A 57,671-nucleotide genomic window follows, 5' to 3' on the forward strand; every position below is an offset into this window, starting at 1 on the left:
GGCCGTCGTCGTGGCGAGCAGCCCCGGGCCGTCGGCTGCCCAACTTTCACATCCGGGGCCGATGGGGGGTCGGGGTGGCGTCGCCCGGTGGTCCGTGCGGCGTGTCCGTCGGGCGCGACCGCGGAAGCCCGGGACCGCTGCCTAGCGTGGCCCCATGAGCACCCGTACGACACCTCCCACCGCCGGGTACGGCATCCGGTTCGCCCGGTCCTCCGAGTCCGGGGCGGTCGCCGCCCTGCTGGCCCGCGCCTTCTCCGACGACCCGGTCATGGCATGGATGATCCCCGCCCCGGCCGGCCGGGAACGCCGGATCGCCCGCTACTTCGAGCTCGCCCAGCGGCAGCAGCGACCCCGCGCGGGCGGTGTCCGGGTCGCCGCGACCAGCGACGGGCGGTTGCTGGCGGCCGCGCTGTGGTCGGGGCCCGGGCACTGGAGGACCTCTGCGGTGGGAGAGCTGGCGGCGCTCCCCTCCTACGTGCGCGTCTTCGGCCCCCGTGGGCTGTCACGGGCCGGTGAGGTCCAGAACGTCATGCACGGCTCCCATCCCGATACTCCGCACTGGTACCTGCCGTCCGTGGGGACGGAGCCGGGGCTCCAGGGGACGGGAGTCGGTTCGGCGCTGCTGCGCCAGCAGTTGGCGGCCTGCGACAGCCTCGGGCAACCGGCCTACCTGGAGTCGAGCAAGGCCGCCAACGTCCCCTTCTACGAACGGCTGGGTTTCCGCGTCACCTCCGAACTCTGTCTCCCGCAGGGCGGACCCACCCTCTGGCCCATGTGGCGCGAGCCGGTGCGGTGGGGCGCGCGGTCCGCGCATGGGGCGGGCGAGCCCGGGTAGCCGCGCCTCCAGACGTCCTGACGGACGCCCCGCGCCTTCGGGTGCGGGCTGCTGACGACACGGAAGGGGTGCGCATGTCGCACGTCGAGGAGTACGTCGAGGTCAACGTCCCCGTACGGACCGCCTACAACCAGTGGACACAGTTCGAGGACTTCCCCGCCTTCATGGAGGGGGTCGAACGCATCGTGCAGCGCACGGACACGCTCACCCACTGGGTGACGAACGTGAATGGTGTGCAGCGCGAGTTCGACGCGCAGATCACCGAGCAGCTCCCGGACCAGCGTGTCGCGTGGATGACGGTCGACGGGGAGGCCCGCCAGGCCGGGCTCGTCACCTTCCAGCCGCTCGATGCGAGCACCACGAGGGTCGTCCTGCACATGAACTGGGTTCCCGACGGTCTGGCCGAGGCGGCCGCCGACAAGCTCGGCTTCGTCAAGCGTCAGGTCGCGGGTGATCTCAAGCGGTTCAAGCTCTTCATCGAATCGCGCGGGGTCGCGACGGGCTCCTGGCGCGGCGAGATCTGACCGCGATGGGAATCCGGTGGCGCGAGGTCCGCCCCCGGGGTCGGGAGAAGCGCACCGCGTTCCCTGGTCCGGACGCGCGTCAGAGCGGTTCCAGGTCGAGGAAGGCCGCGAGGTTCGGTTCGCCGGTGCCCGGGGCGCCGGGGAGGGCCTGTTCCGCCCAGATGACCTTGCCGTCGGGCGTGTAGCGGGTGCCCCACTGCTCGCTGAGCTGCGCCACCAGGAACAGGCCGCGCCCTCCCTCGTCCGTGGTGGCGGCGTAGCGCGCGTGCGGGGCGCTGTTGCTGCCGTCCCACACCTCGCAGGTCAGGGTGCGGGCGTGCAGCAGCCGTACCCGGACCGGCGCGCTGCCGTGCCGCAGGGCGTTGGTGACCAGTTCGCTGAGGATCAGTTCGGTGGCGAAGCCGAGCTCCGACAGGCCCCATTCGTCGAGCTGCTTCACCGCGACGCTCCGCATGGCGGCAACCGCGCTCGGCTCGAACGGCATGTCCCACTCCGCGACCCGGTCCGGGCCCAGGGTCCGGGTGCGCGCGATGAGCAGCGCCACGTCGTCGGTCGGGCGCGCCGGCAGGAGGAGATCGAGTACGGCCCGGCAGCTCTCCGCGGGGTCCCGGTCCGGATGGCTGAGCGCCGTGCGGAGCAGTTCCAGCCCCTCGCCGATGTCCCGGGTCCGCTCCTCGATCAGTCCGTCCGTGTACAGGACGAGCTGGCTGCCCTCCGCCAGGTGCAGCTCGGCGGTTTCGAACGGAATGCCGCCCAGCCCCAGCGGGGGCCCGGCCGGCAGGTCCACGATGTCCGTCGTGCCGTCGGGGGCGACCACGAGGGGTGGCAGGTGCCCTGCGCGGGCCATGGTGCAGCGCTGGGACACCGGGTCGTAGACGGCGTACAGGCAGGTCGCGCCCAGTACGCCGCCATCCAGGTCGTCGGCGGCCCCGTCGCGGTCGATGCGCTGTACGAGGTCGTCCAGGCGGGCGAGGATCTCGTCGGGCGGCAGGTCGAGGGTGGAGAAGTTGTGCACCGCCGTGCGCAGCCGCCCCATGGTGGCCGCGGCGTGCAGTCCGTGCCCTACGACGTCTCCGACGACCAGCGCGACCCGGCTGCCCGGCAGGGGGATCACGTCGAACCAGTCGCCGCCCACCCCGGACTGGGCGGGCAGGTAGAAGTGCGCCACGTCCACGGCGCTCTGCTCGGGCAGGGCGCGCGGCAGCAGGCTGCGCTGGAGGGTCTCGGCGAGGGCATGTTCACGGGTGTAGCGGCGGGCGTTGTCCATGCTGACCGCCGCCCGGGCGACGAGTTCCTCGGCCAGTGACAGCTCGTCCTCGTCGAAGGGCTCCGGCTTCTGCGACCGCCAGAAGTTGACCACGCCGAGTACGACGCCGCGTGCTCTGAGCGGGGCCACGATGAGCGAGTGGATCCCGTAGTCGACGATGGCCCGGGCTCGCTGCGGGTCCTGGGCGTGCCAGCCCGGCGCGTCGGCCAGGTCGGTCACCAGCTCCGCTTGGCCGGTTCCGTACCCGCGCGCCTGCGGGGTGGACGGAAGGAAGGCGATCAGCCACCCGCGCGGGTAGAGGGGATGGTCGGAGCGGATGCCGCTGACCGCGGTGCGCCGCATGTCGGCGTTGGCGCCGGGTTCGTCTCCGTCGAGCACCGAGTCGGCCAGGTCGACGGTGACGAAGTCCGCGAACCGGGGCACGGCGACGGCGGCGAGTTCCTCGGCCGTCCGCACCACGTCGAGGCTCGTTCCGACGTCGCCTCCCGCGTCGTACAGCAGCTTGAGCCGTCTGCGGGCCGTCTCCGCCCGGCTCGTGAGGATCTGCATCTCGGTGGAGTCCCGGATGGTGACCACGGCGCCCTCCGGCCGGCCTCCGGGGTGGGTGGGCCGCTGGTTGAGCACGAGCAGCCGGTCGCCCACTTCGAGCACCTCGTCGGTGGCCACGCGGCCCGACAGCAGCAGGTCCGCCATCCGGCGGTCCAGGCCGGGCACGTCCCCGACGCTGCGTCCCTCGGCGTCGTCCGGCAGGCCGAGCAGCCGCTTGGCCTCGTCGTTGGCCAGCATGAGCAGCCCGTCGCCGTCAGTGATCAGAACGCCTTCGCGGACGGCGTGGAGCACCGCGTCGTGGTGCTCGTACATGCGGGTCATCTCCTGCGTGCCGAGCCCGTGGGTCTGCCGGCGCAGTCGCCTGCTGATCAGGGCCGTGCCCCCGGTGGCCAGGGCCAGGCCGGTGGCGATGGCCAGCAGGATGACCGGGAGCTGCCGGTCGACGACACCGGTCACGTTCTTCACCGTCAGGCCCGCCGAGACCAGTCCGACGACCCGGCCGTCGGCCGCGGTGACCGGCACCACCGCCTGGATCTCCTTGCCGAGCGGACCCTGCACGCTCTCGGTGTGGACGCGTCCGGCGAGGGAGGGCTCGATCGTGCCGACGAACCGCTTTCCGATGCGGTCCGGCTGGGGATGGCTGTACCGGATGCCGTTGGTGTCCATCACCACGAGGAAGTCCACGCCGGCGACCTTGCGCGTCGTCTCCGCAAGGGGTTGCAGGATGGCGGACGGATCGGACGACTTGAGCGCGTCCTGCAGGCCCAGGGAGTGGGCGAAGGTCTGCGCGACGGAAACCGACCGGTTGCGTGCCTCCCGGTCAATGTCGTGCCGCGACTGGAGCAGCAGCGACAGGAGGGCTCCGGCGGCGAGCAACACCACGATCGCCACCTGGAGGACGAACACCTGGCCGGCGACGCTTCGGAGTCTGTTGCCTAGGGGTGACCGCACCGACACGCCCGGCACGGGTGGCATGGAAGGGTCACGCACCCAGTTGTAGCACCTCCGGGCGTCCGTGGCCCCCCGGCGTGCACGATCGCGCTCGGGCATTCACGCGTGGGCCCGGCCACGGAGGCCCGTACCCGGGCGGGCGCCGGGAAGGCGGCCGGCGGCCTGGACTGGCATCGGCTCGAATCTACGAGGTCAGGGCACCTGCCGGATGGCCGCCTTCGCGGTCACGGCGGCCCGGCGGCCCGGGCCTTGCCCGCTGACGGGGCGCGGTCTCGGTTGCGGCACTCCGGAGCGAGCCGACGACGCAGGGCTACGGGATTCGACTTCAGCTTCGACATGGGGGAACGGCATGCGCGGTTGCATACGCGGAGGAATGACGATGGCTCTGCTGGCCCTGTCCGCCGCGGCAGGGGGCTGCAGTGGCGGGGGAACGGCCGAAGCAGCAGGTCCGCCGTTGACTTCCGCCGATCTGTCGGAAGCCCTGCTGGTGAAGAAGCACTCAGGTTTTCATATGACTCCGCAGGCAGAGCCACTGATGGAAGACGTGGACGTGGTGACGGCGGCCGATCCTTCCTGCCAGCCGCTGGCCGACCTCAGGAGCGGCAAACCCCGCCATGTGGCGGTGGGGACCGCCTGGACGACGGTCGAGCCCCCGGGCGGGGATGCTGCCGGGAGCGTCGTGCTCACGAGCTACGCGGCCGGCGAGGCGAAGGAGAAGCTCCGCGAGGTGAAGAGGGCGCTCGGCACCTGCAACGAGCTGGAGGCCTCCTCCCAGCGGGGCTGGTCAGAACGGGTCGACGTCAAAGCACTGCCGACCGAGGCGGTCGGCAACGAATCGGCCTCCTTCTCCCTCACGAGCCCCCTGCAGAGCCCCGGCAAGGAACAGGTCATGACGCTCGTGAGGACCGGCAACACGCTGGCCGTCTACATGATCCCGCCGGACGGGAACGTCCTCCCCGTCTCCCTCATGAAGGAACAGCACGAGAAGCTGCAAGGAGCCGGCTAGGGGGTGTGGGAGGCGAGCAGTTCCCGCAGGAGTTCCACGATGAGACCGGGCCGTCCCACGAATGGGGAGTGGCCCGTCTGCCATTCGCGCCCCTCAGTGCAGCGCGCGGCCATCCTCCGCTGGAGGCCGGGGTCGATGGCCCGGTCCTGGGCGCAGACGACGTAGGTGGAAGGAGTTTCCTTCCAGCTGTGGAGTCGCGGGACTCCTCGTCCGCAGCCCGGGGCCTGCGCACGCAGCAGGGCGAGCGCCCGCGCGGCGAGAGGTTCGGGACAGTCGCCGTAGAGGGTGGCGGCGGCCAGTCCGGGGTGCAGGGTCGTGGAGCCGTCCGGCTCGGCGACGATCGCGTCCCGGAGCTGCTGGGAGGCGCCGCCCAGGCTGGCCGCGCTCTCGCCGGTGTCCGGCACGAAGGCCGCCAGGTAGACCAGGTGTGCCGCTCCACGGACGCCTGTGATCACCGACCCTCCGTAGGAGTGGCCGAGGACGAGCGGGGGCTCCGGCAGGGCGTCGACGACGGCCTGGACAGCGGCGGTGTCGGCAGCCAATGAGCCGCGGTGGAGCTCGGGCACGACAACCCTCGTTCCATCGGCCCGCAACCGTTGCGCCAACACCCCGAAGTGCTCGGGACGGTGGTACAGACCGTGTACAAGCACCACAGCGGCCAACTCGTCCGTCTCCTCAGATCGCCCCGGACCGGTCAGCTTATGGCCCGTCGTCACACTCCCGTTTGCCTTGATCCACTTTCGATCCACGGCCTGATCCCGGGGGCCCGCCGGCTGCAGGCTGGAAGGCGACGCGGGCTCCGATGCGGAACGAGCAGTCGGCCGTACGCGCGTTCCATCCTGCTGCCGTGACGGGCCCGGCGGGGCGGGGTGTGGGATCAGGCCATGGTTCCGTCACCCGACCGGTCCAACAGGTCCTAGAGTGTGCGCGTGACCGAGCAGAAATCCGAACTCATCGCCGGCCGGTACCAGCTGGTCGAAGCCATCGGCCAGGGGGGCATGGGCCGGGTCTGGCGCGGCCTCGACCAGCAGCTCTTCGGGCGCGAGGTCGCCATCAAGGAGATCCTCTTCCCGGTGGGGCTGGGCGACGGCGAGCGTGCGACGCTGCTCAGGCGTTTCACCGGCGAGGCCCGCGCGGCGGTCACTCTCAGCCACCCCGGGATCATCACCATCCACGACGTCGTCGAGCACCACGGCGCCCCCGTCATCGTCATGGAGTTCATCCGGGGGCGGTCCCTCGCCGCGGCCATCCGCGAGCAGGGCCGGCTGCCCGTGCGGCGGGTGGCGGAGATAGGGGCCGCCATGCTCGGCGCGCTCACCGAAGCGCACGGCGCGCGGATCATCCACCGCGACATCAAGCCGGACAATGTGCTCCTGACCAAGGACCGCGTCGTCCTCACCGACTTCGGCATCGCCCACCTGGCGGACGCCACAACCAAGCTCAGCCAGAGCGGGACCGTCATCGGCACCCCGCACTACATGCCTCCGGAGCAGCTGGAGGGCAAGCGCCCGACCCCCGCCAACGACCTGTGGGCACTCGGCGCCACCCTCTACCACGCCGTCGAGGGCCGCCCGCCGTTCGAGGCCGACGGGCTCCACGCCCTTGCCGTGGCCGTCTTCACCCGCCCCCACCGGCCGCCGGCCCACGCCGGCCCGCTGGCGCCCCTGCTGGACGCGCTCCTCACGAAGGACCCGGCGCAGCGCATCGGCGCCGCCGAGGCCGCCGAGCTGCTGGCGTCGGCACTGCAGTCCTCCCCGTCCCGGGAGGGCACGACCGACGAGGCCGACTCGGGCCGGCCCGAAAGCGCGCCCGTCCCGGACGCGGCGACGGAGCACGCTCCGACCCCGACCAAGCGGGAAACGGAGCTGCCGTCCTCGGCTCCCCTGCCGACGCCCACGGCCGTGGAACCGGCGCACGTGCCCGATACCTCCCGCCCGCCCGTACCGGAGCGGCCGACCACCCCGCCCGTCGCCGTCCCCTCGGCCGAGGACGTGATCTCGCTCGGCTGGACGGACCGGCAGGGGCGGGAGGAGGGGGCTTCCACCCGCCGGCGCGCCCTCACCCGGCGCTCCGCCGTTCTGGGAATGGCCATGGTCACCCTGGCGGCCGGCTCCGTCCTGACCTGGAAGCTGACCCGTGGCAACCCGCCCGGCGGCGGAACGACCGGAGGCGGTTCCACGGCCTCCCCCATCACGGTGGTCATCGGAGTGGACGCACCGCTCAGCGGCGGGGGCGACCTGTCAGCCATGGGGGTCGGCATGAAGAACTCCGCCGATCTGGCGGTCAGGACCTCCAACCGCACCGGGCACGTGCCCGGCGTGAACTTCGAGATCAAAGCTCTGGACGACGAGGCCACTCCCGCCAAGGGCGGGCCGAACGCCACCCAGTTCGTCGATGACGAGAAGGTGCTCGGCGTCGTCGGTCCCCTCACCTCCGGGGTCGCCAAGACCATGGCGCAACCGCTTGGACAGGCGAACCTCGTCAACGTGTCTCCGTCCAACACCGACCCCGTGCTGACACTGGGTCCCGACTGGGCCAAGGGCTCCAAGTCACGCCCGTACAAGACCTACTTCCGAACCGTCGCCACGGACGTCGACCAGGGGCCGTTCGCCGCCCGGTACCTCCACGGCGAGGCCGGGAAGCGGAAGCTCTACGTCATCGGCGACGGCAGCGCCTACGGCACCGGCCTCGCTTCCGGGTTCGGCAGCGCTTTCGCAAAGCTCGGCGGGACCGTCGTGGGTACGGACCAAATCGATCCCGCGCAGGACGACTTCTCCTACCTGGCCCCCCAGATCCGGGCCTCCGGCGCCGATGCCGTGTACTTCGGCGGCTACTACGACGCCGCCGGGCCGCTCTCCCAGCAGCTCAAGCAGGCGGGCGTGAGCGTCCCCCTGATGGGTGGCGACGGCATGTTCGACCAGCAGTTCCTCACGACGAACACGAAGGCCGAGGGCGACCTCGCCACCGGCCTCGGCGTTCCCACCGAGGGCCTCGCCAAGGGACAGGACTTCCTCGACCGGTACCAGGAGGCGGGTTACTCGGAGGCGGCCGGTTCGTACGGCCCCTCCGCGTACGACGCGACCTGGGCCGTCATCGAGGCGGTGAAGGCCCTGGTCGAGGACAACGGCGGCGCCCTCCCCGCGGGCGCCCGGGCGAAGATGTCCCAGGCCGTGTCGGGGCTGGCGTTCGACGGTGTCACCGGTCGCGTGGCCTTCGACGAGTACGGCGACACGGTCAACCGCCAGCTGACGGTGTACTCGGTGAAGGGCGGCAGCTGGACGACCGTGAAGAGCGGCCCCGCCGCCGACTGATCCCTCCCGGACGCACCGGAGGCGCCGTGGCTCCCCCCTTGGCAGCCACGGCGCCTCCTGTCCTGCGGAGCGACCTACAGCCGCTGCCAGAGGGCCGGGACCACGGGCGGCTCCCAGCCCGTCTGGGCCTGGTGGCCCTGGATGCAGCGGTAGCTCGCGCCGCCGTAGGTGACGGTGGCGCCGGCCGCGTAGACGGAGCCGGCCTTCCAGGTGCCGCCGGGTTCGGGGTCGCCCGGGCCGGGGCCCGGGTCGGTTCCGGAGACCTTGAGGGTCAGGCCGTAGGAGGACAGGATCGGGTTCAGCGGCTGGAAGAAGGTGGTCCCGCCGCTGGAGCAGTTGCCCGAACCGCCCGAGGTCACGCCCTGGGCCTGGCTGCCGGAGATGTACGAGCCGCCGGAATCACCGGGCTCGGCGCAGACCGTCGTACGGGTGACGCCGGAGATGGTGCCTTCGGGGTACGTGACGCTGGTGTTGTGCTGCTGGATGGTGCCGCAGTGCCAGCCGGTGGTCGATCCGGATCGGCATACCGATGCCCCGACGGGTTGCAGCACTGAGCCGGTGACCTGCACGTTAGCCCCGCCGCTGCCCTTGACGTAGGGGGTGGAGGACCAGTTGGCGTTCGCCGCCACCCAGGCCATGTCGTTGCCGGGGAAGACGGAGGCCTGGAAGGAGCCCTGGGCGACCTGGTTGAAGCCGCTGGTGGTGGTCCCGGGCCGCCCGCAGTGCCCGGCGGTGGCGAAGCCGTTCACCGTTCCCTTGGTGATCGGGAAGCCCACGGAGCAGCGGCCACTGCCGTTCATGTAGTACGCGTCCCCGCCGCGCAGGTCGTACAGCGGGCGCGGGGCCTCGGCGGTACGGACCACCGTGACCAGGGCCGCGTCGGTCCCGGTGGCCGCCAGCAGGGCGGCCGCGGCCCCGGGCCGGGTCTCCTCGACGACCAGGGTGTTGCCGCGCGGGTCGACGTAGCGGACCGGGGTCCCGGCGGTGGCGGCCCGGTCCAGTGCGGCCTTCGCGGTGTCCAGGTCGGCCAGGGAGCGCCCGACCAGCTGCGCCCGGGCCCCGGTGGCCCGTATCGCGGCGGTGTCGGCGGCACGGGTGGTGGCCACGGTCAGGGTCCCCGCGTCTGCGCCGTCCAGCCAGGCTCCGGCGAAGGCCGGCCCGAGCCGGGACCGGAGCCTGGCGGCGGTGGCTCCCGCTTCCGCCTCGTGGGCCAGGCGGGCCTTGGCCTGTGTGGGGGTCAGGCCGAGGTCGCGCTGCATGGCGGAGAGGAGCTCGGAAGGAGCGTCGGCGGTGCGCAGGGTGGCGGAGGCCGACTTCTGCGGGCGGGTGGTGTCGGCGGAGTCCGCGGGGGCGGCGGTGGCAACGGCGCCGGTGGCGGCCAGCAGCAGCCCGGCGGCGGCCAGGGCGGTACACGCCGCGCGGGCGTGTCGCTTGAGCATGGGGGATCTCCTCGGTTCGGTGGGGGGTCAGCGACACCGTAGGAATCCGAACGCCTTAGCGGGAGATGCCGGTTGGCCCCTCCCCCGGTGTTATGGCCGCCCGGCGGGCACCTCCGCCGGTGGCCGGGTGGAGCTGATCGAACGCCGTCGCTTCCGCGCCTTGCCCCGCCTGGCCTACGCCCGTTCCGCCAGTGCCGCGGTGACCGCGGCTGCGGACGATCGGGCCAGCGCCTCCGTGTGCGCGTCCCGGGCGTGCTCCAGCACAGCTGCCGCGCGGGCGGCCGCCCGCGCCTCCGGATGCCAGCCGAGCAGGTGCCGCCACACCAGCGGGCTCCCGGCGAGCGGCCGGGTCACCAGCCCGGGGGTCACCGGGAAGGTCGCCCGGCACAGCCCGACGGCCCGCCCGACCTGGACGAGGTGCACGCACGAAGCCGTGTCCGTCTCGTACACGCAGGCCGGGGTGAACCCGGCGCGCACGCACGCCGCCGCGAAGCAGTCCCCGAAGCACCCGTCGCCCGGTACGTCGGTCCAGGCCTCGGCGGCCAGTTCCGCCAGCTCGATCCACGGCCGCCGCGCCAGCGGGTGGTCCTCGGCCAGCATCACGTGCACCGGGTCCCGTGCCACCTCCCTCCACGCGAGCCGCCCCGGCTCCGGCGGGGCGCTCTCCCCGCACACCCCCACCAGGGCGAAGTCCAGCCTGCCGGCGGCCACGCCCCCGGCGACCTCCCGTTCCGACCACGAGGTGGAGGTGGTCACCGGCACACCGGGCTCCTGCCGCACGATGCGGTCCACGAGTCCGCCCAGCAGTGGCCCGTGCGTCCCGCCGAGCCGGTAGCCGACCGTGCCCTGCCGGGCGAAGCGCACCGCCTCCTCCTGGAGCTCGCACACGGCCGGCAGCACCACGCGGGCCCGCTCCAGCACCAGCTCCCCGAGCGCGGTGGCTCGTACGCCGGCCCGCCCCCGGACGAAGAGCGGTCCGTCCAGCGCCCGCTCGATCCGCTTGAGCTGGGTGCTCAGAGCGGGCTGAGTGAGCCCCAGCACGGTGGCCGCGCGGGTCAGGCTGCCGGCGTCGGCGACGGCTCTGACGATCTTGAGGTGCCTCAACTCCAGATCCATGACCTGAGCTTGGTCCAGACCTGTGGGCATGCGCTACGGGTCTGCCGCATCCGGAATCGACGAAAGCGCGTAAGCCATGACGCCGGGTTCGGCGCCGCGCCTCTTGTGTTCCCGCGGGCTCTCGTGCGGGCCTGCCGACGGGATCGGGTCTTTGCCCTGCTCAGGAGGGTGCGATGCTTCATACGCGTCGGCAGTGAGCCGGCGCGATGAAAGGTGGCGTCACATGGCAGCAGGATTTTCGGACTGGAAAGTCAACCGGCAGTACGCGGAGAACGACCGTGTCGTTCATTTCGGCAAGCAGTACCGGTGCCTGGTGACGCACAAGTCCAATTCCGCGAGCAACCCGGCAACGACCGTCAAGATGTGGCAGCCCTACGCCGGCTGAGCGGCGACGGGAAGCGCCCGGAACCGATTGGAAGCGCTCTCAGACGCCCGCCCGTCCCGGCGCTAGGCTGTAGCCGATCCGGCGACGGCGCAGGTCCGCACCACCCTGCGCGTCACCGCCCCGTCGACGAGGAGCGACCGCCTTGCCCGAGCAGTCCCCCGGGTCCCGCCCCACCCTGGAAGCCGTCGCGGCGCGTGCGGGGGTCTCCCGGGCCACCGCCTCGCGGGTCGTCAACGGGGGCGACGGGGTCCGCAAGCCGCTGGTCGACAAGGTGCTCCGGGCGGTCGACGAGCTCGGCTACGTCCCCAATCACGCGGCCCGGACCCTGGTGACGCGGCGGACGGGCGCGGTGGCCGTCGTCATCTCGGAGCCGGAGGTACGGATCTTCTCGGACCCCTTCTTCTCCCAGCAGATCCGGGGCATCAGCAAGGAACTGACCGCCCACGACACCCAGCTCGTGCTGCTGCTGGCCGAGGGACCGGGGGACTTCGACCGGATCACCCGGTACCTGTCCGGCGGGCACGTGGACGGCGCGCTCGCCTTCTCCCTGCACACGGACGACCCGCTGCCCGCGATCACCCGGCGAGCGGGGATTCCCACCGTGTTCGGGGGCCGGCCCGGCTGGACCTCCGCACCCGGCGAACGGGCCGTCCCGTACGTCGACGCCGACAACCGGGGCGGGGCCCGGGTCGCCGTGCAGTACCTGCGGGACCTCGGGCGGGAGCGGATCGCGCACATCGGCGGGCCGCCCGACCAGACCTCGGCGATGGACCGCCTCGACGGCTACCGCGACGTACTGCTGGACACGGATCCGACGCTCGTCGCCGAGGGCGCCTTCACCGTGGAGAGCGGGGCGCGGGCGATGGCGGAGCTGCTGGAACGGCGGCCCGACCTGGACGCGGTGTTCGTCGCGAACGACCTGATGGCGTCGGGGGCGCTACGGGTCCTGCGGGAGCGCGGGATCGCGGTGCCGGCGCAGGTGGCGGTCGTCGGGTTCGACGACATGGACCCGGTGGCCAAGGAGACCGACCCGCCGCTGACCACCATCAACCAGGACATCGAGGGCCAGGGCCGGCTGATGGCGCGGCTGCTGCTGCGCAGCCTCGACCGTACGGCGAACGGCACGGCGCCGGACTCGGTGATCACCCCGACCATGCTGGTCCGGCGGGCCTCGGCCTGAGCCCCGGCGTACGCGTACGGCGGGTCGCCGCCCCGAGGAGCCTGCGACCCGCCGCACCGATCGTGCCCGTAGGCCTGGTTCGGCCCCGCAGGGGACTACGCGTACGGGATCCTCAGCACCGCCGCGTCCGTGCCCGTCTGCACCTGCGAGGTGCCATTGCCCAGCGCGTTCCAGATCTCCAGGCGGACGGTGCCGTTCTTGAGTTCGCCCAGGCTGCCGGTGACGGCCTGCGCGCCGACCGCCTGCGTGTACTCCTCCCAGCCCGCGACCGGGTCGGTCGCGAAGTAGCGGAAGGTCTCGGTGCGGTCGAAGGTGCCGTCACCGGTCAGGTCGTAGCTGACGCGGACCTGCGGGGCGAGCCCCACCTTGGTGCCCGCGTCCACCCGGAGGCGGAACGCGGTGGCGGCCCCGGCGGCGACCTTGCCGTTGACCTGCTTCACCTCGTAGACGTTCGGCCGGTACGGGGTGCCGTCCCGGTTCACGCCGTCGGCCGAGGCCAGGGTGTCCACGCCGGCCGGGTCTGTGGTGGCGGTGGTCAGGACGCCGCCGGTCTTGAGCCGGAAGGTGTTGCCGGTGGACGGGCCCGGCTCCTCCGGGTCGGGGTCTCCACCACCGGCACCGGTGCCCGTGGCCGTCGAACGGGCCGGTACGGACAGGGTCTTGCCGTCCGAGAAGGTCACCGTACGGGCGGTGGAGCCGTGGTTGTGTGCGGCGTAGGTGCGGGTTCCGTTCTTGGTGAAGACGGCCGAGGTGGGCAGGTCGGCGCTGACCGTCATGTCCGGCGCGCCGAGCGCGTCGAGGGTGTTGATCCAGTGGTAGGTGTGCGCCTTGGACTCACCCTGCTCGGGGGTGTAATTGCCGTTCACTGCGTCCCACTTGGCCTTCGCCGAGGAAGGATCGGTCAGTGCCTCGAACTCCCAGAGCAGGTCGCGCCACTCCTGGGCCGGGCCGCCGTTCTCGCGCTCCATCTCGGCGATGTTCCGCTTGATGGCGGCCTTCTCGCGAGCCAGGTGGAGTGAACCTCCGGTCACGGGAAGCACGTTGATGCCGTGGATCTCCTCCGGGTTGGCGGTCCACCAGGTGGAGTACGCGGCGCCGCTGCCCCAGACCATGCCGACCGTGCCGTACTTGTACGTGGCGGGGAAGACCTGCTCGCTCGCGTCGAACCAGTACTGGGTGATCGCCTCGGACTCCGTCGTCAGCAGGTAGCTGCCGAGGTCGCGGAGCGAGGTGTCGCCCGTCGCCGCTCCCCAGAGCACGAGACCGGCGCTGAGGTTGACGGACTCCGACGAGGACTCCTGGTTGTTGCCCGCCGCGAAGCCCTGGTGGCCGGAGGCCCAGCTGTGGCCCGCGTAGACGTCGAAGCCGCGCAGGAAGGGGTACGCCGAGTCGGTGCGGCTCGGGTTGGCGGTGTCGCGGATCAGGTGCTTGATCATCGCGCCCCAGGCCGAGTCGGCCGCCCAGGCCGGGTCGTACTGGGCGATGATCGCCGCCGCGTAGACGTAGTAGCTGTAGTGGAAGTGGTGGTCGTTGAGTTCGGTGTCACTGCCGTACGAGGCCGGGTAGCCGGTGAGGGTCTTCCAGTCCTTGTCGTAGCTGAACCCGCTCGCCCCGCCCGCCGTGAACCACTCCTGGAGCCGGCCCTTCATCAGGCCGAGGAGCTTGTCGCGGGTCGCGGTCTGGCCGATCTGGTCGGCCACGGGCACCAGTTGGGCGAGTCGGCCGAGCGCCTTGCCGGTCCAGTAGGTGTCGGAGGCCCCGGAGAACGGGTCGGAGGCGTTGGCAACCTCGTTCAGGTAGCCGGTCAGCCGGGCCCGGTCGACGCCGCTGGAGGCGGGCAGAGCGGGCAGCACGCCGCTGTTCTTCTGGCTGGTGGTGAAGGACGCGGACTCGCGCACCTTCATGGTGCCGCGCGGAGAGACGTACGTGTACGGGGTGAGCGCGTCGGTGGTGTGCAGCCACTGGTGGCGGTAGAGGGCCTGGAGCGTGCCGCGCTCGGTGCCCTCCTTGGCCTCCGTGGTCAGGGTGTAGGTCGCCCGGACGTCGCCGGCGGCGCTCTGCCAGGCCACCTGGGAGCCGGTGACGAAGCTGAACGCGTACTTGCGGTAGGTCGCGAGCGCGTCCGTGGAGGGCAGGACGGCGAGCGAGAAGTAGTCCTTGCCCGCGAGTCCGGCGGTGATCGTGGTGCCGGAGACGTTCCAGTCGGCGCCGGTCGGGGCGAAGAGCGCGTAGTGGTGACCGGCGACGGTGATGCCGAGGACGTTGCCGTTGTCCGCGAAGACGGTGGGCGTGGAGGCGGTCGTGATGCGGGCGTCGCCGCCGGAGCCCCTGGCGTACACGAACGGCATGCCGTGGCCGATGGTGGCCCGGAAGGTGCGGGAGCCGTCCGCCCAGTACGGGGTGACCGTCCAGTCCGACCAGGCGTCGGCCTTGGTGTCGGGAGAGTTCAGGCCGGTGAGCCCGACGGTGAGGTCGGCCTTGTGGGCGTACTCGTACTGCCGGCCGTCACCGACGATCGCGGGCGCGGTCGGGTAGCCGACCTCCAGGCCGGAGGCCTTGGCCTGGTACGTGAGGGGGTGACCGTACATGGGGGTGGAGTACGGGTTGTCGCCGTAGCGCTGATAGGCGAGCGAGGTCCACCAGTCGTTGGTCGGGACGGGCTTGTCCCGGGCGGCGGCGGTGAGCTTGGGGGTGACGGGGGCGCCGGTGTTCGTCGTGGGTCCGGACGTGCCGGCCGGTCGGGTGTCGGTGTAACTGCCGGAACCCGCGGGGATGGTGGCGGCGACCGCGGGGGAGGCGGCGGGGCCCAGGCCGACGGCGGCCAGCGCGACGGCCATGAACGTCGCCGCTGCAGGTCTGGAGAGGGAGGCTCGCACGGAACAGCACCTCGATCACGTGGGGGGAAGAGCGCGTTCGAGAGCGCTCTCAAGTGCCAAGGAACGTAAATCTCCTGAAACCTCAGTGTCAAGAGAGCCAGCAATGAGGGCAGTTGGACGTAACTCGAAGCTGTTATGCGTTCGAGTCTTGACGGAGGGCAGGTGGTGGGGGACGCTCCAGACGCACGCACTGAGAGCGCTCTCAAGGCGCTCGGTACATCCCGAAGTCAAGGGAGGCTTCCCATGCCCATCGCCCGAGCCGCCAAGAGAGCCACAGCCCGCCTCGGCGCTGTGGTCCTCACAGGGGCCCTCCTCGCCGCCTGTGGATCCAGCGCCTCGCCGGACTCCTCCGACGGCGCGGGCGCACAGGTCACCCTCACGGTCGACCTCTTCGGGTCCTTCGGCTTCAAGGAGGCCGGGCTCTACGAGGAGTACCAGAAGCTCCACCCCAACGTGACGATCAAGCAGAGCGACACCCAGGACGAGGCCGACTACTGGAAGTCGCTCCAGACCCGCCTCGCGGGCGGCGGCGGTCTCGCGGACGTGCAGGGCGTCGAGGTGGGCCGGATCGCGTCGGTCACCCAGCAGCAGTCCGACAAGTTCCAGGACCTCAAGGAGTTCGGGGCCGACAAGCTCAAGGGCCAGTTCGCCGAGGCCAAGTGGTCCGCGGCGACCACGAAGGACGGCAAGGTCCTCGGTCTCGGCACGGACGTGGGCCCCGAGGCCATGTGCTACCGCACCGACCTCTTCCAGCAGGCCGGTCTGCCCACCGACCGCGAGGAGCTCGCGAAGAAGTGGTCCACGTGGGACGGCTACCTGGAGCTGGGCAAGGAGTACAAGAAGAAGGCGCCCGCCCAGAGCGCCTGGCTGGACAGCATCGGCTCCCTCTACGGGATCATGATCGGCCAGGAGAAGGAGCGGTACTACGACGCCTCCGGCAAGTTGATCTACGAGACGAACCCGGCGGTCAAGGCGGCCTGGGACACCTCCGTGAAGGCGGCCGAGGCCGGCCTGAGCGCCAAGCTCGACCAGTGGTCGCCGCAGTGGAACCAGGCCTTCGCCGCCGGTTCGTTCGCCACGATCCCGTGCCCGGCCTGGATGCTCGGCTACGTGAAGGGCCAGGCCGGTGACGGGGGCAAGGGCAAGTGGGACGTCGCCAAGCTGCCCGGCGGTGCGGGCAACTGGGGCGGCTCGTACCTCTCGATCCCGCGTGCGGCCAAGCACAAGGAGCAGGCGTACCAGCTGATCGAGTGGCTCACCGCGCCCGAGCAGCAGGCGAAGGTCTTCCAGAAGCAGGGCAACTTCCCCTCCTCGACGGGAGCGATCGCGCAGATCGCTGATGCCAAGGACCCGTACTTCTCGGGCGCCCCGATCGGCCGGATCTTCGGTGACGCGGCCAAGGCCTCCCCGGTCCAGGTGCTGGGCGTGCACGACCAGAACGTGATGCAGCAGCTGACGAACGCGCTGAGCGAGGTCGAGCGCAAGGGAGTCTCCTCTGACACGGCGTGGGAGACGGCGAAGAAGGGCGTGGCGAACGTGATCGGCTGACACCGGTCGCGGGCCGGCCACCTCGCCTCCCCGCGAGCCCGGTCCACCCCGGCCATCCCCGCGCGGGTGCCCGGCCGCCGTCCTCCCCGGCGGCCGGGCACCCGGGCACCCGGGCACGCGCACCCAATTGCCCCTCCTGCACCCGTAAGCCCTCCCGCCCCGCTCCCGAAGGGCCGCATCGTGTTCCCCACTTCCACCGCGAAGGCCGGACCCCGCCCGGCCGGCACCGGTTCCGGCCCCGGATCTGGCCCCGCATCCGGCTCCGGCCCCGGTACCGGCCCGGACGGCGGCCCGGCTGCCGTTCCCCGCCTCCGGCGCGCCTGGCGCAAGGCCTCCCCGTACGCCTACATCGCCCCCTTCTTCACCCTGTTCCTGGCCTTCGGCCTCTTCCCGCTCCTCTACACGGCCTTCGTCTCCCTCTACCGCGTCGAGCTCCAGACGAGCGGCGAGATGGAGTGGCGGGGCATCGGCAACTACACCGCGCTCTTCACCGACGAGTACTTCTGGATCTCGCTGCGCAACACGTTCACCATCGGCGTGCTGTCCACCGTGCCGCAGCTCGCGATGGCGCTGGGCCTGGCCCACTTGCTCAACTACAAGCTGCGCGGCCGGACGTTCATCAGGACCGCCGTCCTGCTCCCCTACGCAACGTCCGTCGCCGCCGCCACGCTCGTCTTCGCGCAGCTCTTCGGCCGCGACTTCGGGCTGATCAACTACGTGATCGGGCTCATCGGTCTCGACCCGGTGGACTGGCAGACGGGCACGGTCGCCTCGCAGATCGCCGTATCGACGATCGTGATCTGGCGCTGGACCGGCTACAACGCGCTGATCTACCTGGCGGGCATGCAGTCGATCCCGCACGAGCTGTACGAGGCCGCGGGGATCGACGGGGCTTCGCGCTGGCGGCAGTTCATCCACGTGACCCTTCCGGGGCTGCGGCCGACCATCGTCTTCACGGTGATCATCTCCACGATCGGCGCGACCCAGCTCTTCGGTGAGCCGCTGCTGTTCGAGGGGTCGATCTCCGGCGGCATCTCGCACCAGTACCAGACCCTCGGCCTGTACATGTACGAGCAGGGCTGGGGCTTCTTCCACCTGGGGCGGGCCGCGGCCATCGCCTGGGTGATGTTCGTCCTGATCGTGGTGCTCGTCGGGGTCAATGCCCTGATCGCGCGCCGCCGTGCACGCAAGGAGGCCGGCCGATGACCGCGCTCGCCCCACCGCCGACCGCGCCCGAGAAGCCCCGCCCTCCGCGGGAGCGGCCCGGCAGGCGCCTCCGGCTCCGCAAGGGCGGCGGGGCAGGGAGGACGATGACGGGCGGCTGGATCGCCTACCTCGTCCTCGGCTTCGCGCTGCTGATCTCGGCGTTCCCCTTCTACTGGACGATCGTCGCGGCGAGCCGGTCCAACGCGGACCTGGCGCAGGTGCCACCGAGCCTGCTGCCCGGCCCGAACCTGATGAAGAACTTCGAGGCGGTCCTCGAAGAGGCCGACATCGGCAAGGCCCTGCTGAACTCGCTGATCGTCTCCGGGGCCATCACCGTGGGCACGGTCCTGTCCTGCACGCTGGCCGGCTTCGCCTTCGCCAAGCTGAAGTTCCGGGGCCGGAGCGCCCTGCTGACGTTGACGATCGGAACGATGATGATCCCGCCGCAGCTCGGCGTGATCCCGCTGTTCATGCTGATCGCCGAACTCCAGTGGGTGAACCAGCTCCAGGCGGTGATCCTGCCGGGTCTGGTGTCGGCGTTCGGGGTGTTCTTCATGCGCCAGTACCTGATCCAGTCGTTGCCGGACGAGCTGATCGAGGCGGCCCGTGTGGACGGGGCCTCCACGGCCCGCATCTTCTGGTCCATCGTGATCCCGATCGCGCGGCCGGGGATGGCGGTGCTCGGGATGCTCACGTTCATGACGGCGTGGAACGACTTCTTCTGGCCGGTCATCGCGCTGTCCTCGCAGGAGCCGACCGTGCAGGTCGCCTTGCGGCAGCTGGGCGGCGGCTACGTCAACGACCAGTCGGTCATCATGGCCGGCACGCTGCTCGGCACGCTGCCGGTGCTGCTCGTCTTCGGCCTGCTGGGCCGGCAGATCGTCGGCGGCATCATGCAGGGAGCGGTGAAGGGCTGAGGCGTTCCCGCCCTCCGGCAACGGCCGGCGGCTTCCGGCGAGAGCTCGCCCCCACCGGCCCCTTCTGATCGTCCCCCAATTCCTCCTAATTCCTCCTACTTCCTGGAGTGTCCGTCTCATGACCGCTGTCGATGCCCGCCCGGCGACCTCCACGGGCACCCGCCCCGAGACCGGGACGGGGCTCCGCTTCCCCACCGGATTCCGTTGGGGCACGGCCACCGCCGCCTACCAGATCGAGGGGGCCGCCGCCGAGAACGGCCGGACGCCCTCCATCTGGGACACCTTCAGCCGCACGCCCGGCAAGGTCCGCAACGGTGACACCGGTGACATCGCCGCCGACCACCTGCACCGGATGCCCGACGACGTGAAGCTGATGAAGGAGCTCGGCGTCACGGACTACCGCTTCTCCGTCTCCTGGCCCCGGGTCCAGCCGACGGGGCGGGGCCCGGCCGTGGAGCGCGGCCTGGACTTCTACCGCCGCCTGGTGGACGAGCTGCTGGCGAAGGGGATCAGGCCGGTGGCGACGCTCTACCACTGGGACCTCCCGCAGGAGCTGGAGGACGCGGGCGGCTGGCCGGAGCGGGACACCGCACACCGCTTCGCGGAGTACGCGGACCTGGTGGCCCGGGCACTGGGCGACCGGGTGACCACCTGGACGACGTTGAACGAGCCCTGGTGCGGGGCGTTCCTCGGGTACGGGAACGGGGTCCACGCGCCCGGACGCACCAGCAACCTCGCCGCCCTGCGTGCCGCCCACCACTTCAACCTGGCGCACGGCGGCGCGGCCCGCGTCCTGCGTGACCGCCTCCCGTCCAGCGCCGAGATCTCCCTGACCCTGAACCTCCACGCCCTGCGCCCGCTGACGGACACCGCTGCGGACCGGGACGCGGTGCGCCGGATCGACGCGGTGGCGAACCGGATCTTCGTGGACCCGGTCTTCCACGGGCGGCTGCCGCAGGACTTGGTGGAGGACACGGCGGGGGTGACGGACTGGTCGTTCGTCCGGGACGGCGATCTGGAGGTCACGTCCACCCCGATCGACTCACTGGGCATCAACTACTACTCCCCCAGCGTGGTTTCGGCGGGTTCCTCCGCCTCCCCCGCTCCCTGGGCGGGCGCCGAAGAGCATGTGGCGTTCACCCCGGCGGCGGGCCCGCGCACGGCGATGGACTGGCCGGTGGACGCGACCGGCCTGTACGAACTGCTGACCCGGTTGCGGGACGAACTCCCCCATCTTCCGCTCCTGGTGACGGAGAACGGGGCGGCGTACGACGACTACGCGGACCCGGAGGGGCAGGTCCACGACCCGGAGCGAGTCGCGTACCTGGACGCCCACCTGACGGCCGTGCACCGGGCGATCGAGGACGGCGTGGACGTGCGCGGCTACTTCCTGTGGAGCCTGCTGGACAACTTCGAGTGGTCGTACGGCTACAGCAAGCGCTTCGGCATCGTCCACGTGGACTTCGCGTCCCAGCGCCGGACGGTGAAGGACAGTGCGCGGTGGTACGCGGAGGTGATCGCGCGGGGCGGACTGGCGCGGGGCTGAGGGGGCTCCCTCCCTGCCCCCGGCCCTGGGAACGTCCCGGGGCCGCCGGCCGTCCTGCCACATCGCCCGTCGCGACCAACGGAGGGCGCCCGTCGTGTCGGTTCACCGACCTGCTTGGATTCCGGCATGACGGATTGGTCGCAACTGAGCCATGCCTACGGCAAGCCTCGGGAGTTGCATCAGATGGGCGCGTTTACGCTGGCTACCTGATGGATGGACCCCCACGACCCTACTCGTAGAGCATCGCGAATCAGCCCCCTCACCTGCATATCTTGCTTGTCGATCCCTTCTGATGCATGATTTGCGCGTCAGAAGGGATAAGTCATGACGCGTCGGCCGGGGGTCGAGTTGGCCGGGTCGGCCAAGTTGGAGCTCGTCTCTGGCGTGATCCAGCTCCACCCTGAAGACGCGACGTGGGAGGCGATGCTGCGTGGCTGGCAGTCGCAGCAGCAGGCGCGCAATCTGAAGCCGCGCACGGTCAACCCGCGGATTCAGCTTGTCCGTATGTTCCAGGGGTTCACTAACGACTATCCCTGGAACTGGGCCCCCGCCCACATGGACGAGTGGTCGGCCGCCCTGACCACGGAGAAGCACCTCGCGCCGTCGACGGTCCGCGGCTATCAGGGCACTCTGCGGCTGTTCTCCGAGTACCTCATCGACCCCCGCTACGACTGGGCTGCCGCCTGCGAGGAGAGGTTCGGGACGTACCCGGTGGCGATCTGCCACGAGTGGAACACCATCCCCCACCTCCAGGATTACGAAGGTGACCCGGAGGCCCGCCCGTTCACCCGCGAGGAGCTCCAACGCTTCCTTGACTACGCCGACGACCAGGTGGAGCGAGCGATCAGGAGCGGCCGCAAGGGCGCGCTCGCGGCCTACCGGGATGCCACCTTGTTCAAGGTCATCTACGGGTGGGGGCTGCGCCGCACGGAGACATCGAAGCTCGACCTGGTCGACTTCGGGAGGAACCCCAAGGCGCCCCAGTTCGGCCGGTACGGGACGCTAAACGTCCGCTACGGCAAGGCCAAGAAGGGACAACCTCCGCGCCGGCGTAACGTGCTGTCCCTCATGGACTGGGCCGTCGAGGCGGTCGACGACTACGTCGCGAACGTGCGGCCTCGCTTCGGGTTCCCGGACCATCCCGCACTGTGGATCACCGAACGCGGTGGTCGGCTGCGGCCCGGCTCGATCAACGACCGGTTCGTAGAGTACCGCGACGCCCTGGGACTGCCGAAGGAACTCACGCCCCACTCGCTGCGGCATTCGTACGTCACGCACCTGACCGAGGACGGCGTGGACCGGTTCTTCATCCAGAAGCAGGTCGGCCACGAGTGCGATAGCTCCCTGGCCATCTACACGCACGTGAGCGACGACTTCATGAACACTTCCCTGCAGAATGCCCTGGCTCCGGCCTTCGCCGGGCTGTGACGAGGAGAGGGAATCCGCGATGACCGCCAAGCTCGACTACCAGTGGCACCTGCGCAAGGTCATGGCCGACCGTGGGATGTTCTCCACCACCGACCTCACCTCTCCTCTGGAGAAACGGGGGATCTCGCTCTCGTCCAGCCAGGTCTACCGCCTCGTTGTGGAACGACCGGAACGGCTGAGCCTGAAAATCCTCATGGCTTTGCTGGACATCCTGGACTGTCGGATGGAAGACCTCATCGAGCCCGTCCGCGCTGCGGGCGCCGGCACTCGGCCCGAGAAGAAGGCGGCTTCGGCGGGTGGCTCCGCACCGGAGCCAGGTCTGGGTGATCTGCGTCCGAAGCGGGCCCGCATCGCAGGAGTTGATCAATGAGCTCAGTTCTCCCGGCGGGATCGGCGGGGCCGTCGCACACGGAGGCGGTCGACCTCGATGCACTCAAGGTGCTGGTGGACCTGCTCTGCGACGTCGAGACATCCCTGAGTCGGGAGAAGGTTCGGGAGGTCACCGCCGAGGTGGTCCAGGGCTGTGCCCGGCAACGCACCATCGCCTTGGAACTGCTCGACAACCCGGAGGTGCTGCGCACCGGGCGCCCGCCGTGCGCGATCCGGGTCGGCATCTTGCTGATGGCCTTGAAGCGGGCCGGAGCCGAGCAGCTGGCCCGGCCGAGATGCCACGTGTGCGGGCGTGAGCTGATGAACTCGCTGGCCAAGCGCGCCCGCCTCTGGGGCCACAGTGCCTGCTTCAGGAAGCCAAAGAGCTGCACCGTGTGCGGGGAGATCCGCGATGCCCGACACCACGATCGGCAGGGACAGCCGTACTGCGAACGGTGTCCGCTCCCGCAGGACGACGACCCGACCGAGACACTCGTCAAAGTGCTGGCCGACCTGGAACCCGGCCTCAGCAGGGACCAGGTCCTGACGGCGCTTCGCCAAAGCGGACGCCTGGGATCTCTTCACCGCGCTGTCGCATGGGCCGTCGTCGACCGCCCGGACCTCCTCACCGGCCAGGGCGCGGAGGCACCGATGCCCGGAGTCCTGCGCTTCATCGACGCGCTCGTCCAAGCCGGCGCCGACCACGTAGTGATGCCCCCCTGCCCGGGATGCGGCAAGCAGCAGTCCCTCCACCAGCCTTTCAGCGGGCGACGTCTGTGTGATCCATGCGCACAAATGGCCCGTGCCACGCGATGCAGCCGCTGCGGGCTGATCAAGCCCAAGAACCGCCGCAACGAGGACGGGAGCGTCCTGTGCAAGTCCTGCTGGGCCAGCGACCCGCGGAACTTCGAGGTGTGTTCCCAGTGCGGCAACCGACGCCGCGTCGCCGGACGCAATGAGGCCGGAGCCATCTGCCAGAACTGCCGACCGCGGCCCGAGCACACCTGCTCCATCTGCGGCATCCGCCGCCAAGGCACCCTCTCCCAGGCGATCAACAAGCACGTGTGTGACCGCTGTAAGGGCTTCTGGGTCGTCTGCTCCGGGTGCGGCGCCGGCTCGGTGGTCCGGGGCGGTACTCGCGAGAGCCCGTTGTGCGCGCGGTGCGTGAACCCCGACCCGACGTTCTGGAAGCGGTGCCGTATCTGCAACACGACCTGGCAGCTCACCACCGCGCCCTGCACCCGGTGCAGCCTCGATGCCCGGCTCCGCAAGGTCTTCGCCTCCACTGACGGCCGCACCGCCCCCGAGCTGGACCGGCTGCGTGAGCACCTCGTCCAGGTCGACCACCCGAACTACGCGATCACCTGGCTGCGGAAGCCGAACGTCCAGACCGCCATCACGGCGCTGGTGCGCGAACACCCGGTCATCACGCATACCGCGCTCGACACGATGACGCAGACCAAGACGCTCGACCACCTCCGCTCCATGCTGGTCTCCGTCGGGGCTCTGGAGTTCCGCGACGAAGGCTTGATCCGGGTTGAGCGCGAAGTCGACGCGGCCGTCGCCGGGCACCAACTGGGCGAACACCAGCGAGCCTTGCGCGGCTTCGTCGACTGGCACTTGATGCGACGGCTGCGCGGGCGCCTGAAGGGCAAACCCGCCAGCGTGCAGCAGATCCAGAATGTCCGGGTCCTTCTCTCAGCGGCCGATGCCTTTCTGCACGGGCTGGCCGGCCGGGGGACATCGTTGCGCGGCTGCACGCAGGCCGAGGTGGAGAGCCACCTCAGCTCCGGGCGCGCGTACCCGGCACAGTGCGGTGCCTTCGTCCGATGGGCTGTACGACAGCGGTACACCGCAGCCGGCATCAAGGCCCCGGCGATCCGTTGGACGGGGCCGTCCGGTCCACACGACCAGGACGCCCGCTGGGCCGTCACCCGACAGCTGTTGCACGACGACAGCCTCCGCACGCCAGACCGCGTTGCCGGGCTCCTCGTGCTGCTCTACGCGCAGCACGTCAGTACCATTCATCGCCTCACTACCGATCGCGTTACCCGGGACGGCGACCGCGTACTGCTCAGCCTCGGCGACCGGCCCATCCGACTACCAGCACCGCTGGATGCCCTCATGTCGGACCTCGTGTCCGCGCGGGCCCCGAATGCGGTGCTCCGACACGAGAGCGACTGGCTCTTTCCGGGCCGCACAGCCGGCCAGCCGCTCCACCAGTCACAGATGCTGCGACGGCTCAACGCGATCGGCGTCAAGACCCGACAGGGCCGAAGCACCGCGTTGTTCGCGCTCGCCCAGCAGCTGCCCGCAGGCCAGCTGGCCAAGATGCTCGGCCTGCACGTCAGCGTAGCCGTCGCCTGGCAGCGGGCAAGCGGCGGGGACTGGATGACGTATGCCGCGGCCGTCGCCGCCCGCTCCGCCACCCGCACCCGGACGGCCACGGACAGCGCACCTGCCACCCGACCACTCTGACTCCACCAGGCCGACGACGGGAACCGTCTGCTCCCGCCGACGGCTGAACTCAGCTTGCAGGAAGGGAAACGAGACTGCCATGCCTTGATCCGAGCCGCTCTACTCCTCTCCTCAACTAGTGCCGCGCTACGTTTACCCTGTTGGTGATGTGCCGTGGCCCCTGATCAGGGGCGACACCTCTCTGGCGTCGGCGGTGTGGGAGGCTGGGCCGGTGACTGCGACCCTCCGTCCCCTGGACGCCCGACACTTCTCTGCCTGGCTCGAACGCTGTCGGGCCGAGTACGCCAAGGAGCTCGTTGCTCTGGGGCAGACGTCCGAGGACGCCTACCGGCAGGCGGACGAGACCATGGCGCACTCCTTTCCGTCCGGGACACCGACCCCGGATCACGCGGTCTTCGACGTGGTCGACGATGCCGGGGTAGCCGTCGGCTACCTCTGGATCGGACCGGACAGGAGTGACGACGCCGGTGCCTGGTGGGTCTGGGACATTGTGATCGACGCCGACAAGCGTGGTCTGGGCCTGGGCCGAATGGCCATGTTCCTCGGCGAGGAATACGCCCGGGCGCGGGGCGCTCACACTCTGGGTCTCAGCGTCGCCGGGTTCAACACCGTCGCACATGGCCTTTACGAGTCGCTCGGCTACGAGACGACCTCGGTGAAGATGCGCAAGAAACTCGACTGAGCCTCAGGCGAGGTTTGCCCTGCCGACGACGGCGCATAGACGTCGGTCGTCGGCGCGTGGCGGAGCAGATGGAGCGCAGGCATCTGACACCGAGGCGACAACCCGCGCCGACCTTGGTCGGGGCCTTTGCCCAAGACTTCTTCAAGGCCCGGCCAAGCTTGATGCGGCAGCCCGCGCACCGGCAGCGATGCGCCTAATTTGTCCCTGCATGACAGGTATTGCTGAACGTCCTGTGTTGCTGGGGCGGCGTCGGCTGGTGCGGGCCGGGCTGACGGGAGCGGTGGCGGTGGCCGCCGGGTTGGTGGCCGGCTGCCCCACGACCTCGACCGCGACCCGCGCCGACGGGAAGAGCTCTCGGCCCCGGACTCCCGAGTCGGCGCTGCGGGAGCTCGCGGCGGGCAATACCCGCTGGCGGACGTTCCACGAGAGGAATCCGGACCGGACGCGGGCGATGCGGCAGACATTGGTCACCGGGCAGCATCCCTTCGCCGTGGTCCTGGGGTGCGTGGATTCCCGCGTCCCTCCGGAGCTGGTCTTCGACCAGGGCCTGGGTGACCTTCTGACGGTGCGGTCGGCGGGCTCCATCCTTGATGAGGCTGTCCTGGCCAGCATCACCTACGGGGTTCTCGAGTTAGGCATCCCGCTCGTCGTCGTCCTGGGGCATCAGTCATGTGGGGCCGTCACTGCCGCCGTCCATGCCGCCCAGGCCGGGGAGCTGTTGCCCGGCCACATGCAGTACCTGGCCGACCAGATCCAACCGGCGATCGACCACACCCTTCAGGGGCAGCAACAGGTGGATTCGGCTATCACCGCGAACGTGCGGCTGGTCCGTTCCCGCCTGGCCGCCGAACCCACGCTGGCGCCCAAGGTCACGGCGGGCACGCTCGGCGTGGTCGGGGCGCGGTACGAACTGACCAGCCAGCGGGTCCACCCGATCCGCTGACCCCTGCCCATCGTGAACTTCTCGGCAGGCCCGCACCGGCTAGACTTGCAGAGTTATGCAATTTGCTAGTTCTGTATTCGATGGACGGGGGTCGTGGTGTGGCCGGGTTCGAGGAAGCGGCGCTGGAACGGGTCCGGGTGGCGCGGGCTCGTCTCGCGGCTGCGCGGGAGGCTGACGATGCCTTCGAGGAGGCGCAGGCTGCGGAGGAGCTGGAGGACGCGCTGCGCGTGGCCCACGATCACGGCGTGGCCACCGGCGGGGATGGCCGGTGAATCGGATGGCGTCATGTTCTCGTCCGAGGCCGCGGTAATGGCCGGGCACCCCAGCGGGCAGCCTGCGCGGACGCGCAGGCACGCATGGACGGTGCCGCTGGTGCCGGGCTCGGTGCGGGCCGCGCGCGAGCGTACGGAACGCTCCCTGGTCCTCTTCGGCCTGGGAAGCGCCTCCTCCCTGTTCGGGGCCGCGCTGCTCGTGGTCAGCGAGCTCGTCGCCAACGCCGTCCGCCACGCCCAGCAGTCCCCGGACGCCGAGGTCACCCTCGACGTCACCGACCACATGCTGGTGGTCGCCGTCGCAGACCTGGACCCGCGTCCCATAACCCTGGCCGACGCCGACCGGGCGGCCGGGCAGGGGCTGCGCACGGTGGCCGACCTGGCACACACCTTCGGCGGCGACGTCCGTATCGAGCCCGCCACCGGCGGGCGCGGCAAGACGGTCATCGTCCGCTTCATCCTGCCCGAGGGAACCCCATGAACAGCAGTGAGCCCCAGGCTGTCCAGCTCTACGAGATCACCTACCTCGGTGCCGTCCCCGATACCCGCACCGTAGAGGCGAGCGGGGTCGCAGCCGTCATCGAGCACGCCGGCGAGCACGGCATGAAGATCCTCGTCCGCCCGCACGCCCCAGCCCAGGATGAACCCGACACCCGGATAGGAGGGCAGCCGTCATGACGGACGACAAGCCCGCGCAGAGCAAGGCGGCGAAACAGGAACGGTGGCTGGCCAAGGGCGTCGCACTGCGCGCCTTCTTCTACATCTTCGGCACGCACCTGTTCGCCGGATTCGTGTATCTGCTGTTCTATCTCGGCCAGCACGCGCAGAAATGAGAAGCGGCCGTCTTCCGGTGTCAGAAGCGCAGGTGAACCCGCACTAACGGAAGACGGCCGCCGCATGTGGGGCGCGGCCCCGATGGGGCCTGCGCCGTGTGTGCTGCCTAGATGTGGCTGGTGGCGCGCAGGTCGGCCAGGAGTTCGGCCTGACCTTCCAGGACGCCGGAGAGGATGCCGCGGGCAACCCGCAGCAATTCGGCGATCTGGGGGTGGGTCAGCTGGTAGTACACGTTGGAGCCTTCGCGGCGGGTGACCACCAGGTTGGCCTTGCGCAGGACGGCCAGCTGCTGGGAGAGGCTTGCTGCCTCCACTCCGACCTCGGGCAGCATCTCGGCGACCGCGTGTTCGCGCTCGGCCAGGAGTTCCAGGACGCGGATGCGGACCGGATGCCCGAGCGTTTTGAAGAACTCCGCCTTGAGCTGGTACAGCGGTGTGCTCACCTGAGTACCCCTGCCTCGACTGCCCATCTCATCCACCCAGAACCATTCGCCGAAGGGGCATCCGATCGCCCCTCTCCACACCTTGCGACCTCCACAATTGCAGATCCCTGCAACTCCTGGGACCCGGTGGGCGGCCTTCGTGACGTTCGGACCCCTCAGAGCGGGTCCTTCGCCGGTCAGGCCTTCTTGAGGAACTCGGTCTTCAGGACCAGGCCCTTGACCTGCTTCGTGTTGCACTCGACCTCGCCCGGACGGGAGGTGAGGCGGATGTTCTTGACCAGGGTGCCGCGCTTGAGGGTCTCGGAGGTCCCCTTGACCTTGAGGTCCTTGATCAGGGTGACCGAGTCCCCGTCGGCGAGCTGGGTGCCGTTGGAGTCCTTGACGATGATGTCGCTCATGGCGTGGGTGTCCTTGCCGTTCTCGTAGCTGGTGCTGGTGTTCAGGTGAGGGCGGGTGCGGCCGGGTGATTCGAGTCCGGCCAGTCATCGGTACGCCACTGCTTGACCGCGTCCTGGGCCCCGTGGGCGGCCAGAGCTGCGGCGAGGTCGCAGTGGACGGCGACAGGCGGGCAGGTGGCATCCGGCACGAGAGAGCCATCTGCGGGTATCGCCGCGAGCTCCAAGCGTCGGCCGTTCTCGGCGAGGTGGCGTGCGGCCTGGGCGACGGCGATCTGCCCGCCGGCCGACCATCCCAGCAGTCCGGTCAGGTCGAGGATGACCGGGCCGGTGCCCCGCGCGAGCGCCCACCCGATGGCGCCGGTGAAACGGTCCACGGCGTCTGCGCCGAGATACCCGGCCAGGGACAGCACGCCCAGGTCCTCGCGGGTTGTGTACCGCCATTCGATCGTCATCGTCCGTTCCTCGGTTCGCTCGTCACAGGGGGAGGGTGATCCAGATGGCCTTGCCGCGCCCGTCCGCGTCCGGCCTCACAGCGGCGGTGCCGCCCAGCTCCATCGCCAGCTCGACCACCATGGCCAGGCCGCTGCCCGGGGCGGTAGCAAGCGCCCCGAACAGGGCGGGCTGGTAGGGGTGGCGGTCATGGACGGCGAACGCGAAGGCGCTGGGCCCGTGCGCATAGATGACGGTGATCATCGGCGAGGACACGGCGGCATGGCGGACGGCGTTGGTAACCAGCTCAGCCAGGATCAGCAGCGCCGGGCCCACGCTCGGATGCCGAAGGCCGACCCCGCACTCCATGAGGACCAGCTCGGTGGTCTCCCGGGCGATGCGGACGGCCGAGCCCATGGCGGGCACGTCCAGGACGTGCCGGTATGGCATCGTCTCGACCCGGACACTCACCGGCCCGCCCCCGTCACGGTGCGGGCGAGGCGGAACCCGGACACCTGCTGCGGGTGCAGGCGCAGCAGGGTGTCGTGCGGGCCGTGGGTCCAGCCGGACAGGGTGCGCCGGTAGTGGGCAGCCTCGTCCGGATCGGCGATGACGTCCGCCGGGCCGTGCGCGCTGACCGTCCAGCCCGTGCCGGCTGGGGTACGGATCTCATCGACCTGGTAGGTCAGCAGGGCCCGGCCGGGAACGGTGGCGGCCTGGACGGGGGCACGGACGATCAGGCGCCCGTACTCCATCACGTGCGCCGCGGGGCGCACGACGGCCAGCTCGCGCTGAACGTAGACGAGTCGGCCTTGGCTGGAGCCTTCGAGGAGCCACAGGGCCTCGGTACCGGAAACCTCGATCATGCGGCGGTCGGCGGGAACGGTCATCGTGCGGCCTTCCGGATGCGGAGCGGTCGGTGCTTGAGCGGCAGGAGGCCCGCCTGCTCCAGGTGCTTGCGGGCCCCGGCGATGGCTTCCGGGGTGGTGGCGTACTCACGTCCCTCCAGGCGCAGCAGGTCGAGAGCGCCCACCGCGTCCAGGGCTTGGCGCTGGCCGGGGCGGATACCGGAGGTGAGGACGGCGATACCGCGCCGGTTCAGCTTCTCCACTGCGTCCTTCAAGACGAGGGCGCCGGTGGCGTCCAGGGTCGTGACGCGGGACATGCGCAGGATCACCACCTTCACGTCGGCGACCTCGGAGAGTTCCAGGAGGAAGCGGTGGGCGCCGGCGAAGAAGAGGGGTCCGTCGATGCGGTAGGCGACGATGTGCTCCGCCAGCAGGGCGTGCTCCTCGTCGCTGTGCTCGCCAGGCAGATCCGGGCGGAAGTCGACCTGCTCCATCCGCGCCTGGCTCGCCACCGCCTTCAGGGCGAGGGCGCCCGCGACGACCAGGCCGATGATCACCGCGTAGACGAGGTCGAGGACCAGCGTGGCGGCGGCGGTCAGGACCAGTACGACGGCGTCCGAGCGCGTCGCCTTCGCCATCGCCCGCAACGAGCCGACCTCCACCATGTGGATCGCCGTGGCCAGCAGCACACCAGCGAGCGCGGCCAGCGGAATCTTCGAGACGAGCGGGGCCGCGGCGAACACGATCACCGCGAGCACGGCCGCGTGGGTGAGCGCGGCCAGGCGGGAGGAGGCGCCGGTACGGACGTTGACCGCGGTCCGCGCGATCGCGGCCGTCGCGGGGACGCCGCCGAACAGCGGGGCCGCCAGGTTCGCGATGCCCTGCCCGAACAGCTCCTTGTCCGGGTCGTGCTGCTGCCCCACCGTCATACCGTCCGCGACCGTCGCCGACAGCAGAGACTCCAGCGCGGCCAGAGCGGCCACCGCCACGGCCGGGGCGAGCAGCGAGCCGAGGGCGGACAGGTCGAGGAAGGCGAGGGAGGGTGCGGGCAGGCCGGAGGGCAGGTCCCCGATCGGGGCCGCCCCGTCCAGGTGGAAGACCTGCGCGATCACGGTCGCGGCGATCACCGCGACGATCGAGAACGGGATCGTCGGCTTCCACCGGGCCCCTGCCAGCATCACCGCCGCGACACCGGCCGAGAGACCGATCGCGGTCCAGTTCGGGAACGCCACGAACTCCACGAGCGCCCGCCACGCCACGAGCAAGACCTTCTCCCCCTCCGGCTTCTCGACGCCCAGCGCGTTGGGTATCTGCTGAAGTCCGATCACGCACGCGATGCCCAGGGTGAAGCCCTCCACCACCGGCGCCGGCACGTACCGCATGTACTGCCCGGCCCGCAGCAGGGCGAGGCCGATCAGCAGGACACCGGCCATCAGCCCGACGGTCAGCACCCCGCCCGGCCCGTACTGGGCGACGATCGGCACCAGCACCACGGTCATCGCCCCGGTCGGCCCCGACACCTGGAGGTTCGACCCGCCGAACAGCGCGGCGAGCGCGCCGGCGACCACGGCGGTGGCCAGTCCCGCCTCCGCGCCGAGTCCGGAGGAGACCCCGAAGCCAAGCGCGAGCGGCAGAGCGACGATCGCCACGGTCAGCCCGGCCAGGAGATCCCGGCGGGGAGTGCGGCCCATGACCGCGAAATCAGCCCGCGCTGGCAGCACCGAGCGGACCCGCCCGAGCACGGAAGTCAGGAAGGCGTTCACAGTCACGGCGCCGGGACCTCGGACTCCCGCAACTCCTCCAGCAGCTCGCTCTGCCCAGCCAGCACCTCGGTCAAAATGCGCCGAGCCGCCCGCATCAGCTGCGCGACATCCCCTCCCGCCAGCTCGTAGACCACGGTCGATCCGTCACGCACCGAAGTGACGATCCCCGACCGGCGCAGCACCGCGAGCTGCTGCGACAGCGCAGACGGCTCGACCTCGATCGCGGCCAGCAGCTCCCGCACCGGCATCGGACCGTCCTGCAACAGCTCCAGAACCCTTATCCGCACGGGGTGCCCGAGCATCCGGAAGAACTCGGCCTTGGCCTGATACAGCGGAACCGGCACGGTCTCGCACCCTTCTCACCACCCCGAGCGGGGCAAATGCCTGGTGCTGTGCCCGCGGCTACCTACGGACACAGCCATCACAGCATCTATGAAATTGCAGACTTCTGCAATTCACAGAAACGACGACCTCCCTCGGCTGGAGCCCGTAGCTTCCACTCAGGAGCCTCACCGCCACCCCGCCGTCGAGGCCTTCTCCACGATGGCCGCAAGCCCTCTGCCCGCTGGCGCACGACGCTTCTAGGGCTGGCCATAACCGTCGAGGAAGTTCCCGATCCGCGTCACGGCATCGGCCAGATCTGTGATGTTGGGCAGGGTCACGATCCGGAAGTGATCGGGCTCGGGCCAGTTGAAGCCCGTACCGTGCACGACCATGATCTTTTCCTCGCGCAGCAGGTCGAGGACCATCTGCCGGTCGTCCTTGATCTTGTAGACGGACGGGTCCAGCTTCGGGAACAGGTACAGCGCGCCCTTGGGCTTCACGCAGGTGATGCCGGGGATCTGCGTCAGCAGGTCGTACGCCGTGTCGCGCTGCTCCAGGATCCGCCCGCCGGGCAGCACCAGGTCGTTGATCGACTGCCGGCCGCCGAGCGCCGTGGCGATGGCGTGCTGGGAGGGCATGTTGGCGCAGAGCCGCATGTTCGCCAGGATCGTCAGGCCCTCGATGTAGGACGAGGCGTGCTTCTTGGGCCCGCACACCGCCATCCATCCGGACCGGTAGCCGGCGACGCGGTAGTTCTTGGAGAGCCCGTTGAAGGTGAGCGTCAGCAGGTCCGGCGCGATGGCGGCCGTGTTGGTGTGCGTGGCGCCGTCGTAGAGGATCCGGTCGTAGATCTCGTCCGAGCAGACGATCAGGTTGTGGCGGCGCGCGATGTCCGTGAGCCCGCGCAGCATCTCGTCGTCGTAGACGGCGCCGGTCGGGTTGTTCGGGTTGATGATCACGATCGCGCGGGTGCGGTCGGTGACCTTGCGCTCGATGTCGGCGAGGTCCGGCATCCAGTCGGACTGCTCGTCGCAGCGGTAGTGCACGGCGGTGCCGCCGGCCAGGCTGACGGAGGCGGTCCACAGCGGGTAGTCCGGCGCCGGGACGAGCACCTCGTCGCCGTCGTCGAGCAGCGCCTGCATGGACATCTGGATCAGCTCGGAGACCCCGTTGCCGATGTAGATGTCCTCGACGTCCAGGTCGATGCCCTTGGTCTGGTAGTGCTGCATGACCGCGCGGCGCGCGGAGAGCAGCCCCTTCGCGTCTCCGTAGCCGTGGGCGGTGCCCAGGTTGCGGAGCATGTCCTCAAGGATCTCCGGCGGGCACTCGAAGCCGAAGGCCGCGGGGTTGCCGGTGTTGAGCTTGAGGATGCGATGACCTGCTGCTTCGAGCCGCACGGCTTCTTCGAGCACGGGGCCGCGGATCTCGTAGCAGACATTGGCGAGTTTCGTTGACTGGATCACCTGCATGACGGGAGCTTACGGCTCCACCCTCGGCTACCCACGGGCGCTGCATCTATGAAATTGCAAACTTTCGCAATTCGCGGATTCTGCGGTCCGCTGCCCCGATTCGGGCTGTACCGTTCCGGGCAGGGCCTCGCCGCAACCCCCGTCGGCGAGGCCCTCTGTAAAGCTCGCGAGCAGTTCCCACCCGGGAGCCTCCGCGAAGAGGCTTCCCGCGTTCACCCTCGACCCTCACAGCGTCGGCTCGGCGATCCGCAGCAAACCGCGACTGCTGCTGAGCCCATCGGCCTCGACCTACCAACGCGGCCAGCGGCCCCAGCCGGGACAGATCCGACAGGGCGGCCGCTCGACTCCCCCGACCCACTCACCTGATCGCGAAAACCACTGCGCCGGCCTGCTCCTCAGGGCATCCGAGACCTGCGCTTCCTCCGAGGACTCGCGTAGTGCGGGGCCGACTGTCCCCAGGGCGCCAGTGGGGCCGAGCAGGACGGACACGCCAGCCGACCGTCCCTAAGCTGCCGGCCCGCGACCGGATCCGTGTCCGAGATTAGGACGTGGGCGCGCCTCAACTCAGCGGCGAGACATGTAAAGGTCGAGAGCCTTGTGAAGGAGTTTGTTGAGCGGAAAGTCCCACTCGCCGAGGTATTCGGCAGCCTGGCCGCCGGTGCCGACCTTGAAGCGGAGCAGGCCGAGCAGGTGGTCGGACTCCTCCAGGGTGTCGGTGATGCCGCGCAGGTCGTAGACGCTCGCGCCCAGTTCGTGGGCGTCGGACATCATCCGCCACTGGATGGCGTTGTTCGGCTGGACTTCACGCTTGCGGCTGGTGGAGGCCCCGTAGGAGTACCAGACGTGCTCACCAACGGTCAGCATCGTGGCCGCGGCCAGCACCTCGCCCTCGTGATGGGCGAGATACAGGCGCATCCGGTCCGCGTCCTCCGCCCGGAGTACGGTCCACATCCGCTGAAAGTAAGCCAGCGGCCTGGGGATGAACCGGTCGCGTTCCGCGGTCTCCTTGTAGATCTCGTAGAAGGCGGGCAGATCCTCGTAGCCGCCCTGGACGACCTTGACACCAGCCTTCTCTGCCTTCTTGACGTTGCGGCGCCACTGCTGGTTGAACCCGCGCTGGACCTCGTCCAACGACCGCCCAGCGAGCGGGACCTGGAATACGTAGCGCGGCTGCCCCGCGCTGAACCCGTCTTCATCACCCACCTCGCCCTGCTGCCATCCCAAACGGCGCAGCCGATCGGCGACATCGAAAGCCCGCGGCTCGCACGAGCTGGCCTCAACATCGCGCAGCCGTCCTGCCCGCGGGTCTGCGATGGCGTCCTTGACCGTTCCCGCATCCCAGCGGCGCACGATCACGGGCGGACCCATCTTCACCGAGAACGCGCCGCGGTTCTTCAGATAGGCCAGCATCGGCTCGAGCCACCGCTCAAGATCCGGGGCGTACCAGTCGATGACCGGACCTTCGGGAAGGTAGGCGAGGTACCGCTTGAGCTTCGGCAACGGCCGGAACAGCACGAGCGCCACCCCGACGATCTGGCCGGCCTCATCAATCCATCCGAGACTCTCCGCCCGCCAGTCCGGCTTCACATCCCCCCACGAGGGCACCTGCATGTGACTCACGGAAGGCCGGTCGTTGATGAAGGCCAGATGCTCGTCACGGCTGATCGCTCGCAAGCGGAAGGTCATGCGCAGTGCTCCTCTGTTCGAGGCGTCAGCCTACTTCGCAGACTCCACCCCCACCGCGCCGCAAATCCACCCACAGCGGTGTCGACCGAGGCGTTTGCCGGACTCGATGCCTGGCTGCGCGATGCGCGCGACGAGCCCGCGCTCGCGCAGCCAGGCCAGGCGTTCGGCGGAGAAGTGCGTCTTGTCCGCGCGGAGTTTGACGGTCGGCGCCGCCGTGGTCCCCCGGCGGGACTGGACGGCGGGTACGCCGCGGATGAGCGGCTTGAGGGCGAGGCTGTCGTGTACAGCACCCACGACCGGCATCATGCCGCAGGAATATCAAGTCACGTGAGACAACCTCTAAGCCTTGATTGGTGCGGCCGACCTGGCGGCCTGCTCGATCTTCGCGCGGTAGGCCGCACGGGCTTCCTGGTCGATCTGCTTCTCGTGTTCGGGGCGCATCCCGGTCCGGCCGTCGAGGCCCTCGCGCAGGATGTCGGCGTGCCCGGCATGCCGGTTGGACTCGCCGAGGACATGGACCATGACGGCGAACAGGTTCGTGTCGGTATAAGGCTCCGGCCACCACGGCACGTGGCCGGGGGCGTCGAGGGGAAGCGTGTTGATCGTCGCGTCCGAGTGTTCCCACGTGCGCCGGTAGAACCCGATGATCTGATCGCGGGTCTCGTCCTCGGTCGCCCACTGATCGCTGCCGTCGGAGTCCTGCCACCGGGACAGCGGTTCCGGGGAAGGGCGGTCGAAGACCTCGCCGAAGTACCTGGCCTCGACGTTGGCCACGTGTTTGACGAGGCCGAGGAGGTTGGTCCCGGTCGCTGTCAAAGGCCGGCGGGCGTCGTATTCGGACAAGCCGTCGAGTTTCCAGAGCAGCGCCTCGCGGTCCCGCCGCAGTCTCCCGTGCAGGTTGTCCTTCGCGAATTCATCGATCATGCGGCATGAACCTTCCATGAGCTGTTCGTGGTCTCAAGATCCCGTACGTGGTCCTCCACGGCCGGCAGAGCCGAGGCTTGGGACTCCTTACGCAATGAGCCATCGGGAATGATTGTCTCTCAGAGAGACGTGGGGGTGGGGCGCGTGAGGTTCGCGGCCGACCCGACCTGCGACGGTTACTGGGCAGGAGAACTACACGCATGCTGTTCGGTGCCGTTCTCTGATCCCGTTGAGTAGTTCGGGGCGGGGACCGGGGATGTGGGCGGGTGCCAGGTGAGAATCCAGCCGGCGGTAAGCGCCGCCGCGCCGCCTGCCAGGGCGATGGCGCCGCCTGTTCCGATGCCGGCGGCCACCGAGCCGAAGCAGGCCGGCCCGACGCCCTGCAGCGTCATGCCGCCGGAGCCGAGCAGGCCGAAGGCCTGACCCTGGCCGTCCTGGGGCAGGGCGTCCAGGAACGGCCGTTGCAGGCCGAGACCGTAGGCGAATCCGAAGCCGCAGAGCAGCAGCAGACAGGACGAGACGCCCACTCCGGGCTCGGCGGCGAAGCCGACCAGCGGCAGTCCCATCAGCGCAATCAACGGGACCACCAGTCGCTCCCGGGTGGGTGGCCGTAGCAGTCGCCCCACCAGCAGGTCGCCGACAAGCATGCCGACCGGCAGACAGCCCATCAGCACCGCGTACCAGCCGGGCGCGAAGTGGCGTCCTCCGGCGTAGGCGACGATCAGGCCTTCCGCGCCCGCTACGAACGCGGGCGGTAGCCACTGGGCCAGCATCAGTCGTCGCACCGTGTGTCCGCGCAGCAGCAGGCCAGCACTGTGCAGGCTTGCCCGGACGGCCCCGCCCTCGCCCCGAGCGCTGCCGGGTGTGCCGCCGAAGTCTCCCGGCTGCAGCCGGGGCAGCCGGAGGCGGACGGCGAGCGCGCAGCCGAGGTAGAGGGCGGCGCTCACCGCGAGCGCCCGGTGCGGGCCGAGTACCGCGACGACCGCACCTCCCAGCGCCAGACCGAACAATTGCGCGCCGGAGGAGGCGATGTTGTTCAGTGAACGGCCCAGTACATAGGCATCGCCCTCCAGGCACTGCGCGACCAGCCGACTCGACGCGCCGCTGAACACCGGTGTGGCGAGCGCGACCAGCGCCATGACACCGAGGCTTACCGCGATAGGCATCCGAACCAGGGCGAGCAGTAGGGCGGCGGCGCACGTCAAGGCGTAGCCGCCGGTGATGAGCGTGCGGGGCGGCAGTCGGTCGGCCAGTGAGCCCAGCAGCAGCGAGCCGAACAACTGCGGGAGAAAGCCGATACCGAAGGCCAGTGCGCTCAACAGCGCGGAGCCGGTGGCCGCGAAGACCAGAACCGAGAACGTGGTGATCCGCATCGCGTCCGCGGTGATCGCGACGATGCGGGTTGAGAAGAGCAGCCGGAATCGCGGCTCGGCCAGCACCTCCCGGTAGGTGGCACGGTGGTTGACCTGCGCGGGTTCGGCGGTTGGGGTCATGACGCCCAGCCTCGCCGTGCGCCCACGCCACTCACCAATGATTCGTCGCTGGACGAATCGGAACAGACGTCCCGCGGTAGCCTGGCAGGGTGCTGCGCTTCGAAGTCTCCGTCGAGGACCTGCTGCGCAGCCGCTTCGCGCTGTCGCCCGCGCTGGACCTCTGCCTCCTGCTGCGCTCGCTCGCCGGCCAAGGCCGGCCGCTGCCGCGAGCCTGGGCCGCCCGGCTCATGCCGGCCTTTGAACGGCTTCGCCGTGAGACCGAACTGAACGCCGCCCTCGCGCTGCAGACCCCGCAAGGCGGACCGAACTTCGTCGCTCCGCCGCCGCGCGGCCTGAACCAGACCTGGGCTGACGACCTGGCCGTGATCCGGGCCACACCGCTGGAAGCGGCCCGCCACGAATTCGCTGCCACCGCGACCGGCCCGTCCGCCCGTGATCCCCGCGTACGCGCAGTGCTGGACTCGGCGGACGCCGTCTCCAGGATCGCCGAGGCGATGGACCAGGCGTGGCACGAGCTGCTCGCCGCGGACTGGCCGCAACTGCGCGCGATCTGTGAGCGCGATGTCGTGCACCGGGTGGGGGTGATCGGCGAACACGGATGGGCCGCGACCATCGAGAGCCTGCACCCGGGCGTCGCCTGGCGCGCCGGCGGTATCGAGATCGGCTTCTTCCGAGGCGGAACAGTCCGCCTCGCCGGCGACGGGCTCCTGCTGATCCCTTCGGTCTTCGTCGGGCATATCGCCGCCCACCTGGAAGACCCCTGGCCCAGGACCTTGGTCTATCCAGCCCGCGGCACCGCCGCCCTGTGGGGCGAACAGGAGACCGTCCCCCAACCGGACGCGCTGACTGCTCTGGTCGGCCGGGCTCGGGCCCGGCTGCTGTTGGCGCTGGACGCCCCGGCCAGTACCAGCCACCTCGCCCGAAGCCTCGCCATGGCACCCGGCGCGGTAGGAGACCACCTCGCCATCCTGAGAGGCGCGGGGCTGCTCGTCCGCGCCCGGTCCGGACGGTCGGTGCTCTACCGGCGCACCCCGCTCGGCGAGGCACTGGTCGCCGGTTCGGGCTGAGGGCTCAGATCAGCACTGCTTTTTGAGGCGCCGCCAGCAGATGATCGCGCAGCCGAGGGTGAGGAATGCCTGGTGGATGTCGGCGCGGATTTCCCAGCGGATACGCAGTCGGCGGAACCAGCGCAGAAGCGCGAAGGCCGCTTCGACGACCCAGCGGTTCTTGCCCAGGCCGCTTCCGTGCTCGGTGCCGCGCCGGGCGATGAGCGGGCGGATGCCCAGCTCACGGACCTGGCGGCGGTAGACGTTGTGGTCGTAACCGCGGTCGGCGTAGAGGACGTCGGGGCGCTGACAGCCCTTCCCGTTCCGCGGACCCTCATCACCGTAGTCCGCTGGAGACTGCGGGCAGCCTGAAGAACCATGTTCGAACTCGACAAGGGTGGCATCGTGCTGTCCGAGCTATTCGGAGAGTTCCAATACCCGACTGCACCATTATCCGCGGATGACGTACCGGCGCTGCTGGACCAGATCGCATCGGAGCCGAACCCCGAGCGCTGGAACGGTCTGTGGTCGGCGCTCTGCCATCAAGGCAGTGTCTACTCGGCCAGCTTCGCGGCCCTGCCCTGGCTGGCCGAGGTAGCCGGCGGCTCTGACCGAGAGGAGGCGGTCAGCGCCCTGAACCTGGCGGGCGCGATCTTGGCCGGCTCCGACCAGCCGCACGGGGCCGGCGACGTCCGCGCGCAGCACGCCGCGGTGGTCGAGACTCTGCTGGCGGCGGCGAACGAACGTCTCCGGACGTCGTCCGATCGGAACGAGTACGCCTACCTCCTCGAATCCATGCTGAGCTTCGAAGGCGTCATGAGCTGGGGCGAAGACCTGGCCCAGGGCCTCGTGAACGAGGAGTACGAGGTCACCTGCCCCGGCTGCCAAGCCGACGTGTTCATCGTCATCGGCGAGCGCGGACACTGCTCCACGATCGGCGACTACGCGCTGTCGGAGGACGACGTCGAGACGATACCCCTGCGCCCCGCCGACCCCGAAGCGATGGACGGCATCGGCCGACGGCTCCACGACATCGCCCTGGCCGACGGGCACCCGGAGGTCGCGGCGGCGATGACCCACGTCTTCGGCGATGCGACGTGCCCGGACTGCGAAGCGGGCTTCTCCGTAGCGGATCGGCTGAGCACCGACTGGTTCGCCACGCACTGAGCGCAGGTGTCGGCGGCAGCACTGGCTCAAGGTCGGGGCCGGGACTGAAGCTCACGGCGGGCGGTCGACCCAACGCTCTGCGGCCCCGCGCACGCGACGGCCCCCGTTCGACGCCGGCAGGCGTTCGCCGAAGCCTCCGTAGCGCGAGCTGTCGCGGGGCGTCGCTCGCGCCGTAGTCTCGGGCCGTGCACGAAAACGAGATCAAACTCAAGGCCATCGCCGCGCTCACCGCCCTGCGCGCGGATGTCGGCGAAGGCCTCGCCTCCGAGCTGCTCGCGGAAGTGACCCCCGGTCACTTCCTGGTGCCGGAGGGAGCCGCCCCCGAAGAGGTCGGTGGCGCCGTGCTCGATCAGCTTTCCGCGCCGTTGAGCGCTCTGGTCAACGGTTTCATCGCCGCCTTCGCGGCAGTCGCCTACGCGTACGACGAAACCGGCGCGGAGCCCGGTACCGACGCGATCCTGCAGGAACTCGCCCTTCGTCTCGCCCGGGAGGACGGTCAGCAGGCGCCTTGACCGGTAAGTGCCCCTCGGGTCCACACACCGGCGCACGTGTCAGGTCTCGCTGAGCCCGATGCATGGGGACTGCTGCGGGATGTCCCGTACGGCCTTGTCGATGACGACCAAGGCGTCCCCGGCGAGCAGATCTCCCTCGTTGAAGGCCAACTCCACCGAGGGGATCCGCCCGTAGGTGGTGACCACCCGCGGCCCTCCGCGCGTGGCTCGCTCCTCGTCGAGGACCCAGTCGGTGCCGTTGACGTTCATGCAGGTGTTGATCGTGGGTGCGAGAGGTGCGACACCGCAGCGCAGCACGATGGTGCCATCGCCCCAGCTCGCGGCACCGGCCCCCTTCACCGAGTCGCGCTCCTCCCCCAGCAGCTCGTCAGGGAGCTGTGCGAGGACCCGGCGGCACTGGGGATCACCGGCAAAGGGCCCCGGCTCCACGGATCGTGCACCGGTCAGGGCAAAGGTTCCGGCGGCCGCGAGCCCCAGCACTCCGAGACCCGTCAGGAGAGTCTTCTTCTTTCGATCCACTTCACTCTCCACACCGGCCGACCGACGGACCGTACGCGCCGCCGCGCCGCATCCAGAACAGCTATCCGATCATCCTACTCACGCGTTGGCGATCAGTTGGGGAGACCCGGGGCGAGCCGTGATTCCCGCCAACGCCACTGCCCGCGGTGCGACTTGGCGGTTGTGTGCCATGGCGGCGATCCGCCCGTTCCGGTTGGACCACCAGCCGCATCCGGCCCCCGACACTCTTCGCAGCATCGGGCCCACGAGGCCCGTCCGGCACGAGGAGAGGTCGCGATCCGTTGACCAGGGCACCCGTACCAGGATCGAGAACCGCGGCAGTGGTGGTGGCCGCCGTGGCGGCTCTGCTCGCGGCGGGGCTGCCCGCCGTGGCGGAGCCCGGAGAACCCGCAAGGCCCGGCGGGGCCGCGCTCGCGCCCTCGAAGGGCGGGCCGGGCGCGCGCACGGTGACGCTGGTGACCGGGGACCGGGTCTCCCTCACCGGCAGCGGCGCCGCCACGCAGGTCAGCGGGGTCACCCCGGCCGAGGGGCGCCGGCACGTCGCCTTCACCCGGGCCCGGGTCGACGACCACGAGTACGTCATCCCCGTCGACGCCTCCGAGGCGCTGGCCGGCGGCCGTCTCGACCGGCAGCTGTTCGACGTGACGGCGCTCGCGGCCCAGGGCTACGACGACGCGGCCCGCGAGGACATCCCGCTGATCGCGACCACCGGCACCACGCTCTCGGGCGCAGCGCGCGGCGGCGAGTACGGCGGGCTCGGCCTGGCCGCCCGTACGGTGCGCAAGGCCGACGCCACCCGGTCCTGGCAGGACTTCCTCCGGCAGGGCCGCGAGCGGGGCGCCGCGCCGTCGAAGCTGTGGCTGGACTCCAAGGTCCGGGCGAGCCTCGACCGGAGCGTGGCGATGACCGGCGCTCCCGAGGCCTGGGCCGCGGGGCTCGACGGGAAGGGTGTGAAGGTCGCCGTACTGGACACCGGCTACGACACGGGCCACCCCGACCTGAAGGGCCGGGTGACAGCCGAGAAGAACTTCACCTGGGACGAATCGGTCCAGGACGCCAACGGGCACGGCACGCACGTGGCGTCGACCATCGCGGGTGGCGGCGCGGCGTCCGGCGGCCGGTACAAGGGGGTGGCGCCCGGCGCGGAGCTCGCCGTGGGCAAGGTCCTCGACGGCGGCGGCTCCGGATACATCAGCTGGATCCTCGAAGGCATGGAGTGGGCGGCCGCGCAGAAGGCCGACATCGTGTCCATGTCGCTGGGCTCGGACCTGCCCAGCGACGGCAGCGACCCGCTCTCGCAGGCCGTCGAGACCCTGTCGGCCGGTGGCGGTCCGCTGTTCGTCGTGGCGGCCGGCAACGCGGGGGCGCCCGGGACCATCGGGTCCCCGGCCGCCGCGCCGAGTGCGCTCACCATCGGGTCGATCACCAAGCAGCGCGCGATGTCCCCGTTCTCCTCGCAGGGTCCGGCCCTCGCCGACGGCGCAGTGAAGCCCGAGCTCACCGCGCCGGGCAGCGAGATCACGGCCGCCCGGGCCAAGGGCACCTTCGAAGACGTCGCGGCGAGCGAGTACTACGCCACGATCAGCGGGACCTCGATGGCGACCCCGCACGTCGCGGGCGCCGCGGCCATCGTCAAACAGCGGCATCCCGACTGGGACGCGGCGCGGATCAAGGCGGCGCTCGTCGCCACCGCGCGGCCGGTCGCGGGGGCGGGGGTGTACGAGCAGGGCGCGGGAAGCGTGGACGTGCCCGCGGCCCTGGCCGCCGCGGTGACGGCCTCGCCGCCGGCCGTCTCCGCCGAGCTCTCCTGGCCGTACGCCCAAGAGACCCGCCGGACCGTCGTCTACCGCAACCCGGGCACCAAGGCCGTCCGGCTCACCCTCGACGTGGACGGTGACGCGCCCGTCTCGCTCCTCGCGAAGGCTCTGACGGTGCCCGCGGGCGGCGGCGCCGAGGCGGTCGTACGGATCGACGGCCACCGCGCGAAGGCCGGTACGAGCAGTGCCTGGATCACCGCCCGCGGTGCGGACGGCAGCCGAGTCCGCACCCCGGTCGGCGTCGAGGCCGAGGCGAAGAGCGCGACCCTGACCCTGGCTCCCGGCGCGACGCGCCCCGGAGTGGACCGGGCCTACACCACCGTCGTCGTGCAGAACGAAGGGACCGGGGCCGCCGAGCTGGTCGGCCTCGCCGCCGGCGAGGAGCGGTTGCGGCTGCCCGAGGGCTCCTACCGGGTGCTCGGCAGCGTCTGGGAGTGCGACCTGGAGGGTGAGGTGACGGTCGCCCAGTCCACCGTCCAGCTCGCGCAGCGGGTGACGCTCACCGGGGACCGGACGGTGACCCTCGACGTGTCGGGGGCGCGGCCGGTCACGATGGCCGTGGACGATCCGCGGATGCGCGTCGTCCAGCAGGGCTCGGCCCAGGGGCTGGTCTCCGACGTCGGCGCGGCTACCACCGGGCTGCTCACACCGGTCTACGAGGGCCGGTACCAGGCGTACGCGGTGGGCAGCTCCCGGATGCCCGGGCTCGGGTACTTCGCCGGGGCGTCCTGGCAGCAGCCGTTCCTGCACGCGCGGACGTCGGGCGCGGACCCGGTGGACATCCCGGTGGGCCCGTACTACTTCGCGCGCATCGAGTGGGACATCACGGGCGAGGTGGTCGACGCCGGTGACGGCAGTGCGCTCGGCGGGCTGCGGCTGACGGACAAGGTGGTGCTGTTCGAGCCTGGTTACGGGGCTCCGGGCGAGGAGGTCGCCAGGCGCTACCAGGCCATCAAGGAGCAGAAGCCGGCCGTGGTCCTGATCGGCCGGGGCTGGGTCTCCGCCGAGCCCGAGGACCAGGTGCTCACCATCGCGGAGCCCGGACCGACGCTGCTGCGCGAGCGCCTGGCCGGCGGGCCCGTCACCCTCTCCATCAAGGCCGAACGCAACGGCGAGCGCGCGTACTTCACCTTCCACACGTACGAGGACGGGGTTCCGGCCGGCGCCCGCTGGACCGATCGCGGGCAGGACATGGCGGCGGTCGAGCACGCGCTCCGCACCACGGGCTACCCCAACGACCCCAAGGGCCTGTACGGCTGGGCCCGTTACAAGGGTCTCGACGTGGTGCAGCAGCACACGGTCGTGCGGGCGCCGCACCGGCTCACCGCGTACTACACCCCGGACGTCCCGTGGCGGACGGCGACCTTCGAGTACGCGACCGACGAGGGGCTCGCCCTCGGCACCCAGTTCACGGAACCGACCGTCTACCGGGCGGGCCGTACGACCCGGGACTCCTGGCTCACCGGGCCGTTCAACCCCTCCCTGTCGGTCCTGGGCCCCGACGGGCGGGCGCAGGCGACCCGCGACGGGGACAAGCTGCGGCTCGACCTGCCGATGTTCTCGGACGCCTCGGGCCACCGCTCGCAGGCGGTCGCGGAGCTGGAGAGCGGGGAGACGGTGCTGCGCGACGAGGAGGGCAAGGTCCTGGCCCGCAACGACGTCGGCGGGCGCGGGGTGTTCGACGTGCCGGCCCGCACCCGGTGGTACGAGCTCAGCTCCACCACCACGCGCGCCGGCTCCATGTGGGAGCTGGGCACGACGGTGCAGGACACCTGGCGGTTCCGGTCGGGCCGTACCGACGGTGGACGGCCCCTCGGCCTGCTGGACACCCGGTACGACATGTCGGGTCTCGACGGGGACAACTCGGTGACAGCGGGCCGGGAGTTCACCCTCGGTGTCGGCTTCGAGCGGCAGCGGGGCGCGCACGGCGCCGGCGTGGACCGGGTGACGGCCGCGTACTCCACGGACGACGGGACCACCTGGAAGACGGCGAAGGTCCGTACGGGCAGCGGTGGTTGGAGGGTCACGGTCCCGGGCCTGCCCGAGGGCCGGGTGTCGCTCCGGGTCACGGGAACGGCCCGTGACGGGGCCTCGCTGACCGAGACGATCACGCGGGCCTACCGAGTGGGCTGCCCCGAGTACTGGTGCGCGTACGCCCCCTCGTGGCCGCACTGGCCGGCCGGCTGATCCTGACCGGGCGGCCGGCGGCCGGGTCAGGTGGGCGGTAACACGCTCCCTGACCCGGCCGCACCCATCGGGGTGCAGTGGCGCGCCGCCAATTTCTTTGCCGCGTCCCGCGTTTCGGCTCGCACCAGGGCCGCCCGTGGGCGACGGTGGACCTCCCCGCACCCATCGTGTTCCGAGGAGACCCGTCATGAACTGGACGCTCGAAGTGGTTCCGGTCCCTGTCACCGACATGGACCGGTCCAAGGAGTTCTACGCGGACAAGGTCGGCTTCACGCTCGACCTCGACAGCGAGGTCGCGCCCGGCATCCGCATCATCCAGCTGACCCCGCCCGGCTCCCGCTGTTCGATCGCGCTGGAACACGGGATGCCCCCGGCGCCCGGTACGCGCCAGATGGCACCGGGCACGCTGCAGGGCCTGCAGCTCTGCGTCACCGACATCGAGGCGGCGCGGGAGGAGCTGACGTCGCGCGGTGTGGAGGTGTCGCCGGTGCGGCACATCGGCGAGAAGGGCTGGGAGGACGGCAAGGGCGACACCTGGAACTCCTTCCTGACCTTCGCCGACCCGGACGGAAACGGCTGGGTGGTCCAGGAAGCGCCCTCGGAGCTGTCGGAACGCTGACGCCTCCGAAGCCCTGTGCGGCCCCGTGACTACGGGCGCCGGGCGCGGGCAGCCTCTGCTGCCGGAGTCCGCGATGCCGGGGACGGGTCCTGTTCCCGCATCGCCCACGGGGATCCGTACGCGGTGAGCAGGTCGAGGAAGGGCCGGGGAGGCAGGGCCTCCGGGCCGAGGACTCCGGACCCCGACCACACCTCGGCGGCGAGCAGTTCGAGGGCCACGACGGGGTTGACGGCGGTCTGCCAGACCACTGCCTGGGAGCCGTACTCGCGCATGGACCACTGGTTGTCGACCACGTGGTAGAGGTACACCTCGCGGGGCAGGTCGTCCTTGGTGCCCTTGACCCAGGTCCCGGCGCACGTGCGGCCGGTCATCCGGTCCCCGAGGGTCGCCGGGTCGGGCAGGCAGGCCGCGACCACGTCGCGCGGTGAGACGCGGACCGGGCTGCCGTCCTCGCTGCGGACGGTGACCGGTTCGGTGGAGTCCAGGCCGAGCGCGTGGAGGGTCTTCAGCTTGCCGATGAAATCGTCGCCGAGGCCGTACTTGAAGGTGACCCGGCGGGCTCCGACCCAGCGCGGGACGAGGAGGACCTCCTCGTGCTCGACGTTGACGCACTCCACGGGGCCGATGCCCTCGGGGAAGTCGAAGACCTCCGGCTCGCTGAACGGTTCGGTGGTGAACCAGCCGCGTTCGCGCTCGTAGACCACTGGAGGGTTCAGGCACTCCTCGATCGTCGTCCAGATGTTGAAGGACGGTGCGAACTCGTAGCCCTCGACGGCCAGATCGGCCCCGTCCCGGATTCCGATCTCCTCGATGTCGTCGAAGAGCTCCTCGGCCGCGTAGCGGGCGAAGACGTCCGAGAGACCGGGCTCCACACCCATGCCGACGAGCGCGAGCCGGCCCGACTTCTCCCATTCCGCGGCCCGGTCGAACTGCTCGTCGCCGAGCTTGATCCCGCAGGTGCCGTACGGGTCCGCGGGGTGCGGGCGGGACAGGGACATGGCCATGTCCACGTAGTGGGTGCCCGCCGCCAGCGCGGCGTTGAACAGCGGCATGACGAACCGCGGGTCGGTGGCGTTCATCAGGACGTCGCACCCGTGCTCGGTGAGCAGCCGGGTGATCCCCTCCTCGTCGGAGGCGTCCGCGCGGCAGGCGAGGAAGCGGTGCTCCGCCTCTCCCAGGGCGGCGACCGCGGCCTCGGCGCGGGCCAGGTCGTAGTCGGCGACGACGAAACGGTCGAAGAAACCGCGGCGGGCGGCGATCTTGGCGATCGCGCTTCCGACACCTCCGGCACCCACAAGCAGAACACGCATGACGAGGTCCTCTCTCGATGGGGCGTGTGCCCCGGGGGCCGATGGAACCGTCTGCCGGGAGTTAAGGTCAATGGTGTTGGCATAAGGCCGCGAACGACCCAGGGAGGCGGGGACGCGATGCCGAAGGACGTGGTTCCGGAGGAGGCCCGCCGGCGGCGCCGCCCGACCCGGCAGGGCACGGTGCTCTCCGAGCGGCTGATCGTCGAGACGGCGCTGCGGATGGTGCGCGAGCACGGAAGCGCCGGCCTGACCGCCCGGCGGCTCGGCAACGCCCTGGGAGCGGACCCCAGCACCCTCTACCGCTACTTCGACGGCATGGACGGGCTGACTCTGGCCATCGGCGAGGAGCTCATCGGCCGGGCCCTCGCCGGCTGGGCCCCGACCGGGCGCTGGCGCGAGGACCTGCGCTCCCTGGGGCTGCGCATTTACGGTGCCTACCTCGCCCATCCGCAGGCCGCCCTGCTGACCACGAGCCGGGTGACCGGGCGACCCCGGGAGATCGCGGCCGACGAGGCGATCCTCGGCAGCCTGCGCGGTGCGGGGTTCGGCGACGAGGCCGCCGTGCGGATCTACCACGCCTACATCGACCAGTGCCTCGCCTTCGCGGCGCTCGACGCGGCTTCCCTGGCGCTGACGGAGCAGGCTCGGGAGTCCGATGAGGAGCGGTGGGAGTCCACGTACGCCCGCCTGCCGGCCGGTACGTACCCGAACATCGCGGCCACCGCCGGACTCCTCGCGGCGCGGATGCCGCACAGTGCGTATCCGGTGGCGCTGGACATGCTGCTGGCGAGCGCCGAGCGTGAGCTGGCCGGCGGAGGCGGGAGCGGGAGCGACGCGGTCTGAGCGCGTCGGGCTGCTTTCCTGCCGGCCCACCGGATCGGGGCCAGGCAAGGCGCTCGTGTGCGCACGCGGGGATCAGCAGAGCCCTCTAGTCAGATGTTTATTGCGAGACTGAGTCTGCTTTTTGCGCAGGATCATAGACTTCCTCCATGCGGAGTCGTAGCGTCCCGGGTTGAGCCACTTCCGCTCCTCACCGATCGAGCCGCAAGGACGTGCGTGCCCGTGCCCCAGCCCCCACGGAGTCATCCCGTGACACCCCGGCAAGTCCGCTCCCTCAGACGGCGGACCAGCGCCGTCTTCCTGGCCCTCTCCCTCACCGGGACCGCCGCACTGACCGCCCTGACCTTCGGCGCCGCCCCCTCGGCGCACGCCGCCGGAGTGCCCGCGCCCTCGCCGATCGGCATAGCCGGGCGGGGCGCGAGCGTGCCGTTCACCGAACTGGAGGCCGAGTACGCGGCCACCAACGGCACGTTCATCGGCCCCGACCGGCTCTACGGGAGCCTCCCCTCGGAGGCCTCCGGCCGACAGGCCGTGACGCTGAACGCCGTGGGCCAGTACGTCGAGTTCACCCTGACCAAGCCCGCCAACGCGATGTCGCTGCGCTACAGCCTCCCGGACACCGGTGACGGGAAGGGGCGCGACGCGACCCTGGACGTACGGGCCGACGGCCAGTCGGTGAAGACCCTTCCCGTCACCTCCAAGTACAGCTGGTACTACGGCGGTTATCCCTTCAACAACAGCCCGGGCGACACCAACCCGCACCACTTCTACGACGAGTCCCGCACCCTGCTGGGCTCCACCTATCCGGCGGGCACCAAGATCCGCGTGCAGGTGACCTCGACTGCGCAGTCGCCCACCTTCACCATCGACCTCGCCGACTTCGAGCAGGTCGCCCCGGCCGCCGGCAAGCCTGCCGGAGCGCTCGACGCCGTCGCCGACTTCGGCGCGGACCCGACCGGCGCCACCGATTCCACGGCCCGCATGCAGGCCGCCGTGGACGCGGGACAGGCTCAGGGCAAGACGGTCTACGTCCCGCCGGGCAACTACACCCTCTACGACCACGTCGTCGTCGACGGGGTCACGGTCCAGGGCGCGGGCCCCTGGTACTCCGTCTTCGGCGGGCGCGACCCGGTGAACCGCAACCGCGCCGCCGGCTTCTACGGAAAGTACGTCCCCGGCGGGGGCTACACGGGGCCGGTCCGGTCGCACGAGGCGAACGGGCCGAGCAAGAACGTCACCCTCAAGGACTTCGCGATCATCGGCGACATCCGTGAGCGGATCGACGACGACCAGGTCAACGCCGTGGGCGGGGCGATGTCCAACTCCACGGTGGACAACCTCTGGATCCAGCACGTGAAGGTCGCCGCCTGGATGGACGGCCCGATGGACCGCTTCACCATCCAGAACAGCCGCTTCCTCGACATGACGGCGGACGGCGTGAATTTCCACACGGGTGTCACGAATTCCCGTGTCACCAACACTTTCGTGCGCAACGCGGGTGACGACGGTCTGGCCTCCTGGCCCCAGGACAAGCCGAACACCAACATCAGCTTCGACCACAACACGGTCGTCCTGCCGATCCTCGCCAACAACATCGTCACCTACGGCGGCAAGGACTTCACCATCTCGGACAACGTCATGTCCGACACCATCAGCAACGGCGGCGGGCTGCACATCGCCAACCGCTACCCGGGGGTGAACTCCGGCAAGGGCACCGCGGTGGCCGGCACCATCACCGCCGCCCGCAACACCCTCATCCGCACCGGCAACAGCGACTTCAACTGGAACTTCGGGGTCGGCGCGATCTGGTTCTCCGGCCTGAACGAGGCCGTGCAGGGCGCCGCCATCAAGATCTCCGACACGGACATCCTGGACTCCTCGTACGCGGCGATCCACTCGATCGAAGGGCCGATCAGCGGGGTGGAGCTCACCAACGTCAACATCGACGGGGCAGGAACCTACGCCATCCAGGCGCAGTCCAACCTCGCCGCGAAGTTCACCCGCGTCACCGCCAAGAACATCGCCCAGTCGTCGACCCCGATCCACAACTGCATCGGCGCCGGCCTCCAGATCGCCGATGGCGGCGGCAACTCCGGCTGGAACACCGGTCAAACCTGCTCCGGCGTGTGGCCCGCGCCGGTGTGGACCAACGGCGGCGTTCCCACCGGTCCGACCACGCCTCCGACCACTCCCCCGACGACGCCCCCCACGACCCCGCCCACGACGCCCCCCACCACACCGCCGACGACACCTCCCACCACACCGCCGAACGGCAACCTCGCCCAGGGCAGGCCCGCCACCGCCTCCTCGGCCGTCCAGTCGTACACGGCATCGAACGCCGTCGACGGCAACGCCTCCACCTACTGGGAGAGCAACGGAAACTCCTTCCCGCAGACCCTGACGGTGGATCTCGGCGACACCAAGCGGATCGGCAAGGTCACCCTCAAGCTCCCGCCCTCCTCCGACTGGGCCACGCGGACCGAGACCCTCGCGGTGATCGGATCCACCGACAACTCCGCCTGGTCCACCCTGCGCGCCTCCGCGGGCGTCACCTTCGATCCCGCCTCCGGCAACACCGCCACGCTCACCTTCGAGCCGGCCGACGTCCGCTACGTACGGCTGAACGTCACCGGCAACACCGGCTGGGCGGCGGGGCAGATCTCGGAGTTCGAGGTCTACGCCGCGGCCGACGGCACCCCGACGACACCGCCGACCACTCCCGCACCGACCACCACCCCGACACCGACCACCCCGCCGGCCGGCACCAACCTCGCGCAGGGCAAGAGCGCCACCGACACGACCCACACCCAGGGTTACGTGGCCGCCAACGTCACCGACGGGAACTCCGGAAGCTACTGGGAGAGCAACAACAACGCCTTCCCGCAGTCGGTCACCGTCGACCTCGGCGCCACCCGGACCGTCGGCCGACTGGTGCTGAAGCTCCCCGCCACCTGGGGCACCCGCGTCCAGACCCTCTCGGTGCTCGGATCCACGGACGGTGCGGCCTGGTCGACGCTCAAGGCTTCCGCCGCCTACACCTTCACCGAGGGATCCAACACGGTCACCGTCACGCTTCCCGCCTCCGGCGTCCGCCACCTGCGCCTGACCTTCACCGGCAACACCGGCTGGCCCGCGGGCCAGCTGTCGGAACTGGAGGCGTACGGCTCCTAGCGCGTCCGCGCACCGCACGCCGACGGCCGGCCCGGGCTCCCTCCCGGCCGGCCGTCCCGCTGGCCGGAGCGGGCCGTGGGCCGGCACAGCCGACCCGGACACGCCAGGAGCCGCCCCGTGCTCGCCGGCGTGCCGTCATCACACGGTTCCGGCCCGGCCGCTCCTCCCGGCCCGCACGTCGGCGACGGCATAGGGCAGCCCGGGCAGCGGCAGGAGCGCCGCCGCCCACAGCGGCAGCGTGAACAGCGCCCCGTCACCGGCCAACAGGCTGGTGATTATCGCGGCGGGCAGGGCCGTGGCGAAGGCCAGGACCCAGCCCGCACCTATGCCCAGGCTGCCCCGCCGCAGCTCCCAGGCGACCGTGGCCACGCCGAGGACCGTCCAGAAGGCCAGGTAGTCGGGGGTCACGTCGAGGTTGGTGGTCCAATGGCGCAAGTAGGAGAACAGCAGGACGCAGCCGGCCACGAGACAGCCCAGGGACGCCACGCGCAGCACCCGGCGGGAGAGCGGGACGCGCGCCCGCGCCCATGCCGCGGCGAAGCGGCGGACGTCCCGGCCGACAACGTCCTGTCCCGTGCGGCCGGCTGCCTCGGCGTCCTCCAGGTGGGCGGAGAGCTCGTCGAGCATCTCCCGTACGGACGCGTCGTCGATCCCCCGGTACTCCCAGTTGCTGCGGCAGGCCGCGAGTATCCGCTCGTTCGTCATGGTGTGGTTCCCCCCGTGGGTTCCGTGGTGGTCAGGATGCGGCCCACCTGCCCGGCGAAGGCGAGCCAGTCGGCCCGGCCGCCGCTCAGTTCGGCGTGCCCCGCCCCGGTCAGGCGGTAGTACTTGCGCGGGGCGCCGCCGCTCGGAGAGGGGGCGCGGTAGGAGGAGATGAGGCCCGCCCGCTCCATCCTGGCGAGCAGCGGATAGATGCTGCCGTCGCTGACCAGCTCCAGCCCGCCCGCGGCGAGCGCCTCGGCGAACTCGAAGCCGTACCGGGGCCGTTCGGCGATCAGCGACAGGAGGCACAGGTCGAGCACCCCGCGCAGGAGCTGACTGCGCCGCTGGTCACCGGCGGCGGGCAGTTCCTTTGTCATGCGGTACAAGATAGTCATCAAGTACCTTGCACCACAAGAGAGTCGGGATCCGCTCCCATCCTGCTCCGGCGGGAACCTGACCTGAGTACCGCGGCCGCCCCGCTGCCGGGTTCCCCGCCGACCGGAAGGTCGGCGGGGACCTGTCAGCAGGTCTTCCGGTAGGGGAGATCCGGGAGGTACGTGCGCCAGTCGGACCGGGAGAGTCCGGTTCCGGCACGGGTACAGACGGACTCCGCGAGTCGGGCCGGCGCCACCTCGTGGGTGCGCACGGTGCTGTGTTCGCCCACGCTGTGCAGGGTGTGTCCGTCGGGAGAGAAGGCGACGGCCACGATCCCGTCGCCGGGGGTCGGCAGCGGGGATCCCAGAGGCCGGCCCGAGTCCACGTCCCAGAGCCGGAGCGTGCCGGAGGCGTCCGCCACGGCCAGGGTCCGGCCGTCGGGAGAGAAGGCCAGGGAGGTGACGGACCTTTCGTCGTCGATACCGACCGCGTCGAACCCGGCCGTGTCGAACCCGGCCGGGAGGGTGGCCAGTCGCCGCTCGGCCTCCCCGTCCCACAGGGTGACCCCGCCCGTCGTGTCACCGACCGCCAAGCGGGTGCCGTCGGAGCTGTAGGCCATCACCCCGCCCCCTTCCTTCGTGAGGCCCCGTTCGGTGCGCCGGCCGGTGGTGACGTCGAAGGTGTTCGAGGAGGTCGCGAGCAGTCGCCCGTCAGGACGGACCGCGAGCGGGGCGGCTCGGTCGCTCCGGGAGCTCCTCGCGGAGGAGACCCGGTCCTTCGTGAGGTCCTGGGGCCGGGTACGGCGCCCGCTCGCCAAGTCCCTTACGTCCAGGGTGTCAACGCCCGCGCGCGTCGTGAGCAGGGACCGGCCGTCGGGTGAGACGGCCATCCCCGTGATGGGCATCCGGGCGGCGAACGGCGGTTTCGGGTCCGCGGGAAGCGCACGGGCCGTGTTCGCCGGCACGTCCCACAACGCCGGCTCCTGGGCACTCTCCCGCTGGCCGTCCCCGGCGTCGGAGCCTTCGGCGAAGCCGGTTCGGGCGTGGGCGAGGGTTCGTCCGTCGGGGCTGAGCGCGAGCAGGACCCGGCAGTCGGGCCCTGTCGGCGATTCGGTGGATCCCGGTACGGCCTTCGGGCAGTCGGCCGACGGGGTGCGGGCGGTGCGCCGGCCGTCGGCGACGGCGTAGGCCTCGAACCAGGTGCCGGCGCCCTGCCGGCGGTCGACCGCGACGGTCGTGACGTCCGCGCTGAAGGTGCCCGTGGATGCCGGTTCGGGGTTCCAGTCCGGTGTCGTGGCCGGTCCGTAAGAGATCGTGCGCACCGTGGTGTCCCCGAGTCGGCGTTCGGTCAGGTACCTGATGACGCCGTCCTTCGGGTCGATCCGGAGCTGGGAGGCGGCCCCGTTGGCGAGGGAGTGGCGGAAGACCGGCCGTTCGGGCGCGGCCAGCCGCCACATCAGGATCTCCCGGCCGTCGAGGGCCGCGGCGAACCGGCCGTCGGGGCTGGTGGTCACCTCGGTCAGGCCGGGGTGGTCGATCCGGACCGGTTCCCGGTCCGTGACCGGGTCCCACAGGCTCAGGCCGCCCGGCACCTGGGCCAGCAGGACGGCGCCGTCCCCGGTGAAGCGGAACGAGTCGACGGCGCACGCGCCGGGTCGGGTGGCGGGCAGCTCCTTGCCCCGTGCCACGTCCCAGACCCTCAGGGGCACGTCGGCCCGTTCGGAGGCGTTCACCGCATCCCCTCCCCTGGCGCACACGGCCAGGTGGCTTCCGTCCGGGCTGAGTTCCCACATCGGATGCCGTCCGGTCGGCACCTCCAGCAGGGTGCGGCCGTCTCGTGCGTCCCGGAGCGAGAGCCGGCCGGTGGCGCCGTCCATGTCCATGGTGGCGACGATCTGTGCGGCGGCCGTCCATACGACCGAAGAACCCTCCACCCGGGGCACGGCGTCGAGCGCCGTCCCGGTCGCCAGATCCAGTCGGCGCGCCCCGCTCCCGGATCCGGGACCCTCCTTCTCCCCGAACCCCTGCACCAGGGCGGTACGGCCGTCCGGGGAGATTCCGCGGAACAGGGTTCCCCGGTCGAGGGCCGTCGCCGGCCCGACCGCCGTCCTCTTCGTGACGTCCCAGGCGCGTACGGAATCCACGTCGACGGTGACCGCGACGCGGCCGTCGGCGCTCAGCCGGACCGGGAGCGCGGGGTGGGAGAGCCAGGGCCCGGCCTCGTCCGGCACGTCGAAGGCATCGGACTCGGACTGGACGGACGCCGCCAGCAGCGCCGACCGGGTCTCGGCGGTCTCGGCGAGCCGCCAGGCGGCCACGCTCAGCCGCATCGCCAGCGCGGGGTCGGAGCTGCGCAGGCCCTGGGCCACGGCCGACAGCTGACCGGCGGCCAGTTCCTCCCCCTTGACCCGCCGGATCTCGGCGTCGACCCGCTGGCGGACGTTGTCGCGGCCCTGCTGCCAGGCGGTCGTGCTCGCCACCGTGAGGAGGACGAGGAGGAGGGCGACGACGGAGGTCACCCCGCGCCGGATGCGACGCGTACGGGCCCGGGACGCGAGACCCGCGCTCAGGAACTCCCGCTCCGTCGGTACCAGTTCGGCGCGCCGGCCCGCTTCGTCCGCGAACGTGGCCTCGGCCTCGGCCAGTTCCCCGCCGCGCAGGAGCGCTCCGGCGTCGCGTCGGCGGGTCAGCCAGTTCTGGGTGGCCTGGGTCAACCGGCGGTGTCGCCGCAGCCGTTCACGGTCCGTGTCGATCCAGCCGGACAGCCGCGGCCACGCGGTGATCAGGGCCTCGTGCGCCAGGTCCACGACGTCCCGGTCCAGGGTGACGAGCCGGGCCCGGGCCAGCCGGTCCAGCACCGCACCGGCCTCGGCGGCTTCCGGGGAGTCCGGGGGCACGAGGGTGTCGCGGGGTACGGGCCTGCGTGTGTCGGGTGCTCCGTCGCCGGGGGTGATCAGGTTCAGCAGGAGGCGACGCGCGACGGGGGCGCGGCCGGGCCCGAGTTCCGCGTACAGCTCCTCGGCGGTCTGGGCCAGGGCTCCGCGCAGACCACCGGCCGCCTCGTGTCCGGCCAGGGTCAGCGTGCGCCCGCGGCGGCGCCGCCAGGTCTCCAGCAGGGCGTGGGAGAGCAGCGGCAGGCTGCCGGGTTCGCGGGTGACCTCGTCCACGAGCCGGGCCGTGAGGGCGCGTTCGACGGTGAGACCGGCCGCTGCCGCGGGGCGCACGATCGCGCCGCGCATCTCCTCGGCGGTCAGCGGGCCCACGGGGAGGGTCGCGGCTCGGGCGGCCTCGGCGAGGGCGGGGTGGGCCAGGAAGTTCGCGTAGAAGTCGGCGCGCACGCCGAGTACCACGCGGATCCGGCTTCCGGGGTCGCGGGCGGCGAGGAGGGCCGCGAGGAAGTCCCGCCGTTCGTCGGGGTCCGTACAGAGGGTGAAGACCTCCTCGAACTGGTCGACGATCAGCCAGGTCTCGCCGTCCGCGGCGGCCGGGGTGAGAACCGGCGCGTGGGTCCGCATGGGGTGTTCGCCGGGGGTGAGGACGCGCAGGGCCGCGGCGGGGGGCAGCGGCGGAGCGGAGCGGCGCAGGCGCGGGACAAGACCGGCTCGCAGCAGCGAGGACTTGCCGCTCCCGGAGGGGCCGAGGACCACGCCGAAGCGGTGTTCGGCGACCAGGGCCGTCAGTTGGTCGGTCAGGCGTTCCCGGCCGAAGAACACCGGCTCGTCCTCGGGTTCGAAGCGGGTCAGGCCCCGATAGGGCGGAGCGCCGCCGCCGTCGGTACCGAGCGCGAGGGCGGCCAGGGCTTCGGCCGCGGCTTCGCTCTCTGCTGCGGCTTCGGCCTCGCGCCACCGTCGTTCCCACTCCGGCCGGGCGCCGCCGCAGACCTCGGCGTAGGCCAGCGCCACGGGCAGGCTCGGCAGCCGGTTCCCGGAGGCGGCCTGGGAGAGCGCCGTCACCGAATAGCCGGCCCGCGAGGCCAGTTCCCGGTAAGGGACGGCGCCGGCCTCGCGGCGCAGTGCGCGGAGCTCACCGGCGAACCGGGCTATGGGACCGGCCTGTGGATCGAGCGCCTTCTCGGGCCTTCCCGCACCACTTCCCATGCTGCTCCTCTCCCCCGGGGTCAAGATCTTTTCCACCGTAGGAGGGGGCGCCCGCAGTCACAAGGGCCTCTTCGGCCACGGAAATCAATTGTTCAGCCGCCCGGACCGGGGCTGCTGAACAATGCGCGAGCCGGTGGACTGCTGCCGTGACCCGGTCGCCGCACGGCCCGGACGGCTCGCCCTTCCCACCCCCGCCTCTCCCCCTAGGGGTCGGTGGGACACGGGCCGGCCGGGCCGCGGCGGCCGGTGTCACCACACCGCCACCCACACCGCGTACGCCACGTGCGCCACACGACGGGGCGCGCCGCGTCGGCTCAGGCCGCAGTGCGCGCCTTCCACAGGAGCAGAGTTGTTCACACGGACCCACAGGCCTCGACAAGCCGCGGGGGCCCTCGCCCTCGCCACCGCCGTCGTCGCCCTCAGCACGGGGCTGACCGGCCCCGCGGGGGCGGCGCCCGCCGCCTCCCCCACCAGGAGCGCCACGGGCTCTCCCGTGACCGTCACGCTGATCACCGGCGACCGGGTGACCGTGAACGGCAGCGGCGCCGTCGTGCGCTTCGAGCCCGGCAAGGGCCGTGAGCGCGTACCGGTCCAGATCGAACGTGCCGACGGCCGCACCCTGGTCCTGCCCGCCGACGCGCGGGCCCTGCTGGCCGCCGGCAAGCTGGACCGGCGCCTCTTCGACGTCACCACGCTCGCCGACCCGACCCTGCGCGCACTGCACCGCGGCGGACTCGGCCTGATCGTCCAGTACGAGGGTGCCGCCGGGGCGGCACGCACCCAGCTGCGGTCCGCCGCCGGCAACGGGGCGGGGCGCGCCCTCCAGAGCGTCAACGCCGAAGTCGTCAAGGCCTCGCCCGCCGACGCCACGAAGGTCTGGGAGGCCCTGACCAGCCCCACCGCCCGCGGCCTGCGAGCCGCGGACGCCGGCATCGGCAAGGTCTGGCTGGACGGCGTGCGCAAGGCGAGCCTGGACAAGAGCACGAAGCAGATCGGCGCCGACCGGGCCTGGCAGGCCGGGTTCGACGGCACGGGCGTGAAGATCGCCGTCCTGGACACCGGTGTCGACAAGACCCACGAGGACCTGAAGAGCCAGGTCGTCGCGGAGAAGAACTTCTCCGACTCCCCCGACACCACCGACCGCGTCGGCCACGGCACCCACGTGGCCTCCATCGCGGCCGGGACCGGGGCCGCGTCCGGCGGAGCACTGAAGGGCGTCGCGCCCGGTGCCAAGGTGATCAGCGGCAAGGTCCTCGACGACCGGGGCTACGGCTCCGATTCCGCGGTCATCGCGGGCATGGAGTGGGCCGTCGCCGAAGGGGCGTCCGTCGTCAACCTCAGCCTCGGAAGCCGGGACTTCCCCGGCGTGGACCCGGTCGAGGCCACCGTCGACCGGCTGTCGGCGGAGAAGGGGGTGCTGTTCGCCATCGCCGCGGGCAACGACGGGGCCGGCGAGTCCACGGTCGGCTCGCCCGGCAGCGCCGACGCCGCCCTGACCGTAGGCGCCGTCGACGACAAGGACGTGCTCGCGGAGTTCTCCAGCAGGGGCCCGCGCGTCGGAGACGGCGCGGTCAAGCCCGACCTCACCGCGCCCGGCGTGGGCATCACCGCCGCGGCGGCGCCGGGGAGCAAGCTCGACACCGACCCCGGGGCCCAGCACCCCGTCCCGGGTTACCTGCAGCTCAACGGCACCTCCATGGCCACCCCGCACGTGGCCGGAGCGGCGGCGCTGCTGAAGCAGAAGAACCCCGGCTGGACCGGGACCGAGCTCAAGGGCGCGCTGACCGCGTCGACCAAGGACGGCGCGGTCGGCGTCCAGCAGCAGGGCACGGGCCGTGTGCAGGTGGACAAGGCCCTGTCCCAAACGGTGAT

At 71.0% G+C, this 57,671-nt stretch carries 49 protein-coding genes and 1 pseudogene (1 of these 50 running past the window's edge); 26 read left to right on the forward strand and 24 right to left on the reverse strand.

Annotated features, from left to right (window positions below; genetic code table 11):
* Nucleotides 1–154 precede the first annotated feature (154 nt).
* Together OG276_RS00005 and OG276_RS00010 are read left to right on the forward strand one after the other, a co-directional pair.
* Nucleotides 155–835 carry a GNAT family N-acetyltransferase gene (locus OG276_RS00005; RefSeq protein WP_266901343.1) on the forward strand — a complete coding sequence of 227 codons (681 nt, stop codon included), beginning with the start codon at nt 155–157 and terminating at the stop codon, nt 833–835.
* Nucleotides 836–909: 74 nt separating this feature from the next.
* Nucleotides 910–1,359: an SRPBCC family protein gene (locus OG276_RS00010; protein ID WP_266901345.1), complete on the forward strand. Its 450-nt coding sequence runs from the start codon at nt 910–912 to the stop codon at nt 1,357–1,359.
* 79 nt (nt 1,360–1,438) lie between these two features.
* Here the strand turns inward: OG276_RS00010 and OG276_RS00015 are convergent, their stop codons facing one another.
* Nucleotides 1,439–4,132 carry a SpoIIE family protein phosphatase/ATP-binding protein gene (locus tag OG276_RS00015; protein ID WP_266912423.1) on the reverse strand — a complete coding sequence of 898 codons (2,694 nt, stop codon included), beginning with the start codon at nt 4,130–4,132 and terminating at the stop codon, nt 1,439–1,441.
* 505 nt (nt 4,133–4,637) lie between these two features.
* Between OG276_RS00015 and OG276_RS00020 the strand changes: the two genes are divergently transcribed.
* A complete protein-coding gene (locus tag OG276_RS00020; RefSeq protein WP_266901347.1) occupies nt 4,638–5,132 on the forward strand; it encodes a hypothetical protein in 495 nt (164 codons plus the stop codon).
* On the opposite strand, the gene OG276_RS00025 is transcribed toward OG276_RS00020, so the two are convergent.
* Nucleotides 5,129–5,794, reverse strand: coding sequence for an alpha/beta fold hydrolase (locus OG276_RS00025; protein WP_266901349.1), 666 nt, complete (start codon nt 5,792–5,794; stop codon nt 5,129–5,131). The two genes, OG276_RS00020 and OG276_RS00025, sit on opposite strands and share 4 nt — an antisense overlap.
* Before the next feature lie 267 nt (nt 5,795–6,061).
* Between OG276_RS00025 and OG276_RS00030 the strand changes: the two genes are divergently transcribed.
* Nucleotides 6,062–8,443 (forward strand): bifunctional serine/threonine-protein kinase/ABC transporter substrate-binding protein, encoded by a 2,382-nt coding sequence (locus OG276_RS00030; RefSeq protein ID WP_266901351.1) that lies wholly within the window; start codon nt 6,062–6,064, stop codon nt 8,441–8,443.
* Nucleotides 8,444–8,517: 74 nt separating this feature from the next.
* On the opposite strand, the gene OG276_RS00035 is transcribed toward OG276_RS00030, so the two are convergent.
* Both OG276_RS00035 and OG276_RS00040 read right to left on the reverse strand, forming a co-directional pair.
* Nucleotides 8,518–9,882, reverse strand: coding sequence for a carbohydrate-binding protein (locus OG276_RS00035; RefSeq protein WP_266901353.1), 1,365 nt, complete (start codon nt 9,880–9,882; stop codon nt 8,518–8,520).
* A gap of 174 nt (nt 9,883–10,056) precedes the next feature.
* Entirely contained in the window at nt 10,057–10,998 is a 942-nt protein-coding gene (locus OG276_RS00040; protein ID WP_266901355.1) for a LysR family transcriptional regulator, read from the reverse strand.
* Between the two features lie 223 nt (nt 10,999–11,221).
* On the opposite strand from OG276_RS00040, the gene OG276_RS00045 reads away from it, so the two are divergent.
* On the forward strand, nt 11,222–11,383 hold the full coding sequence (locus OG276_RS00045) for a carbohydrate-binding protein (RefSeq protein ID WP_266901357.1): 162 nt from the start codon (nt 11,222–11,224) through the stop codon (nt 11,381–11,383).
* A gap of 142 nt (nt 11,384–11,525) precedes the next feature.
* Nucleotides 11,526–12,563 carry a LacI family DNA-binding transcriptional regulator gene (locus OG276_RS00050; protein ID WP_266901359.1) on the forward strand — a complete coding sequence of 346 codons (1,038 nt, stop codon included), beginning with the start codon at nt 11,526–11,528 and terminating at the stop codon, nt 12,561–12,563.
* A 95-nt stretch (nt 12,564–12,658) separates the two neighbouring features.
* Here the strand turns inward: OG276_RS00050 and OG276_RS00055 are convergent, their stop codons facing one another.
* Nucleotides 12,659–15,400 carry a glycosyl hydrolase gene (locus OG276_RS00055; protein WP_266912425.1) on the reverse strand — a complete coding sequence of 914 codons (2,742 nt, stop codon included), beginning with the start codon at nt 15,398–15,400 and terminating at the stop codon, nt 12,659–12,661.
* 282 nt (nt 15,401–15,682) lie between these two features.
* Here OG276_RS00055 and OG276_RS00060 point away from each other — a divergent pair, with 282 nt between their 5' ends.
* From OG276_RS00060 to OG276_RS00100, 9 genes are all read left to right on the forward strand, one after another.
* Nucleotides 15,683–16,987 carry an ABC transporter substrate-binding protein gene (locus tag OG276_RS00060; RefSeq protein WP_266901361.1) on the forward strand — a complete coding sequence of 435 codons (1,305 nt, stop codon included), beginning with the start codon at nt 15,683–15,685 and terminating at the stop codon, nt 16,985–16,987.
* A gap of 180 nt (nt 16,988–17,167) precedes the next feature.
* On the forward strand, nt 17,168–18,193 hold the full coding sequence (locus OG276_RS00065) for a carbohydrate ABC transporter permease (protein WP_266901363.1): 1,026 nt from the start codon (nt 17,168–17,170) through the stop codon (nt 18,191–18,193).
* The gene (locus tag OG276_RS00070) at nt 18,190–19,110 is read left to right on the forward strand and encodes a carbohydrate ABC transporter permease (protein ID WP_266901365.1); all 921 of its coding nucleotides are present in this window, start codon (nt 18,190–18,192) and stop codon (nt 19,108–19,110) included. Before OG276_RS00065 ends, OG276_RS00070 begins: the two co-directional genes overlap by 4 nt.
* 118 nt (nt 19,111–19,228) lie before the next feature.
* Complete coding sequence (locus OG276_RS00075; protein WP_266901367.1) at nt 19,229–20,656, forward strand: GH1 family beta-glucosidase; 1,428 nt, start codon at nt 19,229–19,231, stop codon at nt 20,654–20,656.
* A 324-nt stretch (nt 20,657–20,980) separates the two neighbouring features.
* Nucleotides 20,981–22,084 carry a tyrosine-type recombinase/integrase gene (locus OG276_RS00080; protein ID WP_266901370.1) on the forward strand — a complete coding sequence of 368 codons (1,104 nt, stop codon included), beginning with the start codon at nt 20,981–20,983 and terminating at the stop codon, nt 22,082–22,084.
* Between the two features lie 19 nt (nt 22,085–22,103).
* Nucleotides 22,104–22,454 carry a helix-turn-helix transcriptional regulator gene (locus OG276_RS00085; protein WP_266901372.1) on the forward strand — a complete coding sequence of 117 codons (351 nt, stop codon included), beginning with the start codon at nt 22,104–22,106 and terminating at the stop codon, nt 22,452–22,454.
* Nucleotides 22,451–24,931: an LIM domain-containing protein gene (locus OG276_RS00090; RefSeq protein ID WP_266901374.1), complete on the forward strand. Its 2,481-nt coding sequence runs from the start codon at nt 22,451–22,453 to the stop codon at nt 24,929–24,931. Before OG276_RS00085 ends, OG276_RS00090 begins: the two co-directional genes overlap by 4 nt.
* Before the next feature lie 211 nt (nt 24,932–25,142).
* Nucleotides 25,143–25,613, forward strand: coding sequence for a GNAT family N-acetyltransferase (locus OG276_RS00095; RefSeq protein ID WP_266901376.1), 471 nt, complete (start codon nt 25,143–25,145; stop codon nt 25,611–25,613).
* Between the two features lie 208 nt (nt 25,614–25,821).
* Entirely contained in the window at nt 25,822–26,556 is a 735-nt protein-coding gene (locus OG276_RS00100; RefSeq protein WP_266901378.1) for a carbonic anhydrase, read from the forward strand.
* A 65-nt stretch (nt 26,557–26,621) separates the two neighbouring features.
* Here the strand turns inward: OG276_RS00100 and OG276_RS00105 are convergent, their stop codons facing one another.
* Complete coding sequence (locus OG276_RS00105; protein ID WP_266901380.1) at nt 26,622–26,843, reverse strand: hypothetical protein; 222 nt, start codon at nt 26,841–26,843, stop codon at nt 26,622–26,624.
* Here OG276_RS00105 and OG276_RS00110 point away from each other — a divergent pair.
* Genes OG276_RS00110 through OG276_RS00120 form a run of 3 tightly spaced genes read left to right on the forward strand, consistent with a single transcriptional unit; the run spans nt 26,842 to nt 27,661 of the window.
* Nucleotides 26,842–27,309, forward strand: coding sequence for an ATP-binding protein (locus OG276_RS00110; RefSeq protein ID WP_266901382.1), 468 nt, complete (start codon nt 26,842–26,844; stop codon nt 27,307–27,309). The genes OG276_RS00105 and OG276_RS00110 overlap by 2 nt on opposite strands.
* The gene (locus OG276_RS00115) at nt 27,306–27,506 is read left to right on the forward strand and encodes a hypothetical protein (protein ID WP_266901384.1); all 201 of its coding nucleotides are present in this window, start codon (nt 27,306–27,308) and stop codon (nt 27,504–27,506) included. The genes OG276_RS00110 and OG276_RS00115 overlap by 4 nt, the downstream gene beginning before the upstream one ends.
* Nucleotides 27,503–27,661 (forward strand): DUF6126 family protein, encoded by a 159-nt coding sequence (locus OG276_RS00120; RefSeq protein WP_266901386.1) that lies wholly within the window; start codon nt 27,503–27,505, stop codon nt 27,659–27,661. The genes OG276_RS00115 and OG276_RS00120 overlap by 4 nt, the downstream gene beginning before the upstream one ends.
* A 107-nt stretch (nt 27,662–27,768) precedes the next feature.
* On the opposite strand, the gene OG276_RS00125 is transcribed toward OG276_RS00120, so the two are convergent.
* The 12 genes from OG276_RS00125 to OG276_RS00180 form a co-directional block, all read right to left on the reverse strand.
* On the reverse strand, nt 27,769–28,104 hold the full coding sequence (locus tag OG276_RS00125) for a helix-turn-helix transcriptional regulator (RefSeq protein ID WP_266901388.1): 336 nt from the start codon (nt 28,102–28,104) through the stop codon (nt 27,769–27,771).
* A 176-nt stretch (nt 28,105–28,280) separates the two neighbouring features.
* Complete coding sequence (locus OG276_RS00130) at nt 28,281–28,502, reverse strand: alkylphosphonate utilization protein (protein ID WP_266901390.1); 222 nt, start codon at nt 28,500–28,502, stop codon at nt 28,281–28,283.
* Nucleotides 28,503–28,543: 41 nt separating this feature from the next.
* Nucleotides 28,544–28,954: an STAS domain-containing protein gene (locus OG276_RS00135; RefSeq protein WP_266901392.1), complete on the reverse strand. Its 411-nt coding sequence runs from the start codon at nt 28,952–28,954 to the stop codon at nt 28,544–28,546.
* A gap of 22 nt (nt 28,955–28,976) precedes the next feature.
* On the reverse strand, nt 28,977–29,381 hold the full coding sequence (locus tag OG276_RS00140) for an ATP-binding protein (protein ID WP_266901394.1): 405 nt from the start codon (nt 29,379–29,381) through the stop codon (nt 28,977–28,979).
* 17 nt (nt 29,382–29,398) lie between these two features.
* Nucleotides 29,399–29,821, reverse strand: a complete 423-nt coding sequence (locus tag OG276_RS00145; RefSeq protein ID WP_266901396.1) for a pyridoxamine 5'-phosphate oxidase family protein — start codon at nt 29,819–29,821, stop codon at nt 29,399–29,401.
* Nucleotides 29,818–31,470 carry a SulP family inorganic anion transporter gene (locus OG276_RS00150; RefSeq protein ID WP_266912427.1) on the reverse strand — a complete coding sequence of 551 codons (1,653 nt, stop codon included), beginning with the start codon at nt 31,468–31,470 and terminating at the stop codon, nt 29,818–29,820. Before OG276_RS00150 ends, OG276_RS00145 begins: the two co-directional genes overlap by 4 nt.
* A 74-nt stretch (nt 31,471–31,544) precedes the next feature.
* Nucleotides 31,545–31,886, reverse strand: a complete 342-nt coding sequence (locus tag OG276_RS00155) for a helix-turn-helix transcriptional regulator (protein ID WP_266901398.1) — start codon at nt 31,884–31,886, stop codon at nt 31,545–31,547.
* A gap of 237 nt (nt 31,887–32,123) precedes the next feature.
* Nucleotides 32,124–33,335, reverse strand: a complete 1,212-nt coding sequence (locus OG276_RS00160) for a pyridoxal phosphate-dependent aminotransferase (RefSeq protein ID WP_266901400.1) — start codon at nt 33,333–33,335, stop codon at nt 32,124–32,126.
* A 564-nt stretch (nt 33,336–33,899) separates the two neighbouring features.
* Nucleotides 33,900–35,021 carry a peptidoglycan bridge formation glycyltransferase FemA/FemB family protein gene (locus OG276_RS00165; RefSeq protein ID WP_266901402.1) on the reverse strand — a complete coding sequence of 374 codons (1,122 nt, stop codon included), beginning with the start codon at nt 35,019–35,021 and terminating at the stop codon, nt 33,900–33,902.
* 30 nt (nt 35,022–35,051) lie between these two features.
* Nucleotides 35,052–35,315 (reverse strand): hypothetical protein, encoded by a 264-nt coding sequence (locus tag OG276_RS00170; protein WP_266901404.1) that lies wholly within the window; start codon nt 35,313–35,315, stop codon nt 35,052–35,054.
* Nucleotides 35,316–35,360: 45 nt separating this feature from the next.
* On the reverse strand, nt 35,361–35,945 hold the full coding sequence (locus OG276_RS00175) for a DinB family protein (protein WP_266901406.1): 585 nt from the start codon (nt 35,943–35,945) through the stop codon (nt 35,361–35,363).
* Nucleotides 35,946–36,121: 176 nt separating this feature from the next.
* Nucleotides 36,122–37,438, reverse strand: a complete 1,317-nt coding sequence (locus tag OG276_RS00180) for an MFS transporter (RefSeq protein WP_266901408.1) — start codon at nt 37,436–37,438, stop codon at nt 36,122–36,124.
* Nucleotides 37,439–37,527: 89 nt separating this feature from the next.
* Here OG276_RS00180 and OG276_RS00185 point away from each other — a divergent pair, with 89 nt between their 5' ends.
* A complete protein-coding gene (locus OG276_RS00185) occupies nt 37,528–38,505 on the forward strand; it encodes a winged helix-turn-helix domain-containing protein (RefSeq protein WP_266901410.1) in 978 nt (325 codons plus the stop codon).
* A gap of 9 nt (nt 38,506–38,514) precedes the next feature.
* Here OG276_RS00185 and OG276_RS00190 read toward each other — a convergent pair.
* Nucleotides 38,515–38,817 (reverse strand): annotated as a pseudogene (locus OG276_RS00190) (transposase); the annotation flags it as partial.
* A 45-nt stretch (nt 38,818–38,862) separates the two neighbouring features.
* Between OG276_RS00190 and OG276_RS00195 the strand changes: the two are divergent.
* Together OG276_RS00195 and OG276_RS00200 are read left to right on the forward strand one after the other, a co-directional pair.
* On the forward strand, nt 38,863–39,651 hold the full coding sequence (locus OG276_RS00195; protein ID WP_266901412.1) for a hypothetical protein: 789 nt from the start codon (nt 38,863–38,865) through the stop codon (nt 39,649–39,651).
* A gap of 185 nt (nt 39,652–39,836) precedes the next feature.
* Complete coding sequence (locus OG276_RS00200) at nt 39,837–40,163, forward strand: hypothetical protein (protein ID WP_266901414.1); 327 nt, start codon at nt 39,837–39,839, stop codon at nt 40,161–40,163.
* Nucleotides 40,164–40,202: 39 nt separating this feature from the next.
* On the opposite strand, the gene OG276_RS00205 is transcribed toward OG276_RS00200, so the two are convergent.
* A complete protein-coding gene (locus OG276_RS00205) occupies nt 40,203–40,682 on the reverse strand; it encodes a DUF3515 family protein (RefSeq protein ID WP_266901416.1) in 480 nt (159 codons plus the stop codon).
* Nucleotides 40,683–40,963: 281 nt separating this feature from the next.
* Here OG276_RS00205 and OG276_RS00210 point away from each other — a divergent pair, with 281 nt between their 5' ends.
* Both OG276_RS00210 and OG276_RS00215 read left to right on the forward strand, forming a co-directional pair.
* The gene (locus OG276_RS00210) at nt 40,964–44,686 is read left to right on the forward strand and encodes a S8 family serine peptidase (RefSeq protein ID WP_266901418.1); all 3,723 of its coding nucleotides are present in this window, start codon (nt 40,964–40,966) and stop codon (nt 44,684–44,686) included.
* Between the two features lie 187 nt (nt 44,687–44,873).
* Nucleotides 44,874–45,305, forward strand: coding sequence for a VOC family protein (locus OG276_RS00215; RefSeq protein ID WP_266901420.1), 432 nt, complete (start codon nt 44,874–44,876; stop codon nt 45,303–45,305).
* A gap of 29 nt (nt 45,306–45,334) precedes the next feature.
* Here OG276_RS00215 and OG276_RS00220 read toward each other — a convergent pair whose 3' ends face one another.
* Nucleotides 45,335–46,615, reverse strand: a complete 1,281-nt coding sequence (locus OG276_RS00220; RefSeq protein ID WP_266901422.1) for a saccharopine dehydrogenase family protein — start codon at nt 46,613–46,615, stop codon at nt 45,335–45,337.
* Nucleotides 46,616–46,732: 117 nt separating this feature from the next.
* Between OG276_RS00220 and OG276_RS00225 the strand changes: the two genes are divergently transcribed.
* On the forward strand, nt 46,733–47,458 hold the full coding sequence (locus OG276_RS00225; protein ID WP_266901424.1) for a TetR/AcrR family transcriptional regulator: 726 nt from the start codon (nt 46,733–46,735) through the stop codon (nt 47,456–47,458).
* Between the two features lie 246 nt (nt 47,459–47,704).
* Nucleotides 47,705–50,626, forward strand: coding sequence for a discoidin domain-containing protein (locus OG276_RS00230; RefSeq protein ID WP_266901426.1), 2,922 nt, complete (start codon nt 47,705–47,707; stop codon nt 50,624–50,626).
* A 138-nt stretch (nt 50,627–50,764) separates the two neighbouring features.
* On the opposite strand, the gene OG276_RS00235 is transcribed toward OG276_RS00230, so the two are convergent.
* From OG276_RS00235 to OG276_RS00245, 3 genes are all read right to left on the reverse strand, one after another.
* Nucleotides 50,765–51,331, reverse strand: coding sequence for a hypothetical protein (locus tag OG276_RS00235; RefSeq protein WP_266901428.1), 567 nt, complete (start codon nt 51,329–51,331; stop codon nt 50,765–50,767).
* Entirely contained in the window at nt 51,328–51,705 is a 378-nt protein-coding gene (locus tag OG276_RS00240; RefSeq protein ID WP_266901430.1) for a PadR family transcriptional regulator, read from the reverse strand. Before OG276_RS00240 ends, OG276_RS00235 begins: the two co-directional genes overlap by 4 nt.
* A gap of 143 nt (nt 51,706–51,848) precedes the next feature.
* Nucleotides 51,849–55,799 (reverse strand): DNA-binding protein, encoded by a 3,951-nt coding sequence (locus OG276_RS00245; RefSeq protein ID WP_266901432.1) that lies wholly within the window; start codon nt 55,797–55,799, stop codon nt 51,849–51,851.
* Nucleotides 55,800–56,148: 349 nt separating this feature from the next.
* On the opposite strand from OG276_RS00245, the gene OG276_RS00250 reads away from it, so the two are divergent.
* On the forward strand, nt 56,149–57,671 hold the 5' portion of the coding sequence (locus OG276_RS00250) for a S8 family serine peptidase (protein WP_266901434.1). Its footprint extends 1,849 nt past the window's final position; the window shows 1,523 of its 3,372 coding nt (coding positions 1–1,523); its start codon is at nt 56,149–56,151; the stop codon falls past the right edge of the window.

The sequence above is a fragment of the Streptomyces sp. NBC_00086 genome (assembly GCF_026343255.1).
Taxonomy (GTDB): Bacteria; Actinomycetota; Actinomycetes; order Streptomycetales; family Streptomycetaceae; genus Streptomyces.

Coding starts and splice junctions, on each gene's coding strand:
- OG276_RS00005 (WP_266901343.1), top strand. CDS start 155: ATGAGCACCCGTACGACACCTCCCACCGCCGGGTACGGCATCCGGTTC.
- OG276_RS00010 (WP_266901345.1), top strand. CDS start 910: ATGTCGCACGTCGAGGAGTACGTCGAGGTCAACGTCCCCGTACGGACC.
- OG276_RS00020 (WP_266901347.1), top strand. CDS start 4,638: ATGACTCCGCAGGCAGAGCCACTGATGGAAGACGTGGACGTGGTGACG.
- OG276_RS00035 (WP_266901353.1), bottom strand. CDS start 9,882: ATGCTCAAGCGACACGCCCGCGCGGCGTGTACCGCCCTGGCCGCCGCC.
- OG276_RS00040 (WP_266901355.1), bottom strand. CDS start 10,998: ATGGATCTGGAGTTGAGGCACCTCAAGATCGTCAGAGCCGTCGCCGAC.
- OG276_RS00045 (WP_266901357.1), top strand. CDS start 11,222: ATGGCAGCAGGATTTTCGGACTGGAAAGTCAACCGGCAGTACGCGGAG.
- OG276_RS00055 (WP_266912425.1), bottom strand. CDS start 15,400: ATGGCCGTCGCGCTGGCCGCCGTCGGCCTGGGCCCCGCCGCCTCCCCC.
- OG276_RS00060 (WP_266901361.1), top strand. CDS start 15,683: ATGCCCATCGCCCGAGCCGCCAAGAGAGCCACAGCCCGCCTCGGCGCT.
- OG276_RS00070 (WP_266901365.1), top strand. CDS start 18,190: ATGACCGCGCTCGCCCCACCGCCGACCGCGCCCGAGAAGCCCCGCCCT.
- OG276_RS00075 (WP_266901367.1), top strand. CDS start 19,229: ATGACCGCTGTCGATGCCCGCCCGGCGACCTCCACGGGCACCCGCCCC.
- OG276_RS00080 (WP_266901370.1), top strand. CDS start 20,981: ATGACGCGTCGGCCGGGGGTCGAGTTGGCCGGGTCGGCCAAGTTGGAG.
- OG276_RS00085 (WP_266901372.1), top strand. CDS start 22,104: ATGACCGCCAAGCTCGACTACCAGTGGCACCTGCGCAAGGTCATGGCC.
- OG276_RS00090 (WP_266901374.1), top strand. CDS start 22,451: ATGAGCTCAGTTCTCCCGGCGGGATCGGCGGGGCCGTCGCACACGGAG.
- OG276_RS00100 (WP_266901378.1), top strand. CDS start 25,822: ATGACAGGTATTGCTGAACGTCCTGTGTTGCTGGGGCGGCGTCGGCTG.
- OG276_RS00110 (WP_266901382.1), top strand. CDS start 26,842: ATGTTCTCGTCCGAGGCCGCGGTAATGGCCGGGCACCCCAGCGGGCAG.
- OG276_RS00105 (WP_266901380.1), bottom strand. CDS start 26,843: ATGACGCCATCCGATTCACCGGCCATCCCCGCCGGTGGCCACGCCGTG.
- OG276_RS00115 (WP_266901384.1), top strand. CDS start 27,306: ATGAACAGCAGTGAGCCCCAGGCTGTCCAGCTCTACGAGATCACCTAC.
- OG276_RS00120 (WP_266901386.1), top strand. CDS start 27,503: ATGACGGACGACAAGCCCGCGCAGAGCAAGGCGGCGAAACAGGAACGG.
- OG276_RS00130 (WP_266901390.1), bottom strand. CDS start 28,502: ATGAGCGACATCATCGTCAAGGACTCCAACGGCACCCAGCTCGCCGAC.
- OG276_RS00135 (WP_266901392.1), bottom strand. CDS start 28,954: ATGACGATCGAATGGCGGTACACAACCCGCGAGGACCTGGGCGTGCTG.
- OG276_RS00140 (WP_266901394.1), bottom strand. CDS start 29,381: ATGCCATACCGGCACGTCCTGGACGTGCCCGCCATGGGCTCGGCCGTC.
- OG276_RS00145 (WP_266901396.1), bottom strand. CDS start 29,821: ATGACCGTTCCCGCCGACCGCCGCATGATCGAGGTTTCCGGTACCGAG.
- OG276_RS00150 (WP_266912427.1), bottom strand. CDS start 31,470: ATGGGCCGCACTCCCCGCCGGGATCTCCTGGCCGGGCTGACCGTGGCG.
- OG276_RS00160 (WP_266901400.1), bottom strand. CDS start 33,335: ATGCAGGTGATCCAGTCAACGAAACTCGCCAATGTCTGCTACGAGATC.
- OG276_RS00165 (WP_266901402.1), bottom strand. CDS start 35,021: ATGACCTTCCGCTTGCGAGCGATCAGCCGTGACGAGCATCTGGCCTTC.
- OG276_RS00175 (WP_266901406.1), bottom strand. CDS start 35,945: ATGATCGATGAATTCGCGAAGGACAACCTGCACGGGAGACTGCGGCGG.
- OG276_RS00180 (WP_266901408.1), bottom strand. CDS start 37,438: ATGACCCCAACCGCCGAACCCGCGCAGGTCAACCACCGTGCCACCTAC.
- OG276_RS00195 (WP_266901412.1), top strand. CDS start 38,863: ATGTTCGAACTCGACAAGGGTGGCATCGTGCTGTCCGAGCTATTCGGA.
- OG276_RS00215 (WP_266901420.1), top strand. CDS start 44,874: ATGAACTGGACGCTCGAAGTGGTTCCGGTCCCTGTCACCGACATGGAC.
- OG276_RS00220 (WP_266901422.1), bottom strand. CDS start 46,615: ATGCGTGTTCTGCTTGTGGGTGCCGGAGGTGTCGGAAGCGCGATCGCC.
- OG276_RS00225 (WP_266901424.1), top strand. CDS start 46,733: ATGCCGAAGGACGTGGTTCCGGAGGAGGCCCGCCGGCGGCGCCGCCCG.
- OG276_RS00235 (WP_266901428.1), bottom strand. CDS start 51,331: ATGACGAACGAGCGGATACTCGCGGCCTGCCGCAGCAACTGGGAGTAC.
- OG276_RS00240 (WP_266901430.1), bottom strand. CDS start 51,705: ATGACAAAGGAACTGCCCGCCGCCGGTGACCAGCGGCGCAGTCAGCTC.
- OG276_RS00245 (WP_266901432.1), bottom strand. CDS start 55,799: ATGGGAAGTGGTGCGGGAAGGCCCGAGAAGGCGCTCGATCCACAGGCC.